General features: G+C 62.7%; 53 protein-coding genes, 1 tRNA gene and 2 pseudogenes (1 of these 56 running past the window's edge). 34 read left to right on the top strand and 22 right to left on the bottom strand.

Annotation, left to right across the window (positions count from 1 at the left end; all coding sequences use genetic code 11):
• Positions 1-84 (bottom strand): annotated as a pseudogene (locus WP12_RS23905) (phosphoenolpyruvate carboxykinase (ATP)) (its annotated part extends 229 nt beyond the left edge of the window); the annotation flags it as partial.
• A 75-nt stretch (positions 85-159) separates the two neighbouring features.
• On the opposite strand from WP12_RS23905, the gene WP12_RS04675 reads away from it, so the two are divergent.
• Positions 160-354: a PLP-dependent transferase gene (locus tag WP12_RS04675; RefSeq protein WP_327196189.1), complete on the top strand. Its 195-nt coding sequence runs from the start codon at positions 160-162 to the stop codon at positions 352-354.
• Positions 355-706: 352 nt separating this feature from the next.
• On the opposite strand, the gene WP12_RS04670 is transcribed toward WP12_RS04675, so the two are convergent.
• Positions 707-1132, bottom strand: coding sequence for an Rrf2 family transcriptional regulator (locus WP12_RS04670; protein WP_024018143.1), 426 nt, complete (start codon positions 1130-1132; stop codon positions 707-709).
• Positions 1133-1245: 113 nt separating this feature from the next.
• Here WP12_RS04670 and WP12_RS04665 point away from each other — a divergent pair, with 113 nt between their 5' ends.
• From WP12_RS04665 to WP12_RS25205, 12 genes are all read left to right on the top strand, one after another.
• A complete protein-coding gene (locus WP12_RS04665) occupies positions 1246-1695 on the top strand; it encodes a group III truncated hemoglobin (protein ID WP_046192594.1) in 450 nt (149 codons plus the stop codon).
• Positions 1688-1963 carry a DUF1971 domain-containing protein gene (locus tag WP12_RS04660; RefSeq protein ID WP_046192593.1) on the top strand — a complete coding sequence of 92 codons (276 nt, stop codon included), beginning with the start codon at positions 1688-1690 and terminating at the stop codon, positions 1961-1963. The genes WP12_RS04665 and WP12_RS04660 overlap by 8 nt, the downstream gene beginning before the upstream one ends.
• Positions 1964-2002: 39 nt before the next feature.
• Complete coding sequence (gene hmpA / locus WP12_RS04655) at positions 2003-3214, top strand: NO-inducible flavohemoprotein (protein WP_046192592.1); 1212 nt, start codon at positions 2003-2005, stop codon at positions 3212-3214.
• A gap of 11 nt (positions 3215-3225) precedes the next feature.
• Positions 3226-3690: a hypothetical protein gene (locus WP12_RS04650; RefSeq protein ID WP_046192591.1), complete on the top strand. Its 465-nt coding sequence runs from the start codon at positions 3226-3228 to the stop codon at positions 3688-3690.
• Between the two features lie 176 nt (positions 3691-3866).
• Positions 3867-5510: a cytochrome-c oxidase, cbb3-type subunit I gene (gene ccoN, locus WP12_RS04645; protein WP_046192590.1), complete on the top strand. Its 1644-nt coding sequence runs from the start codon at positions 3867-3869 to the stop codon at positions 5508-5510.
• Between the two features lie 3 nt (positions 5511-5513).
• Positions 5514-6266: a cytochrome-c oxidase, cbb3-type subunit II gene (ccoO, locus tag WP12_RS04640; protein ID WP_046192589.1), complete on the top strand. Its 753-nt coding sequence runs from the start codon at positions 5514-5516 to the stop codon at positions 6264-6266.
• A 13-nt stretch (positions 6267-6279) separates the two neighbouring features.
• Positions 6280-6450, top strand: a complete 171-nt coding sequence (locus WP12_RS04635) for a cbb3-type cytochrome c oxidase subunit 3 (RefSeq protein WP_046192588.1) — start codon at positions 6280-6282, stop codon at positions 6448-6450.
• Entirely contained in the window at positions 6441-7319 is an 879-nt protein-coding gene (ccoP, locus tag WP12_RS04630) for a cytochrome-c oxidase, cbb3-type subunit III (RefSeq protein ID WP_046192587.1), read from the top strand. The genes WP12_RS04635 and ccoP overlap by 10 nt, the downstream gene beginning before the upstream one ends.
• A gap of 333 nt (positions 7320-7652) precedes the next feature.
• Positions 7653-8336 (top strand): DUF2189 domain-containing protein, encoded by a 684-nt coding sequence (locus WP12_RS04625; RefSeq protein WP_235398960.1) that lies wholly within the window; start codon positions 7653-7655, stop codon positions 8334-8336.
• 2 nt (positions 8337-8338) lie between these two features.
• The gene (locus tag WP12_RS04620) at positions 8339-10597 is read left to right on the top strand and encodes a heavy metal translocating P-type ATPase (protein ID WP_046192585.1); all 2259 of its coding nucleotides are present in this window, start codon (positions 8339-8341) and stop codon (positions 10595-10597) included.
• Positions 10594-10791, top strand: a complete 198-nt coding sequence (ccoS, locus tag WP12_RS04615; RefSeq protein ID WP_046192584.1) for a cbb3-type cytochrome oxidase assembly protein CcoS — start codon at positions 10594-10596, stop codon at positions 10789-10791. Before WP12_RS04620 ends, ccoS begins: the two co-directional genes overlap by 4 nt.
• A gap of 14 nt (positions 10792-10805) precedes the next feature.
• Entirely contained in the window at positions 10806-10973 is a 168-nt protein-coding gene (locus tag WP12_RS25205; protein ID WP_160299153.1) for a hypothetical protein, read from the top strand.
• Positions 10974-11102: 129 nt separating this feature from the next.
• Here WP12_RS25205 and WP12_RS04610 read toward each other — a convergent pair whose 3' ends face one another.
• The 9 genes from WP12_RS04610 to WP12_RS26420 form a co-directional block, all read right to left on the bottom strand.
• Positions 11103-12113, bottom strand: coding sequence for a 2-hydroxyacid dehydrogenase (locus tag WP12_RS04610; protein WP_046192583.1), 1011 nt, complete (start codon positions 12111-12113; stop codon positions 11103-11105).
• Positions 12114-12800: 687 nt separating this feature from the next.
• Positions 12801-13019 carry a helix-turn-helix transcriptional regulator gene (locus WP12_RS04605; protein ID WP_046192582.1) on the bottom strand — a complete coding sequence of 73 codons (219 nt, stop codon included), beginning with the start codon at positions 13017-13019 and terminating at the stop codon, positions 12801-12803.
• Positions 13016-13246: a DUF2274 domain-containing protein gene (locus WP12_RS04600; RefSeq protein ID WP_046192581.1), complete on the bottom strand. Its 231-nt coding sequence runs from the start codon at positions 13244-13246 to the stop codon at positions 13016-13018. The genes WP12_RS04605 and WP12_RS04600 overlap by 4 nt, the downstream gene beginning before the upstream one ends.
• Position 13247: 1 nt before the next feature.
• On the bottom strand, positions 13248-14432 hold the full coding sequence (locus WP12_RS04595; RefSeq protein ID WP_046192580.1) for a TrbI/VirB10 family protein: 1185 nt from the start codon (positions 14430-14432) through the stop codon (positions 13248-13250).
• Positions 14429-15268 (bottom strand): P-type conjugative transfer protein TrbG, encoded by an 840-nt coding sequence (gene trbG / locus WP12_RS04590; protein WP_046192579.1) that lies wholly within the window; start codon positions 15266-15268, stop codon positions 14429-14431. The genes WP12_RS04595 and trbG overlap by 4 nt, the downstream gene beginning before the upstream one ends.
• Positions 15265-16083 (bottom strand): conjugal transfer protein TrbF, encoded by an 819-nt coding sequence (gene trbF, locus WP12_RS04585; protein WP_046192578.1) that lies wholly within the window; start codon positions 16081-16083, stop codon positions 15265-15267. The genes trbG and trbF overlap by 4 nt, the downstream gene beginning before the upstream one ends.
• Before the next feature lie 3 nt (positions 16084-16086).
• Complete coding sequence (gene trbL, locus WP12_RS04580) at positions 16087-17409, bottom strand: P-type conjugative transfer protein TrbL (RefSeq protein ID WP_046192577.1); 1323 nt, start codon at positions 17407-17409, stop codon at positions 16087-16089.
• A gap of 140 nt (positions 17410-17549) precedes the next feature.
• Positions 17550-18161, bottom strand: a complete 612-nt coding sequence (gene trbJ, locus WP12_RS04575; RefSeq protein WP_235398958.1) for a P-type conjugative transfer protein TrbJ — start codon at positions 18159-18161, stop codon at positions 17550-17552.
• 477 nt (positions 18162-18638) lie between these two features.
• Positions 18639-18902 carry a helix-turn-helix domain-containing protein gene (locus tag WP12_RS26420; protein WP_046192576.1) on the bottom strand — a complete coding sequence of 88 codons (264 nt, stop codon included), beginning with the start codon at positions 18900-18902 and terminating at the stop codon, positions 18639-18641.
• 79 nt (positions 18903-18981) lie between these two features.
• Between WP12_RS26420 and WP12_RS04560 the strand changes: the two genes are divergently transcribed.
• The 4 genes from WP12_RS04560 to WP12_RS04545 all read left to right on the top strand — a co-directional run bounded on the left by WP12_RS04560 (position 18982) and on the right by WP12_RS04545 (position 22754).
• On the top strand, positions 18982-19254 hold the full coding sequence (locus WP12_RS04560; RefSeq protein WP_052730218.1) for a hypothetical protein: 273 nt from the start codon (positions 18982-18984) through the stop codon (positions 19252-19254).
• Positions 19255-19608: 354 nt separating this feature from the next.
• A complete protein-coding gene (locus WP12_RS04555; RefSeq protein ID WP_046192574.1) occupies positions 19609-20577 on the top strand; it encodes an ArdC family protein in 969 nt (322 codons plus the stop codon).
• Positions 20574-20999 (top strand): DUF2958 domain-containing protein, encoded by a 426-nt coding sequence (locus WP12_RS04550; RefSeq protein WP_046192573.1) that lies wholly within the window; start codon positions 20574-20576, stop codon positions 20997-20999. The genes WP12_RS04555 and WP12_RS04550 overlap by 4 nt, the downstream gene beginning before the upstream one ends.
• 99 nt (positions 21000-21098) lie before the next feature.
• Complete coding sequence (locus WP12_RS04545; protein WP_084690958.1) at positions 21099-22754, top strand: ParB/RepB/Spo0J family partition protein; 1656 nt, start codon at positions 21099-21101, stop codon at positions 22752-22754.
• Positions 22755-22834: 80 nt separating this feature from the next.
• Here WP12_RS04545 and WP12_RS23890 read toward each other — a convergent pair.
• A pseudogene (locus tag WP12_RS23890) lies at positions 22835-23833 on the bottom strand (tyrosine-type recombinase/integrase); the annotation flags it as partial.
• A 183-nt stretch (positions 23834-24016) separates the two neighbouring features.
• Positions 24017-24107 (bottom strand) — tRNA-Ser (locus WP12_RS04535).
• Between the two features lie 77 nt (positions 24108-24184).
• On the opposite strand from WP12_RS04535, the gene WP12_RS04530 reads away from it, so the two are divergent.
• Positions 24185-25087, top strand: a complete 903-nt coding sequence (locus tag WP12_RS04530) for a peptidylprolyl isomerase (RefSeq protein ID WP_046192571.1) — start codon at positions 24185-24187, stop codon at positions 25085-25087.
• 116 nt (positions 25088-25203) lie between these two features.
• On the opposite strand, the gene groL is transcribed toward WP12_RS04530, so the two are convergent.
• Both groL and groES read right to left on the bottom strand, forming a co-directional pair.
• Positions 25204-26856, bottom strand: a complete 1653-nt coding sequence (gene groL, locus WP12_RS04525) for a chaperonin GroEL (RefSeq protein ID WP_046192570.1) — start codon at positions 26854-26856, stop codon at positions 25204-25206.
• Between the two features lie 47 nt (positions 26857-26903).
• Positions 26904-27191 carry a co-chaperone GroES gene (groES, locus tag WP12_RS04520; protein WP_012049565.1) on the bottom strand — a complete coding sequence of 96 codons (288 nt, stop codon included), beginning with the start codon at positions 27189-27191 and terminating at the stop codon, positions 26904-26906.
• Positions 27192-27427: 236 nt separating this feature from the next.
• Here groES and lnt point away from each other — a divergent pair, with 236 nt between their 5' ends.
• Positions 27428-29080, top strand: coding sequence for an apolipoprotein N-acyltransferase (lnt, locus tag WP12_RS04515; protein WP_046192569.1), 1653 nt, complete (start codon positions 27428-27430; stop codon positions 29078-29080).
• 83 nt (positions 29081-29163) lie between these two features.
• Positions 29164-30378, top strand: a complete 1215-nt coding sequence (gene metK, locus WP12_RS04510) for a methionine adenosyltransferase (protein ID WP_046192568.1) — start codon at positions 29164-29166, stop codon at positions 30376-30378.
• 121 nt (positions 30379-30499) lie between these two features.
• Here metK and WP12_RS04505 read toward each other — a convergent pair whose 3' ends face one another.
• Positions 30500-32599, bottom strand: a complete 2100-nt coding sequence (locus WP12_RS04505) for a catalase (RefSeq protein WP_046192567.1) — start codon at positions 32597-32599, stop codon at positions 30500-30502.
• Between the two features lie 171 nt (positions 32600-32770).
• On the opposite strand from WP12_RS04505, the gene WP12_RS04500 reads away from it, so the two are divergent.
• From WP12_RS04500 to WP12_RS04455, 9 genes are all read left to right on the top strand, one after another.
• Positions 32771-33340: a class I SAM-dependent methyltransferase gene (locus tag WP12_RS04500; RefSeq protein WP_046192566.1), complete on the top strand. Its 570-nt coding sequence runs from the start codon at positions 32771-32773 to the stop codon at positions 33338-33340.
• A complete protein-coding gene (gene trmB / locus WP12_RS04495) occupies positions 33333-34013 on the top strand; it encodes a tRNA (guanine(46)-N(7))-methyltransferase TrmB (RefSeq protein WP_046192565.1) in 681 nt (226 codons plus the stop codon). Before WP12_RS04500 ends, trmB begins: the two co-directional genes overlap by 8 nt.
• An 840-nt stretch (positions 34014-34853) precedes the next feature.
• Positions 34854-36689: an ABC transporter ATP-binding protein gene (locus WP12_RS04485; RefSeq protein WP_052730215.1), complete on the top strand. Its 1836-nt coding sequence runs from the start codon at positions 34854-34856 to the stop codon at positions 36687-36689.
• Complete coding sequence (locus WP12_RS04480; RefSeq protein WP_046192563.1) at positions 36686-37834, top strand: glycosyltransferase family 2 protein; 1149 nt, start codon at positions 36686-36688, stop codon at positions 37832-37834. Before WP12_RS04485 ends, WP12_RS04480 begins: the two co-directional genes overlap by 4 nt.
• Entirely contained in the window at positions 37831-38838 is a 1008-nt protein-coding gene (locus WP12_RS04475) for a glycosyltransferase family 2 protein (RefSeq protein WP_052730214.1), read from the top strand. Before WP12_RS04480 ends, WP12_RS04475 begins: the two co-directional genes overlap by 4 nt.
• Entirely contained in the window at positions 38835-39839 is a 1005-nt protein-coding gene (locus WP12_RS04470) for an acyltransferase family protein (RefSeq protein ID WP_052730213.1), read from the top strand. Before WP12_RS04475 ends, WP12_RS04470 begins: the two co-directional genes overlap by 4 nt.
• A complete protein-coding gene (locus WP12_RS23355; protein ID WP_052730212.1) occupies positions 39836-41581 on the top strand; it encodes a glycosyltransferase in 1746 nt (581 codons plus the stop codon). Before WP12_RS04470 ends, WP12_RS23355 begins: the two co-directional genes overlap by 4 nt.
• 323 nt (positions 41582-41904) lie before the next feature.
• Entirely contained in the window at positions 41905-42954 is a 1050-nt protein-coding gene (locus tag WP12_RS04460) for an aromatic ring-hydroxylating dioxygenase subunit alpha (protein WP_046192562.1), read from the top strand.
• 91 nt (positions 42955-43045) lie between these two features.
• Positions 43046-43738 carry a GntR family transcriptional regulator gene (locus tag WP12_RS04455; protein WP_046192561.1) on the top strand — a complete coding sequence of 231 codons (693 nt, stop codon included), beginning with the start codon at positions 43046-43048 and terminating at the stop codon, positions 43736-43738.
• Positions 43739-43902: 164 nt separating this feature from the next.
• Here WP12_RS04455 and WP12_RS04450 read toward each other — a convergent pair whose 3' ends face one another.
• Positions 43903-44493 (bottom strand): glutathione S-transferase family protein, encoded by a 591-nt coding sequence (locus tag WP12_RS04450; RefSeq protein WP_046192560.1) that lies wholly within the window; start codon positions 44491-44493, stop codon positions 43903-43905.
• 279 nt (positions 44494-44772) lie between these two features.
• On the opposite strand from WP12_RS04450, the gene WP12_RS04445 reads away from it, so the two are divergent.
• From WP12_RS04445 to WP12_RS04425, 5 genes are all read left to right on the top strand, one after another.
• Positions 44773-46092: an MFS transporter gene (locus WP12_RS04445; protein ID WP_052730211.1), complete on the top strand. Its 1320-nt coding sequence runs from the start codon at positions 44773-44775 to the stop codon at positions 46090-46092.
• Positions 46093-46285: 193 nt separating this feature from the next.
• Positions 46286-48574 (top strand): TonB-dependent receptor, encoded by a 2289-nt coding sequence (locus WP12_RS04440; protein WP_160299149.1) that lies wholly within the window; start codon positions 46286-46288, stop codon positions 48572-48574.
• A gap of 82 nt (positions 48575-48656) precedes the next feature.
• A complete protein-coding gene (gene fahA / locus WP12_RS04435; protein ID WP_046192558.1) occupies positions 48657-49967 on the top strand; it encodes a fumarylacetoacetase in 1311 nt (436 codons plus the stop codon).
• Between the two features lie 46 nt (positions 49968-50013).
• Positions 50014-50535 (top strand): cupin domain-containing protein, encoded by a 522-nt coding sequence (locus WP12_RS04430; protein ID WP_152663889.1) that lies wholly within the window; start codon positions 50014-50016, stop codon positions 50533-50535.
• Positions 50536-50546: 11 nt separating this feature from the next.
• Positions 50547-51428, top strand: coding sequence for an SMP-30/gluconolactonase/LRE family protein (locus WP12_RS04425; protein WP_046192557.1), 882 nt, complete (start codon positions 50547-50549; stop codon positions 51426-51428).
• 67 nt (positions 51429-51495) lie between these two features.
• Here the strand turns inward: WP12_RS04425 and WP12_RS04420 are convergent, their stop codons facing one another.
• Genes WP12_RS04420 through WP12_RS04400 form a run of 5 tightly spaced genes read right to left on the bottom strand, consistent with a single transcriptional unit; the run spans position 51496 to position 57602 of the window.
• Complete coding sequence (locus tag WP12_RS04420) at positions 51496-52506, bottom strand: CobW family GTP-binding protein (RefSeq protein WP_046192556.1); 1011 nt, start codon at positions 52504-52506, stop codon at positions 51496-51498.
• A gap of 8 nt (positions 52507-52514) precedes the next feature.
• A complete protein-coding gene (locus WP12_RS04415; protein WP_046192607.1) occupies positions 52515-53756 on the bottom strand; it encodes an amidohydrolase family protein in 1242 nt (413 codons plus the stop codon).
• 49 nt (positions 53757-53805) lie between these two features.
• On the bottom strand, positions 53806-54843 hold the full coding sequence (locus WP12_RS04410; RefSeq protein WP_046192555.1) for a CaiB/BaiF CoA transferase family protein: 1038 nt from the start codon (positions 54841-54843) through the stop codon (positions 53806-53808).
• Positions 54840-56456, bottom strand: a complete 1617-nt coding sequence (locus WP12_RS04405; protein ID WP_046192554.1) for a long-chain fatty acid--CoA ligase — start codon at positions 56454-56456, stop codon at positions 54840-54842. Before WP12_RS04405 ends, WP12_RS04410 begins: the two co-directional genes overlap by 4 nt.
• A 36-nt stretch (positions 56457-56492) precedes the next feature.
• Positions 56493-57602, bottom strand: coding sequence for a zinc-binding dehydrogenase (locus WP12_RS04400; RefSeq protein WP_046192553.1), 1110 nt, complete (start codon positions 57600-57602; stop codon positions 56493-56495).
• Positions 57603-57671: the final 69 nt, after the last annotated feature.

Raw genomic sequence — 57671 nt, 5'->3', positions numbered from 1 at the left:
GAAGTTGAAGATCGCCGTGTCCGACCAACCGCGCTAGTCATCGCCGATCAGCGTGCACGATGCGTCGGCCGAAGGTGTCGTTTTCCATCCAGGCCATGCCATGCCGCATCCCAACAGCACGGCTTCGGCGCCATGCTCAGCTTTGGGCTGGAGGGTGGCGTGGAGGCGGAGCGTCGCTTCATCGGCTCGATCGGCACCTTCACGCTCGCAGAATCGCTGGGAGGCATCGGAAGCCTGATCGCGCACCCGGCGACGATGACGCATGCCGACTGGGCGTTGAAGCGCGGCAAGTGGCCGGCATCAGCGATGCTGTGCTACGGCTTTCAATTGGCCTTGAACATTTGGACGATCTGATCGCTGGTCTGGAGAAGGGGTTCGGCGCATGAAAGATGGGCCGGATTCGATCCCGCTCTGCCGCTTTGAGGAGCTGGTTTCGCCGAGAAAACTGGCAAAGGGCGGCGCGCGCCTTAGCGGCGGTTGCGTCGCCGAAGCAGTTCCCCGCTGCCAATAACCTCAAAGGTGGTGGGGTCGATATACCGGACAGGCTCTCCGGTGGAGAGAGCCAGGCGCTGCGCACCTGGGTAACGGCGTCGGCCGGCTTTCGTTTCGACTTGATCGAAGTATTGAAACTCCAAAACGGTGATCGGCGAGCCATCTTCTCCCTCACAACGATAGCGCGCACATTCCTCCTCCATCGGCAGAGCCTCTATGCCGCTTCGGGTGCAAAGAGACTGAGCATATCGACCCGCCTCGCCAACAGGTCGTCGAGCGTGTAGCTGTCGAGCACGGCCATGAATGCGGCAAGCGCCTCGCGAAGAACGCCCGTCGCTCCGCACGCCGGCGCGATGATGCAGCTTCCGCAATCGACCAGATCGAACCCATCCTCCGTGTGCCGCACGACGGATCCGATGATAATCTCACCCGGCGGTCGCGCGAGCCGAATTCCGCCAAGACGTCCCCGAGCGCTCGCTACAAAGCCTGCTTTTCCGAGGTCGTGAACCACCTTCATCAAATGGTTTTGCGAGATCGCATAGGCACCCGCCATCTCGGAAATCGAGCATAGCCGATCAGGCCGCGCTCCAAGGTAAAGCAGCACCCTGAGGGCATAGTCGGTGTAGCGCGTGAGCTTCATGTCGCTTCCCGGTCACAGCGCCCAATCGACGCTGCACTAATATATGCATTTTTGTTGCATGTTTCAAACCCGGTGATACATGTAGCGTAGATACATGATTTCGGAGTCGGTCAATGGATGACGATAGGCAGGTTGACGAAGAAGGGCTGAGCCGTCTCGTGACGCTGTTCTATGCGCGGGTACGAGAGGATGGGGAGCTGGGGCCGATCTTCAACGACGCGATCAGCGATTGGCCGGAACATCTCGAAAAGCTGGCGGCATTCTGGTCATCGGTAATGCTCACCAGTGGTCGATACAAGGGTCAACCGGTGCCGGCTCATTTGAAGCACAAATCGCGTATTACGCCGGCGCTCTTCGACCGATGGCTAACGCTTTGGGCTGAAACGACCAACGAAATGATGTCGCCCGAAGCCGCCGCCGCTTTGCAAGCGAAAGCGAAGCGGATCGCCGAAAGCCTGCAGCTCGCCATGTTTTTTCGGCTCGATCGCCAACGCGCGGAAGGCTCAGCGAGCCATTCCGACAGGACGGAATACCCGCAGCGGAGAGTGCAAAGCCATGCCTGACATCGTGCCCTACCGTTCCACACCGGTTTTCAACGAGGATACGCTCCCGTCTGCCTTGCGGGCGCGACACGATACCAAGGCTGGTGTTTGGGGCCTGATCCGCGTTTTGGAAGGCGAGCTCAAGCTCACCTATCTCGATCCGCCTTCGGAGATCGTGCTGACTCCGGATCAGCCAGGATTGGTTCTGCCGCAGCAACCGCATTTCGTGACGCCGATGGGGCCCATGAAGATGCAGGTCGATTTCTACGATCAACCTCCCGCGTGCTGATGTCCCGTATATTCCAATGCCTTTCACAAGGAGAAGTTCATGTCGCAGCCGCTTAGCGATCAGACCATCGCGCTCGTCAAGGCAACCGTTCCCGCGCTGGAAGCGCATGGTCTGGATATCGTGCACGAAATGTATTCCCGGATGTTCCAAAACCCGGAAATCCGCGATCTTTTCAATCAATCGCATCATGGCGACACCGGTTCGCAGCCCCGTGCGCTCACGGGCGCCATTCTCGCCTATGCCAGCAATATTGAAAATCTCGGTGCGCTTGCGCCTGCTGTTGAGCGGATCGCGCAAAAGCATGTCGGCCTTCAGATTTTGCCCGAGCACTATCCGCACGTCGGCGAGGCGCTCCTTGGCGCGATCAAGGCAGTGCTGGGTGACGCAGCAACGGAGGAAATTCTCGCGGCTTGGGGCGAGGCCTACTGGTTCCTCGCCAATATCCTGATCGCACGAGAGCAGCGGGTCTACACCGCGCAGAAGGCCGCGGCGGGCGGATGGAATGGCTGGCGTGACTTCCGCGTCGAAGACGTCGTGCGCGAGAGCAGCGTCATCAATTCCTACATTCTCCGCCCGGTCGATGGCGGGCCTGTCATGCAGCACAAGCCGGGGCAGTATCTGACTTTTTGGCTGGAGATTCCTGGTCATCCGCCGGTCAAGCGCAACTACTCGATTTCGGCCGCCCCCAATGGCGAAACCTACCGCATTTCGGTCAAGCGCGAACCACATGGCCTGGCCTCAGGATGGTTCCATGACGAGACTAGGCCCGGAACGGTGCTAAAGGTGGCCGCGCCAGCGGGCGAGTTCTTCCTTGCCGATCATGTCGAACGTCCGGTGATCCTGCTGTCCGGTGGGGTAGGGCTGACCCCGATGGTGGCGATGCTCGAAGCGCTCGCGCAGAGCGGCGCCGAAGTACCCGTTCATTATATTCACGGGACCCATGATCGCGACACGCATGCGATGCGCAACCATGTTCGCGCTGTCGCCGGCCAGGGCAAGGCGGTGTCGGTTACTGATTTCCATCAAACTCCGCTGGAAGGCGAAGCGCAGGGCCAGGACTATGATGTCGCCGGCATCATCACCGATGAGTGGCTCGTCGCCAACACGCCGGTCGGTGAAGCCGACTACTATATTTGCGGACCGCGCCCGTTCCTGCGTCACGCGGTTTCGACCTTGTCACTCGCCGGCGTGCCGTCCGACCGAATTCACTACGAATTTTTCGGCCCGGCGGACGAACTGCTGGCAGCCTGATGGAGTAGGGGATGGGCGATATCACCATAGCCCGGGCAATTCATGTCCTGGCGGTTATGTTCTGGATCGGAGGCGTGGCCTTTGTCACGCTCGTGGTGATGCCGTCCATTCGCCGTGCGCATCCGCCAGCTGACAGGCTGGCGGCCTTCCACAAGCTCGAAGGCAGTTTCGCGGCGCAAGCGCGTGTGTGGGTGCTGCTTGCCGGCGTCAGCGGCTTCTGGATGGTGGAGCGCGGGCAGATGTGGGATCGGTTCACCGATCTGCGTTTATGGTGGATGCACGCGATGGTTGGCCTCTGGGCGATTTTCGCGGCGATGCTGTTCGTGATCGAGCCGCTGTTTCTTCATCGGCGCATGGAGGAGTCGTTGCAGCCTGCCGCAGACTTCGATCGCATGGAGGTCGTTCATCGCGGGCTTCTGGGTCGTGCCGTGGTCACGCTTCTCGGCGCCGCGGCAGGCAGTCATGGGTTGCTGTGAAGGAATTGACTGGTGACCGGCATCGTGCCGATTGGCTCGTCGGAGCAGCCGTGGCGGGAACCCGGAGCAGACTAAGGTGTTGCAGCTTATGCGCAAGTTCCGTGGCCCGCTCCCCGGAGGCAATGCTGCGCTGAAAAACCGCATGGCAGCAACCAAAAAGGGGGGATTGATCGGCCATGATTTTGACATTGACCCAAGCCGAGCGACAGATCGCACTCGGAATTTCTGTCGCTGTCGCCTTGGGCGGGTTGGTTCTAGCCGCCGCAGGCACCCAAGACACGATGGAAGTTCACGGGTGGTTGATCCTGGTATTCGGTGCCATTTGCGCAATTGTCGTAATCCGAGATTTATGGGGACCGGAGCCGCCAAGATCCCGCCTCGAGAGTTACTATGATGAGCCGATCAAGGCCGGCATCATCGCGAGCATGGCCTGGGCGGTGGTCGCCATGTTTGTGGGAGTATGGGTGGCGGCCCTGCTCGCGTTTCCCGATCTGACATTCGATGGCGCCTGGGCGAGCTTCGGCCGCCTACGACCTGTTCACACAAGCGGCGTGATCTTTGGGTTTGGCGGCAACGCGCTTATCGCGACATCGCTGCATGTCGTGCAGCGCACGTCGCGCGCGCGGCTTCCCGATCAGCTTTCCCCCTGGTTTGTCCTTGTCGGCTACAATTTGTTCTGCATCCTGGCCGCCAGCGGATATCTGCTGGGTGTCACCCAATCGAAGGAATATGCCGAAGCCGAATGGTATGCGGACATCTGGCTGGTGATCGTCTGGGTGACCTATTTCGTCCTCTACATCAGGACGCTGGCGCGCCGCAAAGAACCCCACATCTATGTGGCCAACTGGTATTTCATGGCCTTCATCCTCGTCGTCGCAATTCTGCATATCATCAATAATCTCGCTGTCCCCGTCTCGCTGGGGCACGCCAAGAGCTATACGATATGGTCGGGCGTGCAGGATGCGATGGTGCAGTGGTGGTATGGCCACAACGCCGTCGCTTTCTTCCTCACGGCCGGCTTTCTGGGGATGCTCTATTATTATCTGCCGATACGGGCGCAGCGGCCGATCTTTTCCTATAGGCTGTCGATCTTGAGCTTCTGGGGCATCACATTTTTCTACATGTGGGCTGGCTCGCATCATCTTCATTATACAGCGCTGCCGCATTGGGTGCAGACGCTGGGGATGACGTTCTCGGTCATGCTTCTCGTTCCGTCCTGGGCTTCGGCCGGAAATGCTTTGCTGACGCTAAATGGCGCCTGGCACCGCGTGCGCGACGATGCCACGCTGCGCTTCATGATGGTCGCAGCCGTGTTCTACGGCATTTCGACCTTCGAAGGGTCGTTCCTCGCCATCCGTCCTGTCAATTCGCTGTCCCATTACACCGATTGGACCGTGGGCCATGTTCACGCAGGCGCGCTCGGATGGGTCGCACTTATTACTTTCGGCTCATTCTATACGCTGGTTCCCTCGCTCTGGAAGCGCGAGACAATGTATTCGCCGGCGCTCGTCGAGTGGCATTTCTGGCTCTCGCTGGCCGGGACCCTTATCTACATTTTTGCAATGTGGAATTCCGGCATCATCCAGGGTCTTATGTGGCGGACTTACACCGAGGAAGGCACGCTCGCCTATTCGTTCCTCGACTCGCTGAGAGCGATGTATCCCTATTACATCGCGCGCACCCTCGGCGGCCTTTTGTTCCTGATCGGAGCGGCGATTGGCTCTTACAATATGTGGAGGACCATTCGCTCAGCGCCATCTAGCGCGCCGGTAGAAGGCGACGTTCCTTTGAATGCCGCCACAGCGGTGGCGAAGGGCTGAGCGATGGCCGAACTCTTTCATCGCAAGCTTGAGCGAAGCGCCATCGGCTTCGTGCTCGCAATTGTCGCGGCCGCCAGTGTCGGGGGTCTCGTCGAAATCGCCCCGCTCTTCACGATCGATGAGACAGTGGAGAAGGCGCCTGACATGCGGCTCTACACACCACTCGAACTGGCAGGTCGGAATATCTACGTTCGCGAGGGCTGCTATGCCTGCCACAGCCAGATGATCCGCACCTTGCAGGATGAGGTCGAGCGCTACGGGCCTTATTCTCTGGCGGTCGAGTCCAAGTATGACCATCCGATGCTCTGGGGCTCGAAGCGAACCGGCCCGGATCTTGCCCGCATCGGCGGCAAATATTCGGATTTCTGGCATGTAGCGCATCTGACCAATCCGCGCGATGTGGTGCCCGATTCAAACATGCCGGCCTATGCCTGGCTGGCGCGCACCACGCTGCGGCTCGATGATCTGCCCTTGCATCTGAAAGCCCTGCGCGCTGCCGGCGTCCCCTACACCGCCGCGATGATCGAAAACGCCAGCGTCGATGCTTACGATCAGGCGACGCCGGAAAGCTCGACGTCGTCCGGTGTTGCGGATCGCTACGGCCAAGAAACGCAGGTGCGCGTGTTCGACGATGTGGCGACCGAAGTCACCGAAATGGACGCTTTGGTGGCTTATCTGCAGGTCTTGGGGCGGCTGACCGATGCGCCGTACAAGAACACGGCTGCCCCCCAGAAGCCGCCGGAGCCGGTGAAATGAAGAGGAGAGACCCATGGATATAAGCCACGACGCTCTCGTCGCATTCTCGAAAAGCTGGGGGCTGTTCTACCTTATCGGGCTGATGATCGGCGTGCTCATCTATACGTTCCGTCCGTCCAACCGAAAGAAGTTCGACAGAGCCAAGCAAAGCGTTCTCGATCAGGATGACAAGCCGTGGACGTAGAACGCGATCCGGTCAGCGGCCGCGACACGACCGGCCACATCTGGAACGGCATCAAGGAGCTTGATACGCCGGTTCCGAAAGGCGTGCTGATCTTTCTCATCGTCACGCATCTTTTCGCCTTCGCCTGGTGGATCCTAATGCCGACCTGGCCAGTGGGCCATACTTACACCAAGGGCATACTCAACACGGACCAGCGCACATCGGTCGAGAAGCATTTGGTCGATGCGCAGGCGGGCCGCGCTGCCTGGATGAAGCGGATCGAAAGCGAGAACCTCGAACAGATCGCGGCCGACCCTCAGCTCATGGTGATCGTGCGCAGCACGGGGCACCGGCTTTTCGGCGATAATTGCGCCGCCTGCCACGGCATCAATGCCAAGGGTGGCTATGGCTATCCCGATCTGACCGACGACGACTGGATCTGGGGCGGCGATCTCGAAACAATCGCCCAGACCATGCGTGTGGGAGTCAATGTCGAGCATCCGCAAGGGCGAACCTCTCAGATGCCGTCGTTCGGACGGGATGGCATTCTCGACGCCGATCAGGTCAGTCTGGCGGCCAATTACATCTATTCCCTGTCGCATCCCAAATTCGTGACGGCGGCCAATCGCGCTTCGGTCTTGTCGGGGCGCGAGGTGTTCATGTCGAATTGCGCGATTTGCCATGGCGAAGATGCGCGCGGCAAACGCGATGTCGGCGCGCCCAATCTGACGGATGCGCGCTGGATCTATGGCGGCGACCTCGATCAGATTGTCGAGACGGTACATGGCGGTCGCCAAGGCCATATGCCGACCTGGGACGAACGGCTGAGCGCCGCCGATATCAAGATTTTGGCACTCTATGTTCACTCACTGAGTTTACCGGCGCCATGAGAGCGACGCGAAGCAGATCACGATGGCTTGTTTGGAGCCTCGTAGCGGCGGGGCTGCTCCTGTTTGTGCTCGCGAATGCGCATTTCCTTTACGTAGCCTTTCAATCGCAACCGGATTGTGTGGGGCATTTGAAGGAGCGAGCGAGCGAGAGCGGCCAGTATCGCGCGGCGAAATCGGCATGCTGAAAGGTTGCTGGATATGAGTGAGGAGAGCGCCTCTTACGGATTGCTGACCGAAACGTCGGGGATCGATGAAACCAGGAACGCCCGGCTTCAGCGCCACCTCCCGCCGCTCGTCGGCTTGCGCTGGCTTGGAGCGGGTTGGCGCGATCTGATGGATCGGCCGGTTCCTAGCCTTCTTTACGGTCTGGGCATCTTTGCCCTGTCGGTCGCTGCGGTCGCGATCCTCGCCTTGTACGGGCGAGATTATATCCTGTTCCCCGCGCTCGCCGGCTTCATGATCGTCGCACCGCTGCTCGCCGTTGGACTCTATGAAAAGAGCCGGGCCCGCGAGCAGGGCGAGACAATCGGTCTGCGCCGAATGCTTGTTGTAAAACCCGCAGCGGGGCCACAGGTCTATTTCACCGGCTTGCTGCTCAGCCTTCTGATGCTTTTGTGGATTCGTTCGGCGGTCCTCATCTATGCCCTGTTTTTCGGCGTTCGCCCGTTCCCCGGCCTGACGCACATTACCGCCTTTCTCGTGACCGAGCCTGTGGGTTGGATCATTCTCGGGGTAGGCACCGCGGTAGGGGGGCTGTTCGCGTCGTTCGCCTTTGCGATCAGCGTTTTTGCCATCCCGATGCTGCTCGACAGGAAGGTCGATGCTCTCACGGCGATGGGAACCAGCATGGCGCTTGTATGGAACAACCTTGCACCCATGGTGGTGTGGGGAGGGATCGTGCTGGCGCTTTTCATTCTTTGCGCGGCAACGGGACTTCTCGGGCTCATCGTTATTTTCCCATGGCTGGGTCATGCCACCTGGCATGCCTATCGCGCGGTCGCCGAAGCGGACGCCTAGGAATGGCGTCGCCCGCCGCTTTGAACGATGTCGCGTTGCGACGGACATCGACCCGCCAATCGGTCGACGAGCTCATCCTCGCCAGCAGGGTGCTTGACGATGGTTTGCTTCAGACTCAATTGTCGGTACCTACCGCGCACTGCGGCGGATGCATGGGGAAAATCGAGCGGGCCCTGGCTCAGCTCGACGGGGTGGTGTCGGCACGCGTCAACCTCTCGACGCGGCGGGCCACGGTCACCTGGAAAAGAACGGCTACTATTCCTCCGTTGCTCGAAACCCTGTCCGAAGTCGGCTTCGAAGCGAATCTGCTGAGCAATCTCGAGGGCCAACCTGACCGCGAAAGACGCAGGCTGATCGTCGCCATGGCGGTCTCGGGATTTGCGGCGATGAACATCATGCTGCTCTCGGTGTCGGTATGGTCAGGCGCTGACCCAGGTACGCGTCATCTCTTCCATGCGATATCGGCGCTCCTGGCGATTCCGACGGTAGCCTATTCGGGGCGCATCTTCTTCCAATCGGCATGGTCCGCCTTGCGTGCAGGTCGCACCAACATGGACGTGCCCATCTCAATCGGCATTCTTCTCGCGCTCGGCTTGAGCATCTTCGACACATTGCATTCCGGCCCGCATGCCTATTTCGACGCTGTCGTCACGCTGATCTTCTTTTTGCTGATCGGACGAACGCTTGACTATCTGATGCGCGACAAGGCGCGTTCCGCGGTGCTCGGTCTCGCCAAAATGATGCCTGCGGGCGCGAAGGTCATCGCCGAGGATGGTTCACGGACATTTGTGGCGCTCGACAGCGTAGCGGTGGGCGATGCCATCGTCGTCGCTCCAGGAGAACGCGTGCCGCTCGACGGGGTCGTCCTGGCCGGAGAGGGCGATGTCGACACCGCAGTGGTAACCGGCGAGGCGATGCCGACGCCCGTGATGGCCGGGAGCAAGCTTCTGTCCGGCATGCTCAACCTTGATGGCTCGTTGGAAGTCCGCGTCACCAGCACGAGCGCACAATCCTTTCTCGCGGAAATGGTCGTGATGATGGAGGCGGCCGAGCAGGGCCGCGCGCACTACCGGCGCCTGGCGGATCGCGTGGCGGCCTATTATTCGCCGATCATCCATACGCTGGCCTTAGCTGCCTTTGCGGGATGGTTCCTCTCGACCGGTGACTGGCATCGGTCGCTCACCATCGCGATTTCGGTACTCATTATTACCTGTCCCTGTGCGTTGGGACTCGCCATTCCCATGGTACAAGTTGTTGCAGCGAAGCGCTTGTTCGAACGCGGAATCGCCTTGAAGGACGGAAGCGCCCTCGAGCGACTAGCCGAGATCGATATTGTCGTTTTCGACAAGACAGGCACCCTGACCATCGGCGATCTGCGCGTGACCGAAGCCGATATCGACCAGCGCTACCGCGACATCGCCTCGGCCATGGCGTCGCGATCCGACCACCCTGTTGCGCGGGCCATTGCAGCGAGTAGCGAGGGCCGTGCGGGCGGCACTCTGGATAGCTTTTCCGAGCTTCCCGGGAAAGGGTTGGAAGCGTGCCGCGCCGGCCATGTATTCAGGATAGGGCGACCCGATTGGGCGCTGGGCGGCGCCAATGCCGATGTCGGTAGCCTCCACACGGTCTTTTCGGTCGATGGCGAACGGGCAGGTCATTTTCGCTTTTCGGACATCGAGAAAACCAGCGCACGAGACGCGGTGCGGCAGCTCAGTGAGCTTGGGCTCGATGTGGAGTTGCTTTCGGGTGACCACCCGGAAGCGGTATCGACGGTCGCGGCCTCGATCGGCATCGCGAAATTTCGCGCCGGCCTCCTGCCTCAGCAAAAAGTGCAGCGTCTCGAAGCGCTTGCTGGCAAGCAGTGCAAAACCTTGATGGTAGGCGATGGCTTGAACGACGGGCCGGCTCTTTCGGCCGCGCATGTTTCCATGGCGCCATCCAATGCCGCCGATATCGGCCGTGCGGCCGCCGACATCGTGTTTTTCGGACAGGATCTCGCCGCCATTCCGCAAGCCCTGCGTATTTCCCGCGCTGCCGGTAGGCTCGTCCGGCAGAATCTCGTGTTTTCGGTCGGATACAACCTGGTGGTGCTGCCGATGGCCTTGGCAGGTTATGTCAGCCCTTTGCTGGCGGCGGTCGCAATGTCGCTGTCCTCGATCACAGTCGTGGCAAATGCTCTGCGCATTCCCTCTCAAACTGGCCCCAGGCCAAATACGGTTCGTCGAGAGCGCGCGCTGGTTCCAGCAGGGAGCGCGGCATGACGGCTCTCGTCTGGCTGGTGCCGATTGCCCTGGCGATGGGCTTGGTAGGCTTGGGCGCCTTCCTGTGGTCCATGCGCAGCGGACAATATGACGATCTTGATGGCGCGGCAGAACGCATCTTCATAGATGCCGGTGCCGACAGGCCAATGGCGAGCGTCGAAGATGACGCGACCGAGCCGAAACCCTCCAGGTAGTAGCGAGTTATTGAATGGGGATGATATTTGGCGAAAATGCGATCAAGGAAAATCCGATGACGCGTACACATGGTTGGAATTGGGTCGGCATCCTGGCCTTCATCTGCGGTGCGGCGGTCATCATCCCCAGCTTGATCGCTCTGGCGCTGAGTCTGCTTGCTGTTGTGCGCGATTTCCTTTGATGTCCGCTGCGCTACTTCTCGATCGCTTCGTCAGCAACCGGCCGCAGCACCCGAGCTCCCGCTGACCAGCGCAAGCCGAGCGGCAGGTCGGCGCCAGCGCCAGCGCCAGCGCCAGCGGGATTGCGATGCTCAGTCCGTCCGGGCGATCGTTACTGAATATCGCGGTGCGCCGTCGGCTTTGAAGCTGGAAAGATTTTCGATCGTGGTGGCGGCAATCGCCGTCATCGCCTCAGTGGTGAAGAAGGCCTGGTGCCCGGTGACGAGAACGTTGGGAAAAGTAAGCAGGCGGGCGAAGACGTCGTCGTGCAAAATCTTGTCGGAGAGGTTTTCGAAGAAAAGGTCTCCCTCCTCCTCGTACACGTCGAGGCCGAGGTAGCCGATAGCACCGGATTTCAGACCGGTGATCAGTGCGACCGTATCGACCAGCGCTCCGCGGCCGGTATTGATGAGCATAACGCCCCGCTTCATCTGCCGAAGCGCAGCGTCATCGATAAGGTGATGGGTTGCGGGGGTGAGCGGGCAATGCAGTGACACGATGTCTGCTTCGGCAAGCAGATGGTCGAGGCCCACCGCTTCTGCGCCGATCTTCGCCATGTCCTGGTCGGGCGCGGGATCGAAGGCCAGAACCCGGCATCCGAAACCCACCAGGATGCGCGCAACCGCGATCCCGATCTTGCCCAAACCGATGATCCCGGCGGTCCGCCCCTTGAGGTCGAAACCGAGCAGACCATCGAGCGAGAAATTGCCCTCTCGCACTCTGGCATAGGCACGGTGAATCTTACGGTTGAGAGAGAGGATCAGCGCGACCGTATGTTCGGCTACGGCGTCGGGTGAATAGGCCGGCACCCGGCCGATGGCGATGTCCAAAGCTTCGGCGGCGGCCAAATCGACGTGGTTGAAGCCGGCGCTACGCAGCGCCACCATTCGCGTCCCTCCCTGCGCCAGCATCTCCAGCACGGAACGATCGAGGACATCGTTGACGAAGGCACACACGGCATCGGCCCCCGCCGCAAGCGGCGCGGTTTCGAGCGTCAGGCGCGCCTCAAGGTAGCGCAGCCGGTGCGGCGCGCCGACTGCGTCGTTCGCGTCGCCGAGAAAGCGCCGGTCGTAAGCCTTGGTGCTGAAGATCGTTACGTTCACCGGGTGCTCCTTTTGTATACCTCGGGCGCCTCGCGCGGGAAGCCTCTTCAATCGCCGTGCCGCTTTGCTAATGACTTTTCCATTATCCTACGGCAAGGACGCGGCTGGCGTCCTCATGGGTGCGGCATTGGGTGCCAGAACAAATCAATGCCTCGGCGGAGCGTGGCGCGGCTGCTCAAAGTGTTCCGCGCGCACTCCACCCGCGTCGGTCCGCGAGTTTCAGAACAGCATATTTCAGCTTAGAACCAGCAATCCGCTGTTCTTGCCTTTCGTCTATCATTGGCTCGATCTGGAATGGAGATCGACATCAATCTTGGCGCCTCTGAGGTTCTGCGCCAAGCTGGAATAATTGAAGACGATCAGCCCTGACTGAAACCCAAGCTTGTGTCACGGGCGATCGATCGCGCTTATTCCGTGAAGGAGAATTCACTTTGGATCTACCCTTGCGGCGTGCGCGCCGCTGGACTGAGAAGACGTGCATCGCCAGCTAACGTATAGACGGCGTTCCTTGAACAGAATCAGCCATCGGCGAGGTCTTTTCCGAGGCACACGCGTTATGCTTAAGAGGATTTTCTCTTTATATCTGCGGGTTAAGTCCGCGTTGAGATGGCGGGCATGGCAATCGAACCGTCGTTTTAAATGAGCTCGCGCCGCGGGTGTGAAATTTCGATCGGCCGACAGACACACTCAGAATTTGCGTCGCTTGCCTTCGAACCCGTCTTTCACGTCGTCGATCCAGGCGATCACCTCCCGATCGCTCCAGCGAGAGGCGAATGACGAAACCTTGTACGGCGCTGGAAACCTGCCTTCCTGGATGAGCCGGTAGATCATCGACTTTCCCAGCCCAACCCGGCGTTTGACCTCATCTAGCTTAATGAGCCTATCGGGTTCCTCGTCTCCGCTCATTTCTGCCCCCGCAGCCGTGCGTCGCGTTCGCGCACAAAGGTGCGATCGCCTTCAAGAAAGGCAGCGAGCATCGCTGGGATTAGATCGACGACCGGTTCCTCGACGCCGTAAGTCTCAGCGTAGATCACGGCGTAGGACTGGAGCGCCGCCTGGAGATCGGGCGTGATCGTTATGGCGAGCTTCACTGGTGTGCGGTCGGGCAATTTGCCCAGCTTGAGATCGGCCATGTCAGCTTGCTCTTCCGCGCCACGGCGCAAGAACGAGATCGCGGGTCACCAGCACGCGGACGGGCGCACCGGGGCGGATCGTGATCGTCGGTTGGATGTCGAGGTTGCGCTGCGTGATCCGGTCGCCGGCGCGGGCCGTGTTCGACTGGGCGGATTCGCGGATCGCCTGAACAAGATCGCTCTCCCCCGAGATTGACAGCTCTGAACCGACACCGAGCAGGGTGGCGATCGCCACGCCCTTGAGCAGTGTCCAGGTGTGGAAGTCGACCTTGTCGGAAAGGCCGGCATATCCTCGCGCGTCCGTGGCGGGCATGTTGTCTAGCCGGATTGAACTGCCGTCAGGCAAGATCAGCCGCTGCCAGACGACCAGCGCCCGGCGCTGACCGAACGCGACCACACTGTCGTACTTGCCAATCAATCGGGCGCCCTGCGGTACGAGCAGGATGTTGCCGGTCACAGTGTCAAACACGTTCTGCGTTACCTGGGCTGTCACCATTCCCGGCAGGTCGGAATTAAGCCCGGTGATGAGGCTCGCCGCGATAACGCTGCCGGCGAGAATGCTGTTCGGCGACACGGGCGCGATCAGTCCGCCCGAGTTGAGATCGCCATTCGTGTCGCGGGCGGAAGCGAACTGCTCCTTCCGCGTGCCGATCGCCGGGGCAGCTGTCGCAGGCGTGCCCGGAGTACCCAGCGCGCTATCGGCCACTGCAGGCTCCGCGCCTCTACCAGTGGCGACCTGCGCCATCAGGCCGGACTCGCGCGCCGCCTTGAGCTCGGCCAGGCGCTGTTGCCGCGCGGCCTCGGCCGTATCGACGTGAGATGGTGCAGTCACGCCTTCCGAACGTTCTTGCGCCCGCAGGATCGGACGACCAAGATCACCGGGCAGCGGAGGCCCGAGCTTCGGCGCATCGCCATAGCTGGTGGGAAGGCCCGAGAGCGCATCGGACGCCGGCTTCGCCATGGGCTGCGAAAGCTCGCTCTCCTGCGCGACCTGCCTGAACACCTGCGGCTTAAGCGCCATCCAGGCGATGCCCATCAGGCTGGCGGAACCGAGCGCAGCCACGCCGATGATCACGCCACGCCGGAAGCGGATCGCGCGCGCCGGCCGAGATCGGATGCTCAGCGTTTCGGGGTCCACCTTCGCCGGTTGCGCAACGGCGGTCTCGGTGGGGACGGCGTCGGTCATGCGCCCCTCCGCTTGGCACGCCGCGAGACGCGGTCAATCCGAACCACCTGCTGCTTCTTGAGGCCGAGCCGCAGTTCGGCGGCATCGAAGATGCGATCCACGACATAGTAGCGATCACGCTGCCGGTAGTTGACCAGTTCGGCCTTGCCGTCGGCCGCGACGATGAACAGTGGCGGTGCGTCACCATTGGCCAGCGATGACGGAAATTCGACATACGTCTTCGCGCCGTCATCGAATGCGCGAAGCGGCCGCCACGCCGGCTTGTCGCCGGTGATGAGGTAGTTGAAATGGAGCTGCTCGATGGCGAGTCCGGTGGCGACCGGCGCAGCCGTCTGCACGGCTTCGGCCTTTCGACGCAGGGCCAGGAGCTCATCCTGCGGGTAGGTCCAGCGCATCGAAGACAGGGCGGTGGTCACGGTGCTGACCAGTCGGACATGATAGGCACGGCGATCGGTGGTGATGACGAGGTTGGTGGAGAGGCCGGCCGAGAACGGCTTCACCAGCACATGGGTCTGTTTGCCGTCGCCCGAGCCGCTGCTCGTGTCGCCGATCACCCAACGCGCGGTATCGCCGCTGGCGACAGCGATGAGGCTTTCACCGGGCTGGAGCATGATGTCGGTGACCAGTCCGGGTGCCGCATAGGCCTGGAAGATCGTGCCCTCATTGTAGGGATAGACCTGCGCGCCGCTGACGAACCCGGACGCGACCGGCTGGACAGTCGCGCTCCGTGTCGCCGCCTGGACGGTCCTGAGCGGGTCGGAATGCTCGCGGGTCTGCGCGAGCGTAGGGGATGCGACGATCATGCCTGCGATCGCCGGCAACAGCGCCAGTTTCATGGGTTGGTCTCCTGGATGTTGGTCGGCTGGGCGCCGAGGTTGGGATCGAGCGGTGAGCCGAGCGGAAGACTGATGGACGGGTCCACAGCCGGTCGTGCGGCGGGCGTCGACACAGCCGGCGGCGCTGGCGCGGTGTCGAGCTCGCGGCTCCAGTCGACCGCATCGACGTAGATGCCGAGCGGGTTCTTTCGCAGCACATCGGCGGAGGCCGGCGGACGGGATACGGTCGTCAGGATCGCAGTCCAGCGACTGATGCCGGATTGCGAGCCGCGCTCGAAGGCCGTCTCCGTCCACTTGACCTGGAACGACTTGTCCGACGCCCGCACCACGCTGGTGACCTGCACCGACACGGTCCGCTCGCCGATATTGGCGAACGGCGCGGCCGAGCGGGCATATTCGCCGAGGAACTGCGCGCCGCGCTTGGTGGCGAACTCATAAGCCTCGAGCCAGTCGCGCCGCATCAACACCGGGTCGAGCGACACCGAGCGGACATTGGTGATGAAGTGCGACAGGTGCCACGCGACCTGTGGATCGGTCGGCCGATAGTCGACATCGGCGGCCTGCACCGAGCGGGCCTCGCCGAGCCGGTCGACCTCGACGACATAGGGCGTGACGCGGCTTTGCAGCGACTGCCAGGCGAGACCCGCCGACGTGCCGGCTGTCAGAACTAGGCAACCGAACGCCATCAGCCGCCAGTTGCGCGCCTGCACGCGCGCCGAGCCGATCCGGTCGTCCCAGAGCTGGCCCGCGCGCTGGTAGGGCGTCTCGGGTGGTGGCGTGCGCCCGTAGCGCTGCGCACTTCGCTTGAAGAACATGGCTCAGTCGTTCCTTTCCTTGATGTCGGGGGTGGCGGAGGCGCCGCCGCGATCGCCCTGCTGGAGCGTGTGGATGGCGAGCTGACGCCGATGCCGGCTGGTCTGCTGGTCGCGCATCGCGCGTGCCCAGGCGGGCGTGCCGGTCTCCCCGCCGCCGCCCGGTCCACCCTGAGACGACGCGGAAGAGCTCTGGGTCGAGTTCTGGTTGAGCGCGTTCCATGCCGCTTGGCGTCCACCGGCCGCGGCCTCGCCCAGACCGAGCGCGCTGCTCGCGCGGGACTTGGCCGCATTGCCGGCGGCACGTGCCACGCCGCCAAGGCCCGCGCCGACCGATGACGAGGCGGCCGTCTCGCGGCTGAGCTGGTAGGCGGTCGATGCGGCCGACCCCATCGCCGTGCCCGAGCGGACCGCGCCGAGCGCCGCCCCGCCGAGCGCCCGCGCGCCACCGGCGGCTGCGCCACTGGCCAGCATGGTCACGCCGGCCGCGCCGACCGCGGTCCCCAGCGCCGCGCCGGCACCGAGTTGCGGTGCGCCGGCGACCAGCCCGGAAGCGATCGACGGACCGAAGATGCCGAGGCCGAACAGCGACAGGCTGGCGAGCACGAGGCTCATGGCTTGCCCAACGTCGGGCTCCTGGCCCTGGAGCGCTTCGGCGAACTCGGTGAAGAAGTTGGAGCCGATGCCGACAATGACGGCGAGCACCATCACCTTGATGCCGCTGGAGACGACATTGCCGAGCACGCGCTCGGCGAGAAAGCTGGTCCGGTTCCACAGCGCGAACGGCACGAGGATGAAGCCGGCGAGGCTGGTCAGCTTGAACTCGAGGATACAGACGAACATCTGCACGGCGAGGATGAAGAAGGCGACGATCACCAGCGCCCAGGCGAACAGCAGCACCATGATCGTCAGGAAATTGTCGAAGAAGGTCGTGAACCCGACCATCTCGCTGGCTTGTTCGAGCAGCGGCCAGGCCGCCGAAAAGCCGGTGCCGGCGAGGCGTCCGGGCTTGAGCAGGTCGTCGGCTGACAAGGTGCCGCCGCCCGCGGTCAGGCCGGCCTGCGCGAACGAGCGGAAGATGATGTCGGCGAGCGTCGAGAAGCTATTCAGGATGAACGCGAAGGCGCCGATATAGAGGATCTTGCGGAGGAATCGGCCGATGACATTGTCCTCGCCGCCCATCGCCCAGAACAGCCCGGCAAGCGTGATGTCGATGCCGATCAGCGTCGCGGTCAGGAACCCGACATCGGGTCCGAGCAGCCCGAAACCGCTGTCGATGTAGGTGATGAACGCCTGCAGGAAGCGGTCGATGACGTTGAGGTCGTTCAAGTGGCTGCCTTCCTGCTGGCGATTGAAGGAATGTCGCGGGACGCGGTGGGGGAGCTGGACCGCGCCCCGCGACGGCGACCGGGGCGGGAGGGAACGCCGCCGATCGCAGGTCCGGATCGAGCCGATCGGGCCCGAGGGGGCTATCGGGGCGTGTAGGCCGATCCGGATCCGAGGAACTTCTTGGTCGCAGCCCGGGCTTCGGCGGCCTGGGTGGCGCGGCGCGCCTGTTCGACAGCTTCGCTGCGGAACTGCGCCGCCATCATGTGCTGGAGCTGGAACTGCTGCTTGGCGGTGAGCGCGAGGAGCTGGTTGGTCGCCTGTTGCGCCTGGAGCGCCCCTTCGGCACCCTGGCTGCGCGCGACGATATCGGCGAGCGCCTCGGTATCGGACTGGATATTCTCCACGACCTGCGCCTGCACCGTCATCGTCTGGCGAAAGGCACCCATGCTGGCATCGAGCCGCGAGCGGGCATCGCGTACACGGGCATCGGTGCGCAGCGCCGAGGAGAAGTCCTGCGGAAACAGGGACTGGAACTTGTCGTCGAGCTGGTCGACCCGGAAATCGATCGCCTGCGCGCGGCCCATCAACCGGTCGATCTCGGCCAACTTCTGCTTGAGCGCATCGAGCTGCGGAAAGTCGATGCGGGTCAGGTTCTTGCCCATGTTGACCAGCATCTGCGCTTCGTTCTGCAATTGCTGAATCTGCTGGTTGACGGTCTGCAACGTGCGCGCGGCGGTCGACAACGATGGCATTGAACGGGTTTGCGTCGGGGGCTCCGGCGAGCCGCTAAGGATTGACGTGGTTTCGGGCACGATCCAGCGTGGGATAGTTTGCCTGGAGCCCGCGATCGATTTGGCCCGGAGCCTGCCACCGCAGGTTGCGGCCTTGCATCGTCTCGACTGTCTGTTGCGTCAGGTGGTTTGGAATAGGCCCGTAGATCGGGCGCTCCTACGGCTATTCGCGGCGCTTCGCTCGGCCGATGCCCGTCGTCATGGCGCGAGCCTGCGCGACATCGCCCGCATCATCCTCGGTTTGCCGGATTGGCCTGGCGACGGAGAATTCGCAAAATCGTCTGCGCGAAGGCTAGTGGCGCTTGGCGGCCTTCTAATGCAGGCAAGCCCAGCCACAATCGTTCAGAAGAAAGTCTGATAACTAGATGGCAATCGCTCTGAGCGTGAGTTGGCAGGCTGGGCACGCTTCCTATCGAAAGCGCATTCTTGGACTATTGGTCAGTATTTCTTTGTCGCGCGAGGGGTCGGCGAAGCGCGCTTTGGCTTGGGCGGCCTGCCTTCATCGAAAAGCGCGGCTGGACGTGCTCCCAAGGCCTTGTAGAGCCTGTCAAACGTGCCGAAGGTAAGATTTTGCCTGCCATTTTCGATGGCGCTGTAATGCGAGTGGCTAACTCCCATTCTTGCCGCGACCTCCTCCTGCGTTAGGCCAGCGTCCTTTCGCAGCCAATAGCAGTTAGTGCCGATGAGCTCGAACAGGTTCATCAAGGCCGTAGAACCGTTCGTCTATTTCGGTGCTACGCATTATAATGTACGAAGGGTGCGGCTCTGAATGAGGATCAAGATGAGCGAGGTTATGGATGTGGCGCCGGGAGTCGGCACAAGCGTGACTGACTACGACCGGCGCCATCTGGCGCTCTACGCTGCCTTACTGGACGCCGATGCCGCGCAGACCTGCTGGCGAGAAGCCGCGGCGACACTGATGCACCTCGATCCTTCGAACGAGAAGGCCGAGGTTTGCTGGAAATCGCACCTTGAGCGTGCGCGTTGGATCGTTGGTGACGGTCTGGCGGACGCTGTAGCCATGTTCGGCTCCGGGTCCGCTTCTTCTGCCTAGATAGCAGTTCGGCGCCTCGCGCATTCGCGCGACCGCGCTCTAGGGCTCGCTGAATGCTCGCCCCCGAACCCCGCGATGCGGGTCTCGGCCATAGGTGACGATCGCATGGCGCAGCCGATGTCGCCGCTGGCGCGGCGGCGCTGGTTTGTTGCCTCTCCCGTTACGGCGGGTGCAGGCGGCGCTCCCGGCTAGGCCCGTCGCGGGCAAGGCCAACCCCTTCGGGGTGCTCCACATCCGTTCTGCCCTTCGGTGTCCTTGCCCGCTTGAGCCGGGCCTTTTGGTCGCATCTCGCCGCCCACCCCCGCCTTCGCGGGGAGGCTTTGTGCCTTTTTGGGGTGGCGTGGAGGACAGGCCATGCCCAGATCATCGAGCCGCAGCGCCCGCCGCAAGGGTGGCGCGGACCAGCCGCAGGAGAACCGCGCGAACCTCTATGACGAGGTGACCGCGCGCATCGTCTCCGAACTGGAAGCGGGACGTTTCCCGTGGGTCCAGCCGTGGGGAAAGAGCGGGGGAACTGGTCCCGGCCTGCCGCGCAATGCGCTGACCGGGCGCGCCTATTCGGGCGTCAATATCCTGATCCTGTGGGGCGCAGTCATCGAGCACGCCTTTCCCTCGCAATCGTGGATGACCTTCCGGCAGGCGCAGGAAGCAGGCGGCTGCGTGAGGAAGGGCGAGCGCGGCCAGACCGTCGTCTATGCCGACCGCTTCACGCCCGAGGCCGAGAAGCAGCGCGCTGCGCGCGAGGGCGGCGATGCCAAGGCGGTGCCGTTCCTCAAGCGATTTACCGTCTTCAACATCGCGCAGTGCGAAGGGCTTCGTTCGGGTCTTGCATCCGATCCCGCGCCGCTTCCCGAGCGCGAGATCGTCCCGCTGGCTGAGGAAGTGATCGCGGCATCGGGCGTCGAATTCCGCATCGGCGGCGACAAGGCGTTCTACGCCCCGGACCCCGATTTCGTGGCTGTGCCGCCGCAGCCCGCCTTTTTCGAGCAGATCAATTATTATCGGACCTGCCTCCATGAACTGACCCACGCCACCGGCCACTCCAAGCGGTTGGGCCGCGACCTCAAGAATGCCTTCGGCAGCAAGGATTATGCCCGCGAGGAACTGGTCGCGGAGATGGGATCGGCCTTCCTCTGCGCCGCGCTCGGCATCGTGCCGACCGTTCGCCACGCCGACTATCTGGGCGCTTGGCTGGCCGTCCTGCGCGAGGACAACCGGGCGATATTCCGCGCGGCCAGCGCCGCCAGCAAGGCCGCCGAATGGCTTCTGGTCCGGCACCGCGAGGCGCAGGACGCACAGGCGGAAAGGAGGGTCGCGGCATGATCCTCCTGACCCCCCAATTGCACACCGGCCTGCGCGCCCATGCCATCACGCGGCACGTCTGCGAGCAGCGCGGCGAGCGCTTCGACCTCGTGCCCTTGGTGAAGCTGTTCAATCCCGTTGGCGCGGCAACTTGGCTGGCGACCGAACTCGACGAGGACGGCGACACGCTGTTCGGGCTGACCGACCTCGGCTTCGGCTGTCCCGAGCTAGGCTCGTTCAGCCTTTCGGAGATCGCGTCCGTCCGGCTCCCCTATGGCCTCGGCATCGAGCGCGACATCGGCTTCGAGACGCCGCACGCGCTTTCGGTCTGGGGCGACTGGTCGCGCCGCGCCGGATCGATCCTCTGGGCCGAAACCCTTCTCCGCCGTGCCGCCCAGAACCCCGATGGCGACGGCGCGGACCCCGAAATTCCGCCCGGTTGATGGCGGGATGATGCGCAGGCGGCGCGCTTCGTCGCCAATCCGAAACCGGTCCGCCCTCCCGGAAAGAACGACGGACCGGCACTCTCAAGGAGTAGTCCCATGAAACTCGACTTCATCGCCATTGGCAATATCGACGACAGCAAGGTCAACATGCGGCACGGGCGCAAGGCCCCCGAGGTGACCGACATCCTACCCACCGTCCGCAAGCGCGGCATCATTGTTCCCGTTGTCGTCCGGCCCGCAGAGGCCGAGGGCCGGTTCGAACTGGTCGCGGGGCGCAGGCGCGTCCACGCCGCCCGTCTCGCGCTGGCCGAAGAGGGCGCGGACCCCGAACTCGCGCGCGTTCCCGCCGCGATCATGGAGGCGGGCGACGATGCCGCCGCATTGGAAGCCTCGCTGATCGAGAACCTCGCGCGTCTCGATCCTGACGAAGTGACCCAGTGGGAAACCTTCGTCCGGCTGGTCAAGGAAGGCCGCGAGGTGGACGACATCGCCGCCACCTTCGGCCTGCCCGAGCCGACGATCCGGCGCGTGCTCGCGCTCGGCAACCTGCTGCCGCGTATCCGCGACCTCTACCGCGCCGAGAAGATCGACCGCACCACCGTCCGCCACCTGACCCTTGCTAGCAAGAGTCAGCAGAAGGCATGGCTGGCGCTGTTCGACGATCCCGACCCCTATGTGCCGACCGGGCACCAGTTGAAGGCATGGCTGTTCGGCGGGCAGTCGATTGCGGCCAAGGTCGCGCTGTTCGACCTCGAAACCTACGCGGGTGCGACCATCGCCGACCTGTTCGGCGACGACCGCTATTTCGCGGATGCCGATGCCTTTTGGACCGCGCAGAATGCCGCCGTTGAGGCGCGCCGCACGGCCTATATCGAGGACGGCTGGAGCGATGTCGTAGTGGTGCCGCCCTCCGAGCATTTCCATTCGTGGGAATATGAGAAGGCGGGCAAGCGCAAAGGTGGGCGCGTCTATATCGACGTGCGCGGCAACGGCGAGGTGACGTTCCACGAGGGCTATGTCACCCGCACCGAGGCCCGCCGCGCCGAGCGAGGCGAGATGGCAGAGGGCGAAAAGCCCCAGCGTCCCGAACTCACCTCGACCATGCAAACCTATGTCGATCTGCACCGTCATGCCGCCGTGCGCGCCGCCTTGCTCGACCCCCCGGGCGTCGCGCTGCGGTTGATGGTGGCCCATGCCATCGTCGGATCGCACCTGTGGACCGTGCGACCCGAGCCGCAATCCACCCGCAACGACGAGGTGCGCGAGAGCGTCGAGACGTCGCGCGGCGAAGCCGTCTTCGACGCGCGCCGCCGCGCCGTGCTGGACGTCCTCGGCTTCTCGCGCGAGGAGCCGACTGTGACCGGCGGCAATGGCGATGACTACGGCGTGGCGGGCGTGTTCCTGCGGCTGCTGGCCCTGCCTGACCCCGTCATCATGGACGTGATCGCGGTCGTCATGGGCGAAACGCTGGCGGCGGGAAGCGCCGCCGTCGAGGCGGTGGGCGGCGAGATCGGCGTGGCCATGGCCGACTGGTGGCAGGCCGACGAAGCGCTGTTCTCGCTGTTGCGCGACCGCGAGGTGCTCGGCCGGATCGTCGCCGATGTCGCGGGCGAGACCATCGCCAGCGCCAACGCGAAGGAGAAGTCCAAGACCTTGAAACGGATTGTCGCCGACCATCTGGACGGCGCGGACGGGCGCGCCAAGGTTGAAGGCTGGGCTAGCATCAGATCGATCACACGGCGGTCATGCTGATCACCGTGGCGCTCCGCCCACTCGTTCATGATCGTGGAGAAGGCCGCTCGAAATCCATGCGGCACGTGATGCCCGTGATAACCGGCCCGGTTCAGCAGATAGCCGATCGCGTTCTCGCTCATCGGACGGTGCGCATGCCGGTTGCTGGGGAAGACAAGCGGGCCGCCACCGGTGAGTGGCCAGATCGCTCGCAGCACGGAGACCGCCTGCGGCGTGAGAGGCACAAGGTGGTCGCCGCCCGTCTCCTCCTTACGATCGAGGTCGCCCTTCATGCGAGCCGACGGAATGCGCCACAACGGCAGCTTGCCATCGAGATCCTCGAACTCCGCCCACTCGGCGCCGCGCAGCTCGCTGGGCCTTACAGCCGTGAGCGCCAGCATCCTGAGGCCGAGCCGCGTAATCGGCCGTGCGTTGTCCTCCTCGGCAGCCAGGATCATCTTGCGCAGCGGCACGAGGTCGGTAATCGCCGGCTGTCGGCCCTTGCGCAGCGGCTTGAGCACCGCGCCCAGCTTTTCCGCAGGATCGCTCGCCGCGACCCCTTGAGCGATAGCATAGATAAACACGGCCGAGATGCGCTGCCTGACCCGCTTAGCGGTCTCGATCGCGCCTCTCGTCTCGATCTCGCGCAGTACGCCGAGGATCAGCGGCGGGGTGAGCTGCGCGATCGGCAGATCACCTATCGTCGGAAAGACGTCGCGCTCCAGACTACGGATGACATCGCTGGCATGGATCGTCGCCCACTGGGCCTTGGCGTTTCCATGCCACTCGCGAGCCACGCGTTCGAACGTCTGACGGCCGGCTTCGAGGTTCGCTTCCTTCTTCAACTTCTTCGCGACTACGGGATCATGGCCCTCGCAGAGGATCGTATAGGCCTCGTCTCGCTTCCCGCGCGCGTCGGCTAGCGAGACGAGGGGGTAGGCACCGAGAGCCATCGTCTTGTTCTTGCCGTCGCACTCGTAGTTCCAGCGCCAGAGCTTGCCACCGCTGGGGGTGACCATCAGGAAGAGGCGATTGGCGTCGGCGAGTTTGTAGGCTTTTGGGCGCGGCTTGGCCGTGCGCACCTTGGCATCCGTAAGCATGGTTCGATCTCCGAAAAATACCTCGTTTTTCGACCGCGCGTACCTCGTTTTAGCCCCTCCGATTCGTTGGATGGGCATGGACGGGCACGGACGGCCGAGGCCGAACCGGTCTTCTAAGTGTCGGTAATCAGGGAGAAAAAGTCGATCCCAGTGGTCTCGGGCGGACCACCTTGGAGGGGGTCCTGGCGGAGCGGGAGGGATTCGAACCCTCGATACGCTTTTGACGTATACTCACTTTCCAGGCGAGCGCCTTCGACCACTCGGCCACCGCTCCGCACTATCGCTGGAAGCCGGCTCCCTAGCCCGTAGCGGCGGGTTCCGCAAGGCGATGTGGCGTGGCATCATGATGGTATGAAACCTCATGTCCGCCTCGCCGTCCCCGCCCTGCTGCTGCTCGGTCTCGCCGCGGCGTCGCCGCCGCCGCGAGCCGGGCCGCTGACGCCCGGCGAGATTGTCGCGCAGGCGCCCGGCGCTGCGTGGGGCGCGGTGCCTGCCGATGACTTGCTGGTGATCGATCTCGATGGCGGGCAGCGGGTCGTCATCGCGCTCGCGCCTGCCTTTGCGCCGGTACATGTCGCCAATATCAAGGCGCTCGTCCGGGCGCGCTGGTTCGCGGGGATCACGATCAATCGCGTTCAGGACAATTATGTTACCCAATGGGGTGACGCGACCGAGAAGAAGCCGCTGCCCGCCGGCATCGTCGCCAGCCCGCCCGACGAATATGCGCGGCCGCTTGCCGGGCTGGGCTTCCGCGCCATGGGCTATCGCGACGCCTATGCCGCCGAGACCGGCCATACCGGTGGCTGGCCGGTGGCGCGCGAAGCCGGGCTGGCCTGGCTGCCGCATTGCTATGCGATGGTCGGGGTGGGGCGGAACCTCGCGCCGGACACCGGCACGGGCGCCGAGCTCTATGCGGTGATCGGCCATGGCCCGCGCCATCTCGATCGCAATATCGCGACGGTGGGACGGGTGCTCGCCGGGATCGAGGCGCTGACCGCCCTGCCGCGCGGCACCGAGGCGCTCGGCTTCTACAAGGAGGGTGCGGCCCGGCCCGCCATCGTCCGCGCCCGGATCGCGGCGGATATGCCGGCCGGCGAGCGGCCGGGATTCGACGTCATGAAGAGCGACGCGCCGGCCTTCGCGGCCTGGCTGAAGGCGCGGGCGAATCGCCAGGACGATTTCTTCATCCGGCCGGCAGGGGCGCTCGACATCTGCAACGCGATGCCGCCGGTGCGGGCGGCAGTACCGAAATAATCGCCGCCCCAGCGGCTTCGCACGATCACCGGACCGGCCACAGGAAAGGGCCCGGGGATCGCTCCCCGGGCCCTTCTTTTTCCGATGACCGGACAGGTCGACCGGGTGGTCCGGACTTAGAAGTCCATGCCGCCCATGCCACCCATGCCGCCCATACCGCCGCCGCCCATGGGCATGGCCGGCTTGTCCTCGGGCGATTCGGAAATCGCCGCTTCGGTGGTGATGAGCAGGCCGGCGACCGAGGCCGCGTCCTGCAGCGCGGTGCGGACGACCTTGGTCGGGTCGATCACGCCGGCGGCGACGAGGTTCTCGTACACGTCGGTGGAGGCGTTGAAGCCCATGGTCTCGTCATTTTCGCGCAGCAGGTTGCCCGAGATGACGGCGCCGTCATGACCGGCATTCTGCGCGATCTGACGCACCGGCGCCTGGATCGCCTTGCGAATGATGTCGATGCCGCGGGTCTGGTCGTCGTTGATGCCCTTGAGGCCTTCGAGAGCCTTGGTGGCATAGAGCAGAGCCGTGCCGCCGCCGGGGACGATGCCTTCTTCGACAGCTGCGCGGGTAGCGTGGAGGGCGTCGTCGACGCGATCCTTGCGCTCCTTGACCTCGACTTCGGTCGAGCCGCCGACCTTGATCACGGCAACGCCGCCGGCGAGCTTGGCAAGACGCTCCTGGAGCTTCTCCTTGTCATAGTCGCTGGTGGTATTCTCGATCTGGCGACGGATCGCTTCGACGCGGCCCTTGATCGCATCGGATGCACCGGCGCCATCGACGATGGTGGTGTTGTCCTTGTCGATCGTGACGCGCTTGGCGGTGCCGAGCATGCCGATGGTGACGCTCTCGAGCTTGATGCCGAGATCTTCCGAGATCATCTCGCCCTGGGTCAGGATCGCGATGTCCTCGAGCATCGCCTTGCGGCGATCGCCGAAGCCCGGCGCCTTGACGGCGGCGACCTTCAGGCCGCCACGCAGCTTGTTGACGACGAGCGTGGCCAGAGCCTCGCCCTCGATATCCTCGGCGATGATGAGGAGCGGACGGCCCGACTGCACCACGGCTTCGAGGATTGGCAACATCGCCTGCAGGTTCGACAGCTTCTTCTCGTGGATCAGGATGTACGGATCGTTGAGCTCAACCACCATCTTTTCAGGATTGGTGATGAAGTAAGGCGACAGATAGCCGCGGTCGAACTGCATGCCTTCGACGACGTCGAGCTCGAAATCGAGACCCTTGGCTTCTTCGACGGTGATCACGCCTTCCTTGCCGACGCGCTCCATCGCCTCGGCGATCTTCTCGCCGACGACGGTGTCGCCATTGGCCGAGATGATGCCGACCTGTGCGACTTCATTGGTGCCGGCAACCGGCTTCGAACGCGCCTTGAGGTCGGCAACGACCTTGATGACGGCGAGGTCGATGCCGCGCTTCAGGTCCATCGGGTTCATGCCGGCCGCAACCGACTTCATGCCTTCACGGACGATCGCCTGGGCGAGAACGGTGGCGGTGGTGGTGCCGTCGCCGGCGATGTCGTTGGTCTTCGAAGCGACTTCGCGGACCATCTGCGCGCCCATATTCTCGAACTTGTCCTTGAGTTCGATTTCCTTGGCGACGGTGACGCCGTCCTTGGTGATGCGCGGGGCGCCGAACGACTTGTCGATGACGACGTTGCGGCCCTTGGGGCCGAGCGTGACCTTCACCGCGTCGGCGAGGATGTCGACGCCGCGCAGGATGCGCTCACGGGCGTCGCGCGAAAACTTGACGTCTTTCGCTGCCATGATCTGAATTCCTTAGTTAGATATAATGGAAAAATGGACGGGAAGGTTCAGCCGACGATCCCCAGGATGTCGCTTTCCTTCATGATCAGCAGGTCTTCACCGTTGATCTTGACCTCGGTGCCCGACCACTTGCCGAACAGGATCTTGTCGCCGGCCTTGACGTCGAGCGGCGTGACCTTGCCATCTTCGGCCTTCGAGCCACCGCCGACGGCGACGACTTCGCCCTCTTGGGGCTTTTCCTTGGCGCTGTCGGGGATGATGATCCCACCGGCGGTCTTTTCCTCGGCTTCGACGCGGCGAACGAGCACGCGATCATGCAGCGGACGGAAACTCATGTGCTTTCACCCTTTCCTCAATTTGTCCGCGATGGACGGGTGCGCCCATCGCCGAATCTCTCAGGTAAGAAACTTTAGCACTCACTACCTGCGAGTGCTAGCGGGCATATGTGGAGCAGGCTCAAAACTGTCAAGAACCGCTCTGGCCGATTTTATTGCGTTCATGCGACGCACCACCTTCCCGATGGCCCGGCGCTCGCGATATGGGGGAGGTGTAAGGATGTTCCAAGCCGGTGATGCGCAAACTCAACGCCCTAAAATATCCGTCGATCGCATTCGGCCTGGGGCTTGCCTCGGCGCTTGGCTTTGCGCCGCTCAACTGGTGGTTCTTCACCCTGCTGTGCCTTGCGGGCCTGATGTGGCTGCTGCTCGACGCGGGGCGATTGCGCCAGGTGGCCGCGCGCGGCTGGTGTTTCGGGGTTGGCCACTTCACCTTCGGCAATAACTGGATCGCAACCGCCTTCACTTTTCAGGACAAGATGCCGCATTGGCTCGGCTGGGTCGCGGTGTTCCTGCTCGCGCTCTATCTTGCTGCCTTCCCGATGCTCGGGGCGATGCTGGCCTGGAGCCTGAACCGGCTGCCGATGCTGGTGAAGGGACGCCGCCACCAGGCCGAACAGGCGGCGCGACGCAACAAGCTGAAGGGGCTGATCCCGCCCGGCATGGAAAGTGCGTCACCGCTGCTGCGGGTCCCGACGCCGAGTCCCTATGCCTTCATGCCCTTGTTCGCGGGCAGCTGGGTGCTCACCGAATATCTGCGCAGCATCGTCTTCACCGGCTTTGCCTGGAATCCACTTGCCGCGATCATGATCGCGCCCGGCAGCGCCGAGCCGGCGTGGATGGGGCTGACCCGGCTGATCGGCACCTATGGCCTTTCCGGCGTGATGGTGCTGCTCGCCTCGATCTGGCTGCTCGCGGTGCTGCCGGGCACGGGCCGCGCGCGGTGGAAGCGGGTCGCGCTCGCGCTGATCGCGGCAATGCTCGCGCAGATCGTCTCGGCCTATATGCTGCGTCCGCTGCCGCCGCGCGCCGGGCCGCGCATCGTCGTCGTGCAGCCGAATATCAATCAGAATCAGAAGTGGGATCCCAAGCTCCAGGCCGCCAATTTCACGCGGTTGAGCGAGTTGAGCGGCAAAGCCGGCGCTACGCCGCGGCTGGTGCTCTGGCCCGAAGCGGCGACCGCCGACTATCTGGAAATCGAGCCCGAGGCGCGGGCGCGGATTGCGCGGCTGCTGGGGCCGAAGGACATCGTCCTGCTCGGCGGCGACGCACTGATCTTCGACAAGGCGGGCGATCTGATCGGCGCGCGCAACAGCGTATTCGGGCTGGACGCGAAGGGCGCGATCACCGGCCGCTATGCCAAGGCGCACCTCGTCCCCTATGGCGAATATCTGCCCGCGCGGCCGATCCTGTCGGCAATCGGCCTGTCGCGGCTAGTGCAGGGCGACATCGACTTCTGGCCCGGCCCCGGCCCGGCGAGCTTCGCGGTGCCCGGCTTCGGCAAGGCGGGGATGCAGGTCTGCTATGAGATCATCTTCTCGGGCCAGGTGATCGACCGCGCGAATCGACCCGATTTCCTGTTCAACCCGTCGAACGACGCCTGGTTCGGCCGTTGGGGCCCGCCGCAGCATCTGGCGCAGGCGCGGCTGCGCGCCGCCGAGGAGGGAATGCCGATCATCCGCTCGACCCCCACCGGCATATCGGCGGTGATCGACGCGGATGGACGGCTGCTGCACAGCCTGCCCTGGAAGAAGGCCGGCGCGATCGAGGCGACGTTGCCCGGACCGCGCCCGGCGACCCCCTTCGCGCGCTTCGGCAACCTGCTGCCGCTGCTGTTCGCCGCGCTGCTCATCGCGGGCGGAATTGCCATCGCGATGAAGCGCCGCTAAGGGCGATATAACGAAGTCTTTATATCCTTTCTTCCGCTCGCGCCCTATCAGGCGGCATCATCCCAAGAGGTCAGTCAACACCAATGCGCAGCAACTATCTCTTCACGTCCGAAAGCGTGTCCGAAGGCCATCCCGACAAGGTCGCCGACCAGATTTCCGATGCGATCGTCGATCTGTTCCTGTCGAAGGATCCGGAAGCGCGCATCGCCTGCGAGACGCTGACGACCACCCAGCTCGTCGTGCTGGCCGGCGAGATCCGCTGCAAGGGCGTCTATGAGGATGGCGCATGGGCACCAGGCGCGCAGGACGAGATCGAGAAGGCCGTTCGCGACACGGTCAAGCGCATCGGCTATGAACAGGACGGCTTCCACTGGGAAAGCTTCACCTTCCACAACAATCTGCATGCCCAGTCCGCGCATATCGCGCAGGGCGTCGACGCCAGCGGCAACAAGGATGAGGGCGCGGGCGATCAGGGCATCATGTTCGGTTTCGCTTGCGATGAGACCCCCGACCTCATGCCGGCGACGCTCTATTACAGCCACAAGATTCTCGAACAGATGGCCGCCGATCGCCATTCGGGCAAGGCCGCTTTCCTGGAGCCCGACGCGAAGAGCCAGGTCACGCTGAAGTTCGAGAATGGCAAGCCGGTCGCCGCGACGGCGATCGTCGTCTCGACCCAGCATGGCAAGGGCTATGACGAGGGCGCGAAGGAAGCCGAGCTGAAGGATTATGTGAAGGCGGTGGTGGCGGATATCCTGCCCGCCGCGCTGCTCTCCGATCAGACGGTCTATCACATCAACCCAACCGGCAGCTTCGAGATCGGCGGGCCCGACGGCGACGCCGGCCTCACCGGCCGCAAGATCATCGTCGACACCTATGGTGGCGCGGCCCCGCATGGCGGCGGCGCGTTCAGCGGCAAGGACCCGACCAAGGTCGATCGCTCGGCCGCCTATATCACTCGTTATCTGGCGAAGAACATCGTCGCCGCCGGGCTTGCCCGCCGCTGCACGATCCAGCTCGCTTATGCGATCGGCGTGTCCGAGCCGCTGTCGCTCTATGTCGATACGCACGGCACTTGCGCCGAAGGCGTTACCGACGGCGCGATCGAGCAGGCGATCGGCAGGATCGCGGAGCTGGGTCGCCTCACTCCGCGCGGCATCCGCACCCATCTCGGTCTCAACAAGCCGATCTATTCGAAGACCGCCGCCTACGGCCATTTCGGCCGCAAGCCCGAGGGCGACTTCTTCCCCTGGGAGAAGACCGACCTCGCTGACAAGCTCAAGGCGGCTTTGGCCTAAACGTCGCTATTGCCGTCATTCCAGCAAAGGCTGTGACCTCAGGCGGGGTTCGTGACACACAGTCCGTTCCCGCAGCCCTGGATTCCAGCCTTTGCCGGGATGACGCCTTTACGGCGCCGGTCTACGCCAACATGCGTATTTTCGGCTCGCGATCCCAATAACGGGTCTTCGCGGCTTCGACGAAGGCGTCGTCGAGGCCGGTGATGCCCTCGTCGGGCTTCACCCCGGCCTTGTCCAGCAGCGGCTTGGCCGCCTCGCTCGCGCCAATCGCCTTCAGATGCCCGAAAGCGTCCATTACGAACTGGACTGCCGCAGCCTCGTTGAGCAGCGCCTTGCAGCCATCTTCCGACAGCGCGACCACGATCGCATCGACCAGTACCGATGGGAAGCCGGCGAGCTGGGCATCCGCCTTGAGCAGGGAGCCATCGGACATCTTCGCGCCGCCGACTTTCGGCGCAATCAGGATTGGTCGTCCACCGGCGTCACCTATCTTGCTAGTCAACGCATCGACCACCCTGGCGTCGGAACCATCCGCGATCAGGATTCCGACCGACCGGCCCTCAAGTGTCTTGAGATCGAGCGGACCGTTGATGATCCGCAGCGCCGGGGACAGATCAAGATCGAGAATCTTTGCCGCGCTGGGCGATGCCTTGGGCAGCGGCATGTTGATTCCCGCGGCGACGCGTCCCGCCAGCTCCGGATCGACATTGACGAGGTTCGACAACATCCGTGCGCGAATATGTTCGAGGCCGACCTTGGACAGCTCGAACACCAGCGCGGAGGCGAGATGGGCCTGCTCGGCCGGATCGAGCGAGCGGAAGAACATCCGCGCCTGGCTATAATGGTCGGCGAAGCTTTCCGGGCGGATGCGCAGCTTGTCGCCCTGCTCGTCCTCGGCGGCGCGCCCGGCAAAGCTGGTGAAGCCTTCGACCGGGCATTCGCGCGGTCCGCTGACTTCGCCCGCCTCGCTCAGACTGTTGGGCTCGTAATTCGCGCGGCCCTTGGGTTGCAGCATCTGCATATGCCCGTCGCGCTGAAAGTTCATCACCGGGCATTTTGGCGCGTTGATTGGGATCTGGTGGAAATTGGTCGAGCCCAGCCGCTTCAGCTGGGTATCGAGATAGGAAAACAGCCGCCCCTGGAGCAGTGGATCGTTGCTGAAGTCGATGCCCGGCACGATGTTGGCCGGGCAATAGGCGACCTGCTCGGTCTCGGCGAAGAAATTGTCGGGATAGCGATCGAGCACCATCCGTCCGATCGGACGGACGGGAAGGATTTCCTCGGGAATGATCTTGGTGGGGTCGAGCACGTCATAGGGCAGGCTGTCGGCGAACGCTTCGTCGAACGCCTGGATGCCCAGTTCCCATTCGGGATAATCGCCGCGGTCGATCGCCTCGAACAGGTCGCGCCGCTGGAAATCGGGGTCCGCGCCGGCGATCTTGACCGCCTCGTCCCACACGGTCGAAGCATTGCCCTGCTTGGGTTTCCAGTGGAACTTGACGAAGGTCGACTTGCCCTGGGCATTGACCATGCGGAAAGTATGAACGCCGAAGCCTTGCATCGTTCGCAGGGTGCGGGGGATGGTGCGGTCAGACATCGCCCACATGATCATATGGGTCGATTCGGGCATCAGGCTGATGAAATCCCAGAAGGTGTCGTGTGCCGACGCCGCCTGCGGATAGCCGCGATCGGCCTCCATCTTCACCGAATGGACGAGATCGGGGAACTTCATCGCATCCTGAATGAAGAAGACCGGGATGTTGTTGCCAACCAGATCCCAATTGCCCTGTTGGGTATAGAATTTGACGGCGAAACCGCGCACGTCGCGTGGCGTGTCGACCGATCCGGCGCCGCCCGCCACGGTCGAAAAGCGCGTGAATACCGGCGTCTTCTCCCCGGGCCGCTGAAACAGATCGGCCTTCGTTATATCGGCGAGGCTTTCATAGACTTCGAAATAGCCATGTGCGGCCGACCCGCGGGCATGGACGATCCGTTCCGGAATGCGCTCATGATCGAAGTGGAAAATCTTCTCACGCAGGACGAAATCTTCCAGCAGCACCGGGCCGCGCGCGCCCGCCTTGAGCTGGTTCTGATTGTCGGAAACCTTGACGCCCTGATTGGTGGTCAGATGATCGAGCCCGTCATGAGGGCCCTTGGCCGGAATCTGCTGATGCGTCTCGCCGCCATTGCCCTGCTCGCTCTTGAAACCCTTGGTCGCCATATCCGCTCCTGTCGCTATATCGCGGGTCAAACCGCCGGGAGCGGGACAAGGGTCCGGATTGTTTCGATCAAGCGAGCGATTTAACCGGATGTCGATCGCGATGCGGCAAAGTTCTTTCAAGCCGGGCGTTCAGTCTCTAAGGCACGCCCATGACTGCCCCGGCACATGCCCATGTCTGATCTGGCAGCTTTCCTGCGCGCTTGGGCCCGGGATCCGCTGGGCATCGCCGCGGTCGCGCCATCGAGCCTTGCGCTCGCCAAACTGATAACCGCGGAAATAAGCCCGGAGATGGCACCGGTGATCGAGCTTGGCCCCGGCACCGGCGTATTCACCAAGGCGCTGATCGCGCGCGGCCTGAAGCAGTCCGATCTGATCCTGATAGAATATGAAGTCGATTTCGCGCGGCTGCTCGCTGCGCGCTTTCCGCAGGCGACGGTGCTGCGCGGCGATGCTGCGCGGGTACGCAAGCATCGCGGGCTGCTCGACGACGCGCTGGCCGGGGCGACGATCTCTGGCCTGCCGATCCTCAACATGAACGCGCGCCAGCAGATGATGATCATGCGCGGCTGCTTCGAGCTGATGCGTCCCGGCGGCCGCTTCTTCCAGTTCACCTACAGCCCGATCAGCCCGATCCGCCGCCCCGTGCTCGAACGGCTCGGGCTGAAGGCGCGGCGGCTGTCGAGCACGCTGCGCAATCTTCCTCCCGCCGCCGTCTATGAGATAAGCCGTCGCGATGAATGACCCACTGACGATCCGCCGGCTTTACGGCCGCCGCACAGGACATAAGCTCCGCCTCGGCCAGGCCGAGCTGGTCGAACAGCTGCTCCCGGCATTGTCCGTGCCAGACAGCGGACCCATCGATGCGCGCGCCCTGTTCGGCGACAATCGTCCGCTCGAACTCGAGGTCGGCTTCGGCAAGGGCGAGCATATGGCGTGGCAGGCGATGAACCGGCCGGACCATGGCTTCATCGGCTGCGAACCCTTCCTCGACGGGGTGGTCGGCGCGCTGATGAAGATCGACGAGGAGGATATCGACAATATTCGCCTGCATATGGGCGATGCAATCGACGTGCTCGAACGGCTGCCCGACGCGTCGCTGGAGCGCGCCTGGCTGCTCCATCCCGATCCGTGGCCCAAAGCGCGTCACGCCAAGCGCCGCTTCATGAACGCGGGCCCGATCGGCCTGATAGCGCGAAAGCTGAAACCCGGCGGCGAGTTTCGCTTCGGCACCGACCATCCGGTCTATGTCCGCTGGGCGATGATGGTGATGGGCCAGTCCCCCGATTTCGAATGGCTCGGCGAAACCCCAACCGACTTCCTCGTCCGCCCCGACGACTGGCCCGAGACCCGCTACGAGGCTAAAGCGCGCAGCAAGGGGCATGAGGTCTGGTACTTTCGTTACCGGCGGCGCTAGAGCTAGTGCGCCTTTCAAAAGGCGCTTTAAAACAAGATTTGTAAGAAATTTTCTCCTCCGCCGCTCTCGTAGCTGCCGTCGCTGAGTGGCGGACTGGAAAGACAGTTATTCGCCTGTCGCCGCCCGGACCCCGCCATTCCGCAAACGGCCCAGAATCTGTCGTCGCGAATCATGGTAAATCAGCACTTAGCCACGAGTCGTCCGCTTGGCGCCCTATTGCCGCCGTTCAGGGCGGCTCGATTAAACCCGAAAGCGGCCATTCGTGGGGTCGAACGATAGGCACCAAAAGGCTGTCGTCCCTAAGCTGTGCCTGCAGATGCTAAGTATATGAGAGTTGGAAGAAAAAAATATTTCCATTACGCCCCTGTAAAGGCAAGACGAACTTAAATTAAGGCAAGACGAGCTTCGCAAATATCGCAACTTAAGTTAGCGACCTGATTAACTAGCGGAGTTTGTTTGTATTTCTATTGCGGGTTTTTCCGTAGGTCGGTTGGTCTAAACGTCTCAAGTTAGGAATTGCACGGTTCGTCGCGTAAGAAATCTGCGAATCGCGTTCTGGTTCATTGTTAGGTTTGCTTAGATGGCCAACATCAGAGACCGCACCTATCATATCGCCCGGCGCCATCATTGCTTGGCAATGATGAAGAGCGCCGCATCTCCCAAAATCAGTGCGCTCCATGCGGAACTGGCAGCGATGCATGGCCGTGCTGCTGGCATGGTAGTGGCCGAAGATTCTGAGATCGTAGGAAGGCCTGCCCAGGAGAATGGTCCTCGGATGGCGCTTGTGATCACAAAGCCGATGCGCCCCAACGCCCATAAGCAGCCGGCTGAGCGTTAAGGATGGCCGATCTGGTGAAGAGTATGTCGCAGGCGGCGGCGCGTACATATTTCCGGTTGCCGCTGATACCATCGAAACAGCTCAATCAGCTCTTTCTGCCATTTGCTCCATTGCTCCCGGTGCTGGTCATTCTTGGTATCGTTGCCGCCGCCTTAGAGGGGCTAGGCATCGGTCTTGTCATTCCTTTGCTCGGCGCGATGCTGGGAGAAGGGGCCGTTGGTGGTCGAGACGGCGGTGCGAGCATGTTTCAGCAGCTCAGCGGCTGGTTTCCCTCGGAACATCGTAGTGTCTATCTGGTGGCGGGAATGCTGGCGCTCATCGCCGCCAAGAACCTCGTCATTTACCTGAACAGTCTTTTGACGGGCTGGATATACAGCCGCACGAGCTTCAGCATCCGCAGTGTCATCGCCAACCGGCTGACGCGACTGGACTTCGATTTTTTCAAGCGCGAACGGCCCGGCCGGCTGCTGCATGTATTGTCGAACGACTCGTGGAGCGCGGCCGACGCCATCCAGGCCAGCATTTCCCTGATAATAGCCGTGGCGGCGACGTCGATCATCGCGATCTTCCTCATTCTGCTCTCATGGCAAATGGCTTTGGGCGTGGCCGTGGGGCTCGCGGTTCTGCAGGGCGTGCAGGCAATTCTCACGGCGAAGCTCCGCCTCTTGAGCCATGAGCTTTCCAGCTCCAATAGCGCGCTAGCCGCGCGCATGCTCCATCTGATCCACAGTTATCAGCTGATTCGCATCTTTGCCCGTGAGCGCAGCGAGAGCGAGGCCTTTGATGCGATTTCCGAGCGGGTGCGCCGGTCCAATTTCATGCTGGAAGCGCGTCAGGCGATTTTGCCGCCGCTGATGGAATTCATGCAGACCGCCCTGTTCCTGGTGGTCGTGCTGGCGTCATGGAGCAGTGGGGTGCCTTTTGCCGTGATCGCTGCCTTTCTCGTCCTCCTGTACCGCATACAACCTCAAGTACGTGCCGTTCAGGGCGCGGTGATCGCGCTGCGCGCCGGCGCTGGTCCCGTAGCGGAAGTCTCGTGGATGTTGAGCCATACGGAGAAACCGACAACAGGCGCAGGATGCAGCTTCACGGAGCTGAAGGATGCGATTTGTTTCCACGGCGTCACGCTGCGATATGCGGGATTGCGAGGTAAAGCCGCATTGGACGACGTCGATCTGCGCATCAGGGCGGGCGGCGCTACGGCGATCGTCGGCCGGTCGGGCTCGGGCAAGAGCAGCATCGCGGCCATTCTAAGCCGGATCGTCGAACCGACCTCGGGCCTGGTCACCGTCGACGGTGTACCGCTCTCCATGATCGACCTCGACGAGTGGCGCGCCCGGTTGGCGGTCGCCAGCCCTGAGCTTGAACTGATCGACGACACAATCGAAGCGAACATCCGTTATGGCCGTCCAGATGCGAGCGACGACCGCGTCATCGAGGCCGCGCGTATGGCCGATGCCGACGCCTTTATTCGGGCACTTCCACAGGGATATGCCACAGCTGTCGGCTATCGCGGCGCTGAACTGTCGGCGGGGCAGCGGCAGCGGATCGCACTTGCCCGCGCGCTGGTCCGCGAGCCCGAAATACTCATCCTCGACGAGGCTACCAACGCATTGGATGCGCTGTCCGAGGCTGCGATCGTCCGGACGTTGCGCGCCCGCGCCGGCAAGGGCGCGACGATCGTCATCAGCCACCAGCGTGCCACGATCCAGTTCTGCGACGATATCATCGTCCTTGATCATGGACGTGTCGCCGAGATGGGGTCGCATGACGGCAGCGTGCTGGGCTCGATGGATATTTTCTACCCGGACGAGCCGCATCGGGCTGCCGAAGCATGACCCGGTTCCCGGCCGCCAGCGCATCCGACGCGCCGCCGTCGTTCGACGGGGCGCCCCTGGTGTCGATCATCCTGCCTGTCTTCAATGCGGAAAAATGGCTGCCCAGCTGTGTGGGCAGCCTGCTCCGCCAGAATTATCAGCACATCGAAATCGTCGCCATCGATGACGGATCGACAGACGCATCGGCCGCGATCCTCGCCGATCTTGCGGCCCGGGACACGCGGCTGAGGGTGATCAGCCGGCCCAATCGCGGGCTCGTCGCAACCCTGAACGAAGCCCTGCCGCTATGCCGGGGCGATCTCATAGCGCGCATGGATTCGGACGACATCGCCTATCCCGATCGGATCGGCGAGCAGGTGCGCGCCTTTCTGGCTGATCCCCAGCTTGCTTTGAGCGGATGCCGTTACGACGTCATATATGGACGCGATCGGGTGCACCGCGTCGATGGTCTGCGCTGTTCGACCGCCGATGACCTCGCCGTCATGGCCCGCTATTTCACCATGTTGCTACACCCAACGGTGATGTTCCGCCGCAGCGTCATAGGCGAGGCCGAACTGCGTTATGACGACAACTATCCTCACGCCGAAGATTTCGACCTGTTCCGGCGAATCGCGCGCCAGCACCGCACGATGATCACCGATCGGCCGCTTCTCGCCTATCGCGTCCATGTCGAAAGCGTCAGCGCCACGCGCAAGACGGAGATGCGGTATACTCATCTTCGGATCGTTGCCGAAAACCTGGCCGAAGCTCATGGCTATCGCTGGGACGAGCGCAATGCAGAGATATTGGAGCGCGTCGACCACGAGAGCGTGACGCGCGCATCCCGGCTGATAGCCGCCCTCGACCGGATTACCGAGCTCGCCGAACCTTCCCTGAAGATGGCGCACAAAGAGGGTGCGGATAACCTCTTCTTCTTCCTGTACACGATCATCTGGGAGTCGGGCGAGACCGGGCTGCTGAGCATGTTCGTCGACACGACAGGGCGCCGAAACCAGATCCGTCGGCGCGAACGCTATCTATTCCACAGTCCCGCATCAGGCGGGGGCGCGGTTGGCCTGAAGCTACTGGAGGCCTTCGATAAGATCAGCCGCTACTTCAGGTCGACGCCCGCCCGTCGCGCCATACCGGGATTCCAGCGGTTATGAGCGGCAAGATGGATGCCGCCGAGCGCGAACCCCGGCCCGCCCTGATCGACCTGACCTTCGTGATATGCACCAAAGATCGCCGCGAGCCGCTGCTGCGATGCCTGGGGTCGATCGTGACGGCAGCCTTGAGATCGCCGCAAATGGCTACCGAAATCGTGGTGGTCGACAATGGATCGACCGATGACACGGCGCGCGCGGTCGGCGAGTTCATGAGCGTCGCGGACGTGCCCACGCAAATGTTGTACGAGCGGACACCGGGGTTGGCAGCGGCACGCAACAGCGGAATAGCGGCGGCCCGTGGCCGGCTTATCGCGTTCACCGACGACGATTGCATCGTGAAGCCGGATTATGTCGCCGATCTGGCGACCCATTGGTCGAAAGCGCCGTTCGACATTCTTCGGGGCGGCCGCGTCGAACTCGGTGATACGCGCGACCTGCCTTTCACGATCAAGACGTCGGACCATGTCGAACGCTATAGCGCTGGCGACTTTCCCGGCGGATTCCTGCATGGCTGCAACTTCGTTACCAGCCGCAGGGTGTTGGATATGGTGGGGGGCTTCGATCAGAGGTTCGGAGCGGGAGCGGACCTGAAATCCGCTGAAGACACCGACTTCCTGTTGCGCGGTTTCTTCGCCGGCTTCCCCGTTCAATATGTACCCAATATGGCCATCCAGCATTTTCACGGCCGTCGTTCGGCCAGCCAGATAGAACCGGTTATTCTTGGTTATTCCTTCGGAAATGGCGCCATCTTCGCAAAGCATTGGCGCCGCGCTCCCTGGCTCCTCAAATTCCCTTATTGGACATTGCGTGCGGCTGGTCGCCAGCAGTTCAGGGGCGCCCGGTACGTCATCCCCTATGGCATCAGCGAGTGGCGCCTGTTCAAGGCGAACGTCGTCGGCGCGGTGGCCTATTGGCGCACGGCTATGCGCCGAACGCAAGACAGCACGATCCCTCGCACCTCGCTGCTTCGCGGTGAGCCTCTTCCTTCGGTGCCGTCCGAGTGAACAACGCGCCGCTGGTATATCGTCCGCAGCTCGACGCGCTCAGGACCGTGGCAGTAGGCCTCGTCCTGCTCAGTCACTTCTGGCTGGACGAATTGAAGCTGGGCCATGTCGGGGTACGATTGTTCTTCGTACTCAGCGGCTTTCTCATCACTACCATTTTGTTGCGCGGCATTTCGCTACGTGATTTTTATACAGGCCGGGTCATGCGGCTGGCCCCAGCGCTGTATATCGCTCTGGGCCTGGCATTCCTGCTCGATCTCTACGGTATGCGCGACACCTGGAAGTGGCATGTGCTGCAGCTGAGCAACCTGTTGTTCGCGGTGCGCGACAGCTGGGAGCTGGCATGGCCGGCGGATCATCTGTGGAGTCTGAATGTCGAGGAGCAATTCTATCTCGTCTGGCCTTTGCTCATCCTGTTCGTATCCCGACGATGGCTACCGCATGCGCTGATCGCAGTTATCGCGGTCGGCCCGGCGTTCCGGATCTTCTGTCACCTTCGGGGCGGAGGAGAGGTGGCGGCCCTGGCGTTGCCTTTCGCATCGTTCGACGCGCTGGGGCTGGGGGCGTTCATGGCCGTAACCGGCGTCCGGATGAGTATGCCAGGTCTAGTCGCGCTTCCCTTGCTGCTGCTCGCGCCGTTCGATCTGTTTCCCGACAGCTTCCTTTACAACGAACTGGTTGAGTTCGGCCCGTTGCTCACTATGGCGGCGCTCGTGCAGCTGGGATGGGATGGGCGGCTGCCATTGCAGTCGCCGCTCCTCGTCAAAACAGGCCGGATCAGCTACGGCATCTATCTCTATCATAACTTCGTTTACGGGACCGTTGCGGAGCTCGGTCTGGAGCAGCGCGGACCGGTGCTGATGGTGACCTGCTCGCTTATCACGCTGGGCATTGCGTCGTTGTCCTATATATTCGTCGAACGGCCGATCCGCTCGCTGCGCGGCAAGTTGTCGGCATCGTCCACGCCCACCGCGGGCCCCCTGACCGAAGCCGCCAAATGACCGGCTTCGACCCAATCGAAACGGCAAAAAGGCCGAGCTTCTCGATCATCGTCCCGACTTTCCAGCGTCGCGCTACGGTGTGCGACGTGGTGGCGGCTCTCGGCGACATCCGATATGATGGACCGCTCGAAGTGATCGTCGTCGTGGACGGCTCAAGCGACGGCACCCTTGAGGCGCTTTCGGCGTTGAGGCTGCCCTTTCCATTGCAGGTCATTTTTCAGGAAAACCAGGGCGCATCGGCCGCGCGCAATCGTGGTGCTGTGGCGGCATCCGGCGACGTGCTGCTGTTCCTCGACGATGACATGATCGTCCAGCCGGATATCGTGACGGAACATGCCCGAAGTCATGCCCAGGGTGCTGATGCCGTTATCGGCCATATCCCGCTGGATCCAGGCTCGCTGCCGGGCTTCCTCGCCGATGGTGTTGCACAATGGGCCGAAGATCGCCGCCGCAGGATCGCTGCCACAGCAGAACTGGCTCTGTTCGATCTGTTGACGGGGCAGCTATCGGTCCGCCGTTCGGTGTTTGAGGCGCTTGGCGGCTTCGACGCCAATTTCACGAAGGGCGGCAGCTTCGGGAACGAAGATCTCGATTTGGGCGTGAGGTTGCTGGCGAGATATCGGGTCGTCTTCAATGCGGATGCGATAAGCCGGCAACGCTATGTCGTGAACTCCCGTCATTATCTGCGCCAGTGGTTTCAGGCGGGACAAGCGGGCATCGGCTTCGCGCGCAAACATCCTCGCCACGCCAAAGCGCTGTTCGAATTGCGCGGGATTGCGAACCCCGTCACCCGCTGGATCTATCTGCCGCTATCCAACATCCCGGGCATTGCAAAAATCCTCGGGTTGATCGCCGGACGCGCGGCCGACCGGCCGTGGTTGTCAAATGGTGTCGTGCGCCGCTTCGTGCGTAAGCTTTTCTATGTAGCCCGCGACCTTTTATATTGGCGGGGGGTGCGGCTCGCCGGTGGCCCGCTGGATAAGCGGTCGTTGCTGATATTATGCTATCACGCGATTTCCGATCTCGACCATGATCCGGTGCTGAAGCCCTATGCGGTGCCTGCGGGCCTTTTCCAGCAGCAGCTCGACCACCTGCTCGATCGTGGATATCGGTTTGTGTCCGGCGAGGAATTTTCGGCATTCATAGCTGGTCACACCCGCTTGCCCGGCAGGGCGGCGCTGCTGACATTCGACGACTGCTATGAAGACCTGCTGTCGACCGCACTGCCTATTCTGCAAGCGCGAGGCGTGCCTGCGCTGGCCTTTGCGGTGACGGGGCTCTCCTCGTTCAGCAACGAATGGGATCAGGGCGCCGGTCGCACGCGGATGACGTTGCTCGATCAACCGGGTCTCGTCGCGGCAGCCGACGGAGGTATCGAAATTGGGGGTCATTCGCGAACCCACGCGCATCTTACCCAGCTGGATGACGCAATGCTAACCAGCGAAACCCAAGGCTGCATGACCGATATGATCGAAATGGGCCTGCCGAAGCCCCGATTTTTTGCTTATCCCTATGGCGAGGAATCGCCTTCCGTCCGCAATAGCTTGAAGAGCTCGGGCTATGAGGCCGGCTTCTCTCTGGGGTTCAGGCGCTTTGCCGATGGGACGGATCGGTATGCAATACCGCGAGTAGAAATACGGCGCTCTGATACAGGGCTGCGGTTCTGGCTAAAAACCAGCATCCCTCATCTTGCCTGGTCAATCAGGTGTTTCCTCCGCCATGGCACTCGTCAAGGAAACTGAGCGGGTCATCCATCTGCCCTCGATGGGAGGCTAGGAATTTTTAGATGGCGGCTATCGCGTCGTCGCGGCCAAAGCTGCCAGTCCGTGATGGGCCCAAATTGAGACACTGAATCCGGGATATTTCGCCTTCGGCGAAGTGACTCGCGATCATGTACTTGGCAGCAACACGTACGGCTTGACGAATCGACGGCGGATCACAGCTTATTGGCGATCGACCTATAGCGGTGTCGGCTTTCGCCCACTGGAACCCATGTACAATTTTGTAGTCATTATCCCTATTTAGATATATAGATTGTGAAAGGAATGGCCGGCGAGGGTGCGTGATGAGCTATTTGCGGAACTGCTGGTATATGGCGTCCTGGTCGGACGGGGTCGGTTTGGGCGAGGTGATCGGCCGCACCATTCTCGACGAGGCGGTTGCGCTGTTCCGTGATCCGTCGGGCGGTATCGGCGCGGTCGAAGATCGTTGTCCGCACCGCTTCGCACCGCTCAGCGCCGGCAAGGTGAATGCCGAAGGGATAGTCGTCTGCGGCTATCATGGCCTGGGCTTCGATCGTACCGGAGCCTGCGTCGCCAATCCCCACGGGACCGTCCTCCGCGGCGCGAAGGTGCGCAGCTGGCCGGTGGTCGAACGCCACGGCATCATCTGGATATGGATGGGCGAGGCTGAACGCTGCGACCCGGCATCGATCCCCGATTTCGCATGGCTCGACAGCGCCCCCGCCTCCGCCAGGAGCCATGGTGAAATCCTCTCGGGCGGCGGAGGGTACGACCTCTATGTCGACAATATCATGGATCTCAGCCACACCGATTATCTCCACGCCGAAACCCTCGGCAAGGGTGGCGTCGTCTTCAACAAACCCAATGTCACCACCACCGATGAGTGGGTGGAGGTTTCATGGGAGTCGCGCAATGCGCGGCCTCCCGCCTTCTATCCGCGCATGATCCCCAACCTTCCGGAGCTTGTGGACCTCACCCTGCGGGTCCGCTGGATTCCGGCCGCGGCGATGCGACTGGATGCGGAAATACGCCATGACGGCAAGCAGGGGGATGACTGCCATCGCGCCTCCGCCGCGCATATCTTCACGCCGGAAACGAAGGACAGCACCCATTATTATTTCGCGCTGGTGCGTAATTTCGCCGAGGAAGACGCCGCCCTCAATCAGATGATCGCCGATACCCGCAAGCGGATTTTCCAGACCGAAGACAAGCCGATGATCGAGAAGGTTCACGCCGCGATGCGGGGGCGCGGATTTTGGGAGTTGAAGCCGCTGTTGCTGCGCATCGACGAAGGCGGCGTCCAGGTCCGGCGTGTCATGAAAAAACTGGTCGAGAACGAAGGCCGGGGCGAGCCGCTTTCGATCGCATCTTGAAAAGTTCTTTGTCAGCCCGCCGCGGCAGTCTAATCCGTTAACCGAGCAGCTGCGGTCCAGCCGCCCTTATCATGAGGACTTCTAGGAGCCTATGCTTTCCGAGGCCAAGATCAATGAGCGCTATGAACCCGGAACGGGCAGTCAGGCGAGCTTCGCTTATGACGCGATCCGCACGGACATTCTGTGCGGCCATCACATGCCGCACAAGAAGCTGAAGGTTCATGAGCTGGCCCATAGTCTGAGCATCAGTCCGGGCGCGGTGCGCGAGGCGCTGTTTCGTCTGGTGTCGGAGCAGCTTGTCGAGATACGCGACCAGCGGGGTTTCGCCGTCACGCCGGTTTCCATCACCGACCTGCAGGAGCTGACCGATCTTCGGTGTGAGATCGAATCGATCGCCTGCCGGCGCTCGGTCGAGCGCGGCGGTCTCGAATGGGAAAGTGGCCTGGTCGCCGCGCAGTATAAATTGCGCGTGACGTCAGAGCATTATGCCGAGACGGGCGAGGTTTCCGTCGAGTTCCTGGGGGCGCATGCCACCTTTCATCAGGCCTTGGCGGCGGCAGCGGGCAATTCGCGTCTGCTTGCGATGCGGGCGCAGCTTTACGAGCAGCATCAGCGGTTCAGGGCCTATTACGCCCATCTCGCCGGTAGGCGGCACCTCGCCGCGGAGCATGACAAGCTCGCGGAACTCGCGCTCGCGCGCAAACCCGACGCGCTGGTCGAGGCTATGGTCGATCACCTGAGCCAGTCCACCCGTCGGATCGTTCAGGCGATCCAGCAATCCTGAGCGCGGAATAGCATCTGATTACCGTTTCGACGGAGCGCCTTCGCTGCGGCCGTAAACCGGGGCGCAGGCCCCGCTCAATATGCCGATCACGCCCCCTATAAAAATGAGCAATGGATATAAGATCCGGCACTCAGCTTTTCTCACCCATGTGTTGCATTGTCCGATCAGCCGGTAGGAGCGGTCACCGCCAGCGCGGGCATGGCCGACACCCGGGCATACCAAGCTTCGAGTTTCGGATGGTCCGGCCGCCACGGCTCGTGCGGAAAGCGGAAATCGAGATAGCCGAGTGCGCAGCCGATCGTGATCTCGCCGATCGTGGCGAGATCCTTCAGGCTGTCCGCTTCGCTTTCCAACAGGTCAATGGCGGCCTCAACCTTAGCCTGTTGAGCCATGATATAGTCCTGGCGTCCCTGATCCTGAGGCAAGGCTACCTCCCGCCGCCGCGGTTGGGACGCATCCATGATTCCGTCGCCCAGCGCCTGGCGACGAAGCGCGGTCCAGCGCGCCTTGACGTCATCAGGGAACAGCTTCGGGGCATCGCCGATCGAATCGAGATATTCGCAGATCACCGGACTGTCGAACAAGGCGGTACCGTCGTCGAGCACCAGGGTTGGAACTTTGGAGAGCGGATTGTGGCGCAAAAGCGCCGCGCCCCGCTCGGTAAAGCGCTCGATCCGGGGTTCGAGCCCCCGCAGGATGGCGCATATCATGACCTTACGCACATAGGGGCTGTTCGGAGAGTAACCGAGCTTCATTGACGACCTCATCTTCATTCGCAGCCTGCCGAGAGGGAGCCTGCCGAACCGATCTACCTCAAGATTTTTATATTCAAAACAGAGAAATTGCGAATTGACGCAATAATGACTTCAGTTTAGCCATCGGGCAGCAAAACCGAACGATCGAATTCGGAGTACGCCCGATAATTGCATGCCTGATCCGCGTGACGTCGGTGTCGGCCGAGAAAATATTGGCAATGGCCCTGAAGGCCTGGATCCTTATCCTCGGCAGGCGCGAGGCACTCTGGAGGGATGCGAATGAAAGACCAACTGGACGCGGGCGACGTACGGCGGCTCCTCGACGAGGCGCCGATGAGCCGCCTGCAGATCCAGGCAGTGGCGGTGCTCGTCGCGCTATCGATGCTCGACGGCTATGACGTGATATCGATCGGCTTTGCCGGACCGTTGATCTCCCAGTCGCTGAATATCGGAAAGACCGCTTTGGGCGCGGTGTTCTCAAGCGGCCTGATCGGCATGGCGATCGGTTCCCTACTGCTGGCCCCGCTCGCGGACACCTTTGGGCGGCGCGCGGCGATCCTGGGTGCTTTGCTTCTGATGATGGCGGGCGGCATCGGCTGCACCCTGGCGGGTTCGACGGTCACGCTGGTGGCTTCCCGCGTCGTGTCCGGGCTCGGGATCGGAACGCTTATCGCCGTTAGTACGCCGCTGGCGGCCGAATTCGCCAATATGCGCCGCCGGGCTTTCGCAGTGTCGGTGACGACGATGGCTTTTCCCATGGGGGCGATGCTCGGGGGTCTCGCCGCGTCGATGTTGATGGACGACCTCGGATGGCGCGCGATCTTCGCGGCCAAATCAATCCTCGCCGCGATATTATTGCCGCTGGTTCTGATCGCGCTGCCCGAATCGCCGTCATTTCTGATGAGCTCCGCGAAACATCGCGCGGCTGAAAGGTTGAGCGCATTTCTCGCGCGCTGCGGCCATGGGCCCGTCTCCGTGTCGCTTGGCCCGGTTTCGCGGGGCCGGCAGGGCTATACCGACCTGTTCGCGCCGGGACAGATCGGCGTGACGGCGATGCTGGTGGCGGTAAATGCGCTGTTCGCGATGGTGGGATATTTTTGGGGGAGCTGGCTGCCGAATATGATCGTCGATGCGGGCTATCCCGCGTCCGCCGCAAGTTTTCTTGCGGCGATGAACCAACTCGCGGGCGTCGTCGGCGGCCTGCTCCTCGGATTTGCCGCCAAGTGGATCAACCTGAGAAGCCTCGCCATAGCCGCATTGGCCGCAGCGGGCGTGGCCATCGCGCTGTTCGGCTTCGTCCCGGCGCAACTGAGCTGGCTCACCTTGGCCGCGGCAAGTTGCGGCTTCTGCATCCATGCGAGCATTTCCGGGCTGTATGCGACGATAGCGATGTCGTTCAAGGAGCATGTCCGCGCCTCGGGCACCGGCCTCGTGCTAGGTGTCGGCCGAATCAGTAGTTCGATCGCGCCGCTCCTTGCCGGCTGGATGTTCGCTAACGGATTCGAACGGAATCTTGTGTCTCTTTCGTTCGCGGCGCTGGCAATCCTCGCCAGCCTGATCCTTGCGTTTTCGCCGCGTGGGACTGGCCTCAAGGGCTGATCGGTCGATGCGCCGGGCAACCGGGGCCGCTGGCTTTAGCAATGACACACCGCGCGCCGCACTGTCGCTGATGTCGAAATAGCTAATTTTTATAGTCAAAAATAGATTGTAAATCTTCTATCAAGTTTTGTATGTGTTGATTTCTTCAGAATGAGGTGGCGAGTCATCGCCAGAGCTGGAGGGGAGGATGAAAATGAAAATCACTCGTTCGTTGGGAATGTCCCTGTTTATCGCCGGGCTATGGTCCGGCACCGCTATGGCGCAAACCTTACCGGCTGGCGCCGCTGAAGCCCAGGCTGACGATGTGGGTGTCGCCGATATCATCGTCACCGCGAACCGCCGTTCCGAGAATTTGCAGAAGGTCCCGATTTCGATCGCGGCTTTCGATAATGAAACGCTTACCCAGCTTGGCATTCAGAGCACGACCGATCTGCCGCAGATTACGCCGGGTCTCGTGCAGAACCGCTCGATCGTCGGCGTCAACGCCTTCCTGCGCGGCGTCGGGCAGAATACCGGCGGATATACGTCGGAAGTGCCGGTCGCGACCTATCTCGATGGTCTCTATCTGCCCAATTCAGCGGCCGCGGCGTTCGCCTTCAACAATATCGAGCGGATCGAAGTGCTCAAGGGTCCGCAGGGCACGCTCTACGGCCGGAACACTACCGGCGGCCTGATCCATGTGATCACGAAGGATCCCGGAAGCAAGACGACGATCGATGCATCGGCCAGCTACGGCAATTACGATACGACGCAGCTCAACTTCTACGGCTCGACCCCGCTCAGCGATACGCTGGGCGCGAACATCGCGGTCACCTACACGAATCAGGCGGATGGCTGGGGGCGCAATGCCTTCACCGGTAGCGAAGCCTACACGTTCAAGGATTTCGGCGTTCAGGGTAAGCTGCAATGGCAGCCGGGCCCCGACACCACCGTCACGTTACGCGGATTTTACGACCGGACCAGCAGCAATCAGGGCGTAGGCGGGCAGATCTATCGCGGTTCGGTTGGCGCCGATGGCACGACCAATCTCGGACGCTATGTGATCAACACGCGAACCGATCCCTATGCCAAACAGACTCAGGTGATCGCATCGCTCAAGGTCGAGCATAATCTGGATTTCGCGACGCTGACCAGCATCAGCGGCTATATCTACAATACGTCGCCAGCCTTCTTCGTGCAGACCTATAATGTCGGCAACACCGTCGCTGGACAGAGCGCCACGAACTTCGGGCTGGATGAGACGGCCAAAACGTACAGTCAGGAGCTGCAGCTCGCGTCCACCAATGAATCCGCGCTGTCCTGGATTCTCGGCGCCTTCTACTATCACGACAAGACGGACATCGAAGCCAGCGTCTGGGGCACCTGCGTCGCAGCCAATTGCACCGGCGCGCCGGTGCCCAGGTTCACCGATGGCAGGCAGGTCACGAAGTCGATTTCGGGCTATGCCGACGGCACCTATTCGATCACGCCGACGACCCGGCTCACCTTGGGCGTGCGCTATACGAGCGACCGCAAGACCGTCAGCGGACTGATCACGCCGCTGGCCGGTTTCCCCAATTCGGTGGCGACGCTGGCGCCGTCCACAGCGACGACGCCGGGCACGACGGCCTTTCCCGGCCAGCCCTTCCCCGGCTTCCCCAATGGCATTGATCCGAGCGAGACCTTCAACAAGTTCACATTCCGCGCCGTCATCGCGCAGGATCTCGCTGAAAGCGTCAATGCCTATGCCTCGTTCAATCGCGGCTTCAAATCCGGCGGCTTCAGCAGCCTGGCCTTCAACAATCCGGCGACCAAGCCGGAAGTTCTCGATGCCTTCGAAGTCGGGTTCAAGTCGCGGACCGCGGACCGCGTGCTGCAGGTGAACGCCTCGGCCTTCTACTATATCTATAAGGACATTCAGCTCCGCACGACCGCGCCGCCGGCGCCAACCGGCACCACCCTGCTGTACAACGCGGCAAAGGCGGACATCAAAGGCATCGACGTCGATGTCATCGTGGCGCCGATGTCCGGCCTGACCCTGACCGCTGCCGGCGCGTATCTCGATGCCAAATACGCCGATTTTCCCGGCGGCATCTGTTCGGCTCCACGGCCGATCGGGGGTGGCGTTGTGGGCGGCTATGTGACGACGGGATGCGTGCTCGACGGCAATCGCCTGCCGCAGGCGCCTAAATTCTCCTACACGCTGGGTATAAGTTACACGCTGGACACCGAGATCGGCCAGTTCGATCTCAACGCCAGCGACGGCTATAAATCCCATTTTTTCTGGGAACCGAACAATCGCCTGCGCCAGAATGGCTTCCACATCGTCAACGCATCGCTGACCTGGACGCCGACCGGATCGGGCTTCAGCTTGCAAGCCTTTGGCCGCAATCTGACCGGCTCCTATTATTATAGCGGCGGTGGCGACGGCTCGGGCGGCAACGACTTCGGCATTCCCGGCGCGCCGCGCACCTACGGCGTCAAAGCCCGATATCAGTTCTGACCAGTGCCAGGGCAGGCGGCCGCAATGAGGCCGCCTGCCCACAGCACCGCGACGGACCATTCCGACATGATGAGTTGCTAAAATGATTCCGATCGATGCCACCCACGACGCGTCCCGCAAGAGCTGGGTGGAGAGCGCCAATACGTCCGCGACCGATTTTCCTATCCAGAACCTGCCTTTCGGCATCTTCAGCCGCGACGGCGAGGATAGGCGGCCCGGCGTCGCGATCGGCGATTCCATTCTGGACCTTCGCGCGGTTGCCAAAGCCGGCTTGCTGCCGGCGAAGCTGGCGGGGCTCGTCGACGGCCCCGATCTCGATCCGCTTCTCAGTGCCGGCCTCGATCATCTCGGACAGCTTCGCTCCATCGTCGGCGATCTGCTCGACGCAGGGTGCGATAGCGCCACAAGCGCGCGTGTTGCGGAGAATGCGCTGATCGCGATGAGCGACGCGCGGATGCACCTGCCAACCTCCCTGCGCAGCTTCACCGATTTCTTCGTCGGCATCCACCATGCCGAAGAATGTATGCGGCTCCTGAATGGCAGCCCGCAGATCCCGCCCGGTTTTACCAGCATGCCGCTCGCCTATAATGGGCGGTCGTCTTCGGTCCGGATCAGCGGCGAGGCGGTTCGCCGTCCGCTCGGCCAGTGGCTGGCCGATAAGCGGGCGGAATTCGGCCCAAGCCGCTGGCTCGATTTCGAGATCGAAATGGGGATATTCGTTGCCGGCGCAAATCCATTGGGAACGCCGGTGCCGATCGGCGAGGCGGAGAGCCGGATCGCGGGCTTCTGCCTGCTCAACGACTGGTCGGCGCGGGATATTCAATTCTGGGAGACCACCCCGCTGGGCCCATTCAACGGCAAGGGGTTCAGCACGACCATCTCGCCATGGATCGTCTCGCAGCATGCGATGGCCCCGTTCCGCGCGCCTGTAATGGACCGCGTCCCCGGCGTGCCGCAGCCGCTGCCTTATCTGATCGATGACGACGATCAGGCGCATGGCGGCCTCGCCATCAGGCTGGAGGCCCATTTGTCGACCGCGAACATGCGGCAGGCCGGCGCGGCGCCCGCCAAGATCGTCGGCACCGATGCACGCTACTTGTATTGGACCTTCGCGCAGATGATCGCGCACCATAGTTGCGGCGGCACCAATCTGTGCCCCGGCGACCTGATCGGCTCGGGCACCGCCTCGGGGCCCGCCCGCGAAATGTTTGCCAGCATGTTGGAATTGTGCAGCATGGCGCAATCGCCGCTGACCCTTCCCAACGGAGAGGCGCGCATCTTCCTGGAAGATGGGGACGAGGTCAGCTTTACCGGCCGGTGCGAGCGGCCCGGCTTCGCATCGATCGGCTTCGGCATGTGCAGTGGCAGGATCGAGCCCGCGATCGCACCCTGATCGCAAGTCGTGCGCGGCATGAACATCATAATTGAAGGAGAAGGCCGTGGCGTTTGAGATTAGGCGGGTCATCACCGGGCATGACGAGCATGGCAATGCGATCGTCAGAAACGACGAGATCATGAAGTCGCAGGAACGGCTTCCGGGCTATCAGGCGATGACGGTCTGGTGCACCGGCGAACTGCCGGTCAACAATGACGAGACCGCCTTCAACAACGGCGAGCCGGGCGCTAAGGGACAGCGCGTGCTTATGCGCATCGGCGAAATGGCGCCGGACGCACACAGCGCCAGTGTCATGCATCGGACCGAAACCCTGGACTATGCCGTGATGCTGGCGGGCGAGTGCGACATGGAGCTTGATAATGGCGAAATGATCCGTGGCCTGAAAACCGGCGACGTGGTCATTCAGCGCGGGACCAATCACAAATGGATCGTGCGGGGGACTGCCCCGGTGCGCTTCCTGTTCGTGCTGATCGATGCAAATCCGGTCAGCGCCGGCGGCAAGCTGCTGGGTGACGATCTGGGCAATCTCCACGGCAAGATCAGCCCGATGCCGACTTCAGCTTAGGAACACAGGACATGCAGACGCTGACGGCAGGCTGGAAGTTCCTCGAAGGATTGTGGTGGCGCGACGGCCGTTTCTGGCTGGTCGATTGCTTTGGCGGCAAGGTGATCGCGGTAACTCCGGGGGGCGAAGCCGAGACGATCTTCACCTATGACGGCACGATTTCCAGCATCGGCTGGGGCGCGGAAGGCGAGATGGTCGTGGTAGCCATGCTCGACAGCAAGCTTCTGAAGATCAGCGTCGATGGCGCGGAGCAGGTCGCGGATCTTTCGCAAGCGCGTCGCGGTATACCGAATGACATGATCACCGACGCGGCAGGCCGCTGTTACATCGGTACGATGGGCTTCAACATCCAGGGCGGGGAGCCCTTCGCGCCGGGGGCGATCCTGCGTGTCGATCCGGACGGCTCGACCCACATCGTCGCGGACGGGTTGCTCTTTCCCAACGGAATGGCCTTCCTCGACGACGGCAGGACCCTCGTCGTTGCCGAGACCTTCGGACAGCGCCTGACATCATTCAAGGTCGAAGCCGATGGTGCGCTGACGGAGCGTTCGACATGGGCGGTCTTCGGCCCGCCCATAGCGGGTTCGGATCTTGCCGCGTTCGTTCCGGCCATGACGTTCGGCCCCGACGGTATCGCCAATGGTCCTGACGGCGGCATCTGGGTTTCCGATCCGTTTGGGCGTAAGGTCGTCCTGGTCGCTCCGGGTGGAAAGATCATCAAGCGCTACGCCGTTCCCGACGGGATGGCCGCTTACTCCTGCGTGATGGGCGGCGACAATGGCGATATTCTGGCGGTGTGCCTGGCGGCGTCGCACGACCTGAATCACGTCAACCAGAACCCGATCAACTCGAAGCTGATCGCGCTGGATATCAAGGACATCCCGGCAGGCTGAGTGTTCGCAGCGGGATGGGGCGTCATCCCGTCCCAACCATCAGGCCGGACGCCCGGAGCGACAAGTGCTAGGCGGCGTGCAGCAGGTCCGGGCTGCGGCCCGCCGCCGGGCCGTGGTGAGCGCCGGCCCGACATCCCTGGAAATTCCGGTGAAGGCGATCCCGGTCGAGCTTGCGGCCAATGATGACCAGTTTCGAGAGCCGTGGGCCGGTGCTCCATTCGTCCAGAAAGTCGCCATTCATGATCCGGTGGACGGCTTGCAGAACGAAGCGGCGGCGCTGCCCTTCGAAATCGAGGATGCCCTTCACTCGGATGATATCGTCGCCGCTCATGGCGAGCAGGCTGTCGATCCAGCGAAGGAAGCGGTCCATGTCGAGCGGCCGGTTCGACTGAAGGCTCACGCTCTCGATCTCCGCATGACGATGATGGCCGGCCTCGAATGCCGGGACGTTTTCGGCGACATGGCGAAGATTGAGCGCGTTGCGATCGAGCAGCGCGGACAGCGGCACCTCTCCCAGCACGCAGCGAAGGATCGTCGCGAACCCGTTGAGTGAGCGGATGTCGTCTTCGACCCGGTCGAGATCGCTGGCCGTAGCGAGGTCGGCCTTGTTCAGCACGACGATGTTCGCCGCCGCGATCTGCGCCGCCGCCTCTGGAAAATCCGCGAGACATGCCGAGACATGGCGCGCGTCGGCAACCGTCACGATTGCATCCAGCCGTGTCCGGGCGGTGATCGCCGGATCCATGAAGAAGGTCTGGGCGACGGGGCCGGGGTCAGCCAGCCCGGTCGTCTCGATCAGGATGCCGTCAAAATGTTCGCCGCCTGCGAGAAGAGACTTCAGAGTGGCCAGAAGATCGCCGCGGACCTTGCAGCACAGGCACCCATTGCTGAGCATCACCACGTCGTCCTTCGAGCTCAATATGAGCTCGCCGTCGATGCCGATTTCGCCGAACTCGTTGACGATGACTGCATAGCGCCGACCGTGGTCTCCCTGCAGGATTCGGTTCAACAGCGTCGTTTTTCCGGCGCCGAGAAAACCCGTCAGCACGGTCACGGATATGGGCGATGGTCCGGACATAGCTGAACCTATCGCCTGTCGACCACGATCTCGCCGTTCAAGATCGTCAGCCTTAGTTTGCGCAGGTTGCTGATATCCTCAACGGGATTGCCGGCCAGAAGGATCATGTCCGCGCTTTTCCCCGGCGCGAGCGTGCCGATATCCGAGCGGTCGAGATGCCTGGCGGCCTCGCTGGTCGCCGCAACCAGCACCTGACTGGTGGACATGCCGGCGGCAACGAGCAGTTCGGCTTCCTCGATCGTATTCTCCCCGAAGGCGCCGCGCCCCGGAAAGCTGTCGCTGCCGCAGGCAATCCGGACTCCGGCGTCCATGACCACCCTGGTGTTCGGGATCGAGGTGGGATGCATCTCGCCCTTAATCCACAAGGTCGGGGTGTAGACGACCCCGCGGTCGCGGATCATGTCCAGAAGCCGGGGATCAGTGATCGGCTCGACCGTGATCCCATGCTCGAGTCCGTCGGCGCCGGCCTCAACCGCTTCGATCGCTGCATCCTGCTGCACCGTATGGACTGTCACGCGCAGCCTGCGCTCATGCGCAGCTTCGATCCCGGCGCGCAGGATCTGCCGGGGCAGGCGGACAAGCTCGACTGCGGCAGGAAATACCGGGTTTTGCCACACATATTGCGGCGATCCGGGAATGCAGCATGCCCCTTCGGACACCAGCTTGATCGCATCGACCCGTTGATCGGCCAGATGATGGACCAGATCCCGCATCATCTGCGCGCTGTCGACCTCACCGACCGCGCGCGCCGCATACCATCGGTTGCCGCCGAACACGGTCGATACCGGGTGGCCGTCCCGGCCCGTGATCGAAGAACCCGTCACGAACAGCCGGGGGCCACGGAGCGATCCCGCCGACAACCTGGCGCGCAACGCGAGGATTTCGGTGGTCGGATCCCCCACCGATTTTACTGAGGTTATGCCATTTTGCAAAAAGCGGTCGAGCGTGAGCGGAATGACATTGTCGACATAGTCGCTCAGCGAATCCGGGTCGGTAACGACCGAAAAGTCGAGAAGATGGATATGTGTATCGATCAGGCCCGGCATCAGCCACCCGCCGTCGCCGTCGATTTCGATCCGCCCCTGCAGCGGCGTCTCTGAAACGGCGGCAATCGCATGACCGCGTATCCCTACATTGCGCGGGCCGGGCAGTTCGGCCCTTCCGTCAAAAACGCGCGCATTGCGGATGACGACGTCATAGGGGAGATCATGGTCGGCGGGCGGCGGCGCATCGGCTTCCAAACGGTCCATCATCTCTTCCTCTCGTAGGACAGTGGAATGCCGCCTGCGACGGGCAGCCTCAGGTCAGCGGCGTGAATCGCGGCGCTGGCGCGGCATGCAACACGCCGTCGCGCGTGGCATATTGCGCCCGCGCCACATTGTGCGGATGTGCAGCCGCCTCGACGAGCGTCAGCACGGGGGCGAAGCAGGCGTCGCTTCCTTCAAGCAGCGCGCACCATTCGTCCTGGGTCTTCGCCGCGAATATCCCGGCGAGAATGCCGGAGTCCGCTTCCCAACATGCCATGTCGTTCTGGCGATCGAGCAACGCGACCGGCGCGCCGATGCGGGTGATGAGCTCGCGATAAAATTGCGGCTCGATCGGCCCAATTGAAATGTCGCGGCCATCTGCGCAGCGATAGCAACGATAGAAGGGCGCCGCGCCGCCGAGCAGATTCTTCCGGCGGTCGAGCGATATCGCGCCCGATGGGAGCAGGCCGGCGAAGAACGTCATGCTCGCCGCCACCCCATCGACGATCGCCGCGTCGACCACCCGGCCCTTGCCTGATCGCGTACGATCGAACAGCGCCGCAAGGATGCCCATGACGAGGAAGGTCGAACCGCCGCCGAAATCGCCCACCAGGTTGAGCGGCGGACGGGGAGGCGCTTCGTCATCGCCAAGCGCGGCGAGTGCGCCGGTCAGTGCGATATAGTTGATGTCGTGGCCCGCAGCCTTGGCGAGCGGTCCGTCCTGGCCCCAGCCGGTCATGCGGCCATAGATCAGGCCGGGATTGCGCACGGCCAGCGCGTCGGGGCCGAAGCCGAGGCGCTCCATCACGCCCGGACGGTACCCCTCGATCACTATGTCGGCCGAATCGATCAGGCTGAGGCACCGTTGCTTGCCTTCCGCGTCCCTCAGATCGAGTTCGATGACGGTGCGGCCGCGATCCGCCACGGGGTTCGGCCAGCCATTGCCGCCCGCCCGGTCGATGCGGACGACGGTCGCGCCCATGTCCGCCAGCATCATCGCCGCATGGGGACCCGGGCCAATACCCGCGAACTCGACTATCTTGATGCCGGCCAGTGGTAGTGGCGATTGTTCAGGTGCCGTGTCGGTCATGCGCCAGTGTCCTCCTGCGCGAGGCACCGGGCATGGCGTTCGCGCAGGGTCTTCTTGTCGATCTTTCCGGTGGCAGTCATCGGAATATTCTCGAAGATCACCGCATCCGGTAGCCACCAGCGCGGCATGTGCGGTTGGAGGTGCGCGAGCATCGCTTCGATGGTCACTGTCGCGCCGTCATGGGTTTCGACGATGAGGATGGGCCGTTCTTCCCATTTGGGATGATAGACGCCGACCACTGCTGCGAACCTGACCCCGGAACAGGCGACGGCGACATTCTCGACATCGATCGAGCTTACCCATTCGCCGCCGGATTTTATGACATCCTTGCTGCGGTCGGTGATGCGCATAAATCCATATTGGTCGATCGTCGCGATGTCGCCGGTATCGAACCAGCCATCCGCGTCCAGCGCGCTCGCCTCGCTGCGATAATAGCGTTCGATGATCCACGGGCCGCGAACCATTACCGATCCGGGACTTTGCCCGTCGCTCGGCAGTTCGAGGCCCTTATCATCGACGATCTTCAGTTCGACGCCGAACTGGCGACGGCCCTGCCGCGTCCAGATGACGTCGTCGCAGATGTCGGAGCCCGCTTCGGCGAGCTTTGGCGTCGGGGTGGACAGCACACCGAGCGGGCTCATCTCGGTCATGCCCCAGATCTGGCGGACCTGGACGCCGTAATTCTGGAATGTCTCGGCCATCGCACGAGGCACCGCCGATCCGCCGATGACGATCTGGCGCAGCGAGCCCGTCGTTTCCCCGGTCCGTTGGAGATGATCGAGGTACATGGTCCAGATCGTCGGAACGCCACCGGAAAAGGTAACGCCTTCATCCTGGATTAGCTGTTGCAGGCTGGCCCCGTCGAACCGATCGGCGGGCAGCGCGATCTTGCAGCCGTTGATCGCGGCGACGAAGGGCAGGCCCCAGGCGGTCGCGTGATATAGCGACTGGCACGGCATGATGCAGTCGAACGCGCTGAAGCCGAGCGCGCTGCTCAATCCCGCCGTGATGGCATGCAGCACGACCGAGCGATGCGAGTAGAGGACGCCTTTGGGATTCCCGGTCGTTCCGGAGGTGTAGCAGAGGAACGCCGCCTCATTCTCGTCGAACTGCGGCCAGTCGAGCTGGGGCGATGCGGCAGCCAGCAATTGCTCATAAGCAGCGGCGCGGCTGCGGGCCGCATCCTTTCCATCGTCCGCGTCCAGCGGGATGAAGGCCCGGACCTCCTCCAGCCGCGGTCGCAACCGTTCCACAAGCGGCGCCAGATTCGGATCGTAGAAGAAGACCCGGCTGGCGGCGTGCGCGATGGTGTAGACGATCTGATCGTCGGATAGGCGGGGGTTGGCCGTATGCAGCACCGCGCCGATGCCGGGCACAGCGAAGAACAGCTCCATATGATGATGGGTGTTCCAGGCGAGCGAGGTTACGCGATCGCCCGGCCCCACGCCCATCGTCCGCAACATGTTCGCGCAGCGCCGCACGCGCTCCGCGAATGCGGCGTAATCATATCGCCAGATGCTGCCATCGGTCAGGCGCGATATGATTTCGCGGTCCGGGTGCGCCACTTCCGCATGGCGCAGGATGCCGCTGATCATCAGCGGCGACGTCTGCATCAGTCCTCGCACGGCTTCCTCCCTTTACGTCCGGTGTCAGCCGCGGCTCGGGTCGATCAGGAACTTCTCGCCTGTCGCCTTTCGCTCACAGGCGCGCAGCACGTCGGGCTGCAGCGCCTCGGCAAGACCAATCACGCGCGTATAGTCGATGGCGAACGTCGTCTTGAATTCGTCTATCATGCGTTGCGTGAGGCGATCGACGCCCTCGGGGCCGATGTCGCGGAGGACCTGGAAAACGATCCAGCCGCCCATGCCCCAATAATAGCCGACCGCGGGCCGGTTCAGCACGGTGGTCGAGAAATCGAGCGCACCGTAGACATAGAGTTGTTTGAAGACATCCGAACCGGTCCGGACATATTGCGTCATCTTCGCGACCGCCACACGTTCCATGGCTTCGAGCATCTGACTGCCCATCGCGCCGCCGCCGATCGCGTCGAAGGCGATTGTGGCATCCGTTTCCGCCAGCGCCGCGTCGAGCTGGTCGAGAAAGTCCGCATCCGAGCTGTTGATCGCATGAACCGCGCCTATGCGGCGCAAGATGTCGACCTGCTCCTGTGACCGCACGATATTGACCAGCGGCACGCCATCGGCGGCACAGATCTTGTTCAGCATCTGGCCGACATTCGAGGCGGCGGCGTTGTGCACGATCGCGCGGTGTCCCTCGCGCTTCGCCGTCTCCATTATGGCGAGCGCGGTCAACGGGTTGACGATCGATGCACCCTCGGCCGCGCTCATGCCCTCGGGCAGCGTGACGACATCGTTGGCGCGCAGTTTGCGATATTGCGTGAACATGCCGCGCCCCATCGTCGTGACGACCCGTCCTTCGAGCGCCTTTGCCTGCGGCCCGGCGGCGACGACCGTGCCGGCGCCTTCCAGACCAACCGGCAGCGACAGGCCGAGCCGGCCCTTGACCCCCGCCAGCCGGTCGTGCGGCACGGTGAAGGTCAGTGTCGACCCCTGCGCCGCCATCGACGAGAAGTCGGCCGGGCCGAGAAGAAGACCCAGATCGGTAGGATTGATTGGAGCCGCCTCGACGCGGATGACCAGCTCGTCTTCCACCGGCGCGCTGATCTCGACCTGTTCGATCGACAGCGTCAGCTGCCCGTCACTGCCGATGCGCGTCCTCAATTCACTACCGGTGAACATGGCCTAAAATCCCTCGTCCGCTCATTTGTTATATGTAAAACAAGTTTTCGTATATATAACGATATTTAG

The sequence above is a fragment of the Sphingomonas sp. SRS2 genome (assembly GCF_000971055.1).
GTDB lineage: Bacteria > Pseudomonadota > Alphaproteobacteria > Sphingomonadales > Sphingomonadaceae > Rhizorhabdus.
The sequence above is the reverse complement of the archived record's forward strand: the minus strand, read 5'-3'. Positions and strand labels throughout refer to the sequence as shown.

Bases quoted from the DNA above. Each gene is read 5' to 3' on its own strand.
- WP12_RS04595 (WP_046192580.1), bottom strand. From the start codon at position 14,432: ATGACCGACGCCGTCCCCACCGAGACCGCCGTTGCGCAACCGGCGAAG.
- WP12_RS04450 (WP_046192560.1), bottom strand. From the start codon at position 44,493: ATGAAGCTCGGTTACTCTCCGAACAGCCCCTATGTGCGTAAGGTCATG.
- WP12_RS04555 (WP_046192574.1), top strand. From the start codon at position 19,609: ATGCCCAGATCATCGAGCCGCAGCGCCCGCCGCAAGGGTGGCGCGGAC.
- WP12_RS04455 (WP_046192561.1), top strand. From the start codon at position 43,046: ATGCTTTCCGAGGCCAAGATCAATGAGCGCTATGAACCCGGAACGGGC.
- WP12_RS04410 (WP_046192555.1), bottom strand. From the start codon at position 54,843: ATGACCGACACGGCACCTGAACAATCGCCACTACCACTGGCCGGCATC.
- metK (WP_046192568.1), top strand. From the start codon at position 29,164: ATGCGCAGCAACTATCTCTTCACGTCCGAAAGCGTGTCCGAAGGCCAT.
- WP12_RS04650 (WP_046192591.1), top strand. From the start codon at position 3,226: ATGGGCGATATCACCATAGCCCGGGCAATTCATGTCCTGGCGGTTATG.
- WP12_RS04545 (WP_084690958.1), top strand. From the start codon at position 21,099: ATGAAACTCGACTTCATCGCCATTGGCAATATCGACGACAGCAAGGTC.
- WP12_RS04550 (WP_046192573.1), top strand. From the start codon at position 20,574: ATGATCCTCCTGACCCCCCAATTGCACACCGGCCTGCGCGCCCATGCC.
- WP12_RS04560 (WP_052730218.1), top strand. From the start codon at position 18,982: ATGAGCGAGGTTATGGATGTGGCGCCGGGAGTCGGCACAAGCGTGACT.
- lnt (WP_046192569.1), top strand. From the start codon at position 27,428: ATGCGCAAACTCAACGCCCTAAAATATCCGTCGATCGCATTCGGCCTG.
- WP12_RS04660 (WP_046192593.1), top strand. From the start codon at position 1,688: ATGCCTGACATCGTGCCCTACCGTTCCACACCGGTTTTCAACGAGGAT.
- trmB (WP_046192565.1), top strand. From the start codon at position 33,333: ATGAATGACCCACTGACGATCCGCCGGCTTTACGGCCGCCGCACAGGA.
- trbJ (WP_235398958.1), bottom strand. From the start codon at position 18,161: ATGCCATCGTTGTCGACCGCCGCGCGCACGTTGCAGACCGTCAACCAG.
- WP12_RS04440 (WP_160299149.1), top strand. From the start codon at position 46,286: ATGAAAATCACTCGTTCGTTGGGAATGTCCCTGTTTATCGCCGGGCTA.
- trbF (WP_046192578.1), bottom strand. From the start codon at position 16,083: ATGTTCTTCAAGCGAAGTGCGCAGCGCTACGGGCGCACGCCACCACCC.
- trbG (WP_046192579.1), bottom strand. From the start codon at position 15,268: ATGAAACTGGCGCTGTTGCCGGCGATCGCAGGCATGATCGTCGCATCC.
- ccoS (WP_046192584.1), top strand. From the start codon at position 10,594: ATGACGGCTCTCGTCTGGCTGGTGCCGATTGCCCTGGCGATGGGCTTG.
- WP12_RS04400 (WP_046192553.1), bottom strand. From the start codon at position 57,602: ATGTTCACCGGTAGTGAATTGAGGACGCGCATCGGCAGTGACGGGCAG.
- groL (WP_046192570.1), bottom strand. From the start codon at position 26,856: ATGGCAGCGAAAGACGTCAAGTTTTCGCGCGACGCCCGTGAGCGCATC.
- WP12_RS04460 (WP_046192562.1), top strand. From the start codon at position 41,905: ATGAGCTATTTGCGGAACTGCTGGTATATGGCGTCCTGGTCGGACGGG.
- WP12_RS26420 (WP_046192576.1), bottom strand. From the start codon at position 18,902: ATGAACCTGTTCGAGCTCATCGGCACTAACTGCTATTGGCTGCGAAAG.
- WP12_RS04420 (WP_046192556.1), bottom strand. From the start codon at position 52,506: ATGTCCGGACCATCGCCCATATCCGTGACCGTGCTGACGGGTTTTCTC.
- ccoO (WP_046192589.1), top strand. From the start codon at position 5,514: ATGGCCGAACTCTTTCATCGCAAGCTTGAGCGAAGCGCCATCGGCTTC.
- WP12_RS04405 (WP_046192554.1), bottom strand. From the start codon at position 56,456: ATGCAGACGTCGCCGCTGATGATCAGCGGCATCCTGCGCCATGCGGAA.
- groES (WP_012049565.1), bottom strand. From the start codon at position 27,191: ATGAGTTTCCGTCCGCTGCATGATCGCGTGCTCGTTCGCCGCGTCGAA.
- WP12_RS04665 (WP_046192594.1), top strand. From the start codon at position 1,246: ATGGATGACGATAGGCAGGTTGACGAAGAAGGGCTGAGCCGTCTCGTG.
- WP12_RS04635 (WP_046192588.1), top strand. From the start codon at position 6,280: ATGGATATAAGCCACGACGCTCTCGTCGCATTCTCGAAAAGCTGGGGG.
- WP12_RS04530 (WP_046192571.1), top strand. From the start codon at position 24,185: ATGAAACCTCATGTCCGCCTCGCCGTCCCCGCCCTGCTGCTGCTCGGT.
- WP12_RS04605 (WP_046192582.1), bottom strand. From the start codon at position 13,019: ATGAGCGGAGACGAGGAACCCGATAGGCTCATTAAGCTAGATGAGGTC.
- WP12_RS04415 (WP_046192607.1), bottom strand. From the start codon at position 53,756: ATGGACCGTTTGGAAGCCGATGCGCCGCCGCCCGCCGACCATGATCTC.
- WP12_RS04500 (WP_046192566.1), top strand. From the start codon at position 32,771: ATGTCTGATCTGGCAGCTTTCCTGCGCGCTTGGGCCCGGGATCCGCTG.
- fahA (WP_046192558.1), top strand. From the start codon at position 48,657: ATGATTCCGATCGATGCCACCCACGACGCGTCCCGCAAGAGCTGGGTG.
- WP12_RS04625 (WP_235398960.1), top strand. From the start codon at position 7,653: ATGGATCGGCCGGTTCCTAGCCTTCTTTACGGTCTGGGCATCTTTGCC.
- WP12_RS04480 (WP_046192563.1), top strand. From the start codon at position 36,686: ATGACCCGGTTCCCGGCCGCCAGCGCATCCGACGCGCCGCCGTCGTTC.
- WP12_RS23355 (WP_052730212.1), top strand. From the start codon at position 39,836: ATGACCGGCTTCGACCCAATCGAAACGGCAAAAAGGCCGAGCTTCTCG.
- WP12_RS04475 (WP_052730214.1), top strand. From the start codon at position 37,831: ATGAGCGGCAAGATGGATGCCGCCGAGCGCGAACCCCGGCCCGCCCTG.
- WP12_RS25205 (WP_160299153.1), top strand. From the start codon at position 10,806: ATGGGGATGATATTTGGCGAAAATGCGATCAAGGAAAATCCGATGACG.
- WP12_RS04505 (WP_046192567.1), bottom strand. From the start codon at position 32,599: ATGGCGACCAAGGGTTTCAAGAGCGAGCAGGGCAATGGCGGCGAGACG.
- WP12_RS04600 (WP_046192581.1), bottom strand. From the start codon at position 13,246: ATGGCCGATCTCAAGCTGGGCAAATTGCCCGACCGCACACCAGTGAAG.
- WP12_RS04425 (WP_046192557.1), top strand. From the start codon at position 50,547: ATGCAGACGCTGACGGCAGGCTGGAAGTTCCTCGAAGGATTGTGGTGG.
- WP12_RS04620 (WP_046192585.1), top strand. From the start codon at position 8,339: ATGGCGTCGCCCGCCGCTTTGAACGATGTCGCGTTGCGACGGACATCG.
- hmpA (WP_046192592.1), top strand. From the start codon at position 2,003: ATGTCGCAGCCGCTTAGCGATCAGACCATCGCGCTCGTCAAGGCAACC.
- WP12_RS04670 (WP_024018143.1), bottom strand. From the start codon at position 1,132: ATGAAGCTCACGCGCTACACCGACTATGCCCTCAGGGTGCTGCTTTAC.
- ccoN (WP_046192590.1), top strand. From the start codon at position 3,867: ATGATTTTGACATTGACCCAAGCCGAGCGACAGATCGCACTCGGAATT.
- WP12_RS04445 (WP_052730211.1), top strand. From the start codon at position 44,773: ATGAAAGACCAACTGGACGCGGGCGACGTACGGCGGCTCCTCGACGAG.
- WP12_RS04485 (WP_052730215.1), top strand. From the start codon at position 34,854: ATGGCCGATCTGGTGAAGAGTATGTCGCAGGCGGCGGCGCGTACATAT.